General features: G+C 36.4%; 56 protein-coding genes, 1 pseudogene and 1 riboswitch (2 of these 58 only partly in view). Of the genes and pseudogenes, 35 read left to right on the forward strand and 22 right to left on the reverse strand.

The window, feature by feature from the left end:
• The 3 genes from ilvA to rlmN form a co-directional block, all read left to right on the forward strand.
• Positions 1-1,036: the 3' portion of a threonine ammonia-lyase gene (gene ilvA / locus CEF18_RS04205; protein WP_110935346.1), read on the forward strand. It extends 173 nt beyond the left edge of the window; only the last 1,036 of its 1,209 coding nucleotides appear in the window; its start codon lies off the left edge, out of view; its stop codon occupies positions 1,034-1,036.
• 218 nt (positions 1,037-1,254) lie between these two features.
• On the forward strand, positions 1,255-2,100 hold the full coding sequence (locus CEF18_RS04210; RefSeq protein ID WP_183041027.1) for a S1C family serine protease: 846 nt from the start codon (positions 1,255-1,257) through the stop codon (positions 2,098-2,100).
• A gap of 135 nt (positions 2,101-2,235) precedes the next feature.
• The gene (gene rlmN, locus CEF18_RS04215) at positions 2,236-3,312 is read left to right on the forward strand and encodes a dual-specificity RNA methyltransferase RlmN (RefSeq protein WP_110935348.1); all 1,077 of its coding nucleotides are present in this window, start codon (positions 2,236-2,238) and stop codon (positions 3,310-3,312) included.
• Positions 3,313-3,517: 205 nt separating this feature from the next.
• Here rlmN and CEF18_RS04220 read toward each other — a convergent pair whose 3' ends face one another.
• On the reverse strand, positions 3,518-4,945 hold the full coding sequence (locus tag CEF18_RS04220) for an MDR family MFS transporter (RefSeq protein WP_110935349.1): 1,428 nt from the start codon (positions 4,943-4,945) through the stop codon (positions 3,518-3,520).
• A 339-nt stretch (positions 4,946-5,284) separates the two neighbouring features.
• On the opposite strand from CEF18_RS04220, the gene CEF18_RS04225 reads away from it, so the two are divergent.
• Both CEF18_RS04225 and CEF18_RS25720 read left to right on the forward strand, forming a co-directional pair.
• Entirely contained in the window at positions 5,285-6,226 is a 942-nt protein-coding gene (locus tag CEF18_RS04225; RefSeq protein WP_110935350.1) for a DMT family transporter, read from the forward strand.
• Positions 6,227-6,499: 273 nt separating this feature from the next.
• Positions 6,500-6,673, forward strand: a complete 174-nt coding sequence (locus tag CEF18_RS25720) for a hypothetical protein (RefSeq protein ID WP_183041026.1) — start codon at positions 6,500-6,502, stop codon at positions 6,671-6,673.
• A gap of 27 nt (positions 6,674-6,700) precedes the next feature.
• Here the strand turns inward: CEF18_RS25720 and CEF18_RS04230 are convergent, their stop codons facing one another.
• The gene (locus CEF18_RS04230; protein WP_407690383.1) at positions 6,701-7,237 is read right to left on the reverse strand and encodes a DUF2179 domain-containing protein; all 537 of its coding nucleotides are present in this window, start codon (positions 7,235-7,237) and stop codon (positions 6,701-6,703) included.
• Positions 7,238-7,446: 209 nt separating this feature from the next.
• On the opposite strand from CEF18_RS04230, the gene CEF18_RS04235 reads away from it, so the two are divergent.
• Positions 7,447-7,710 (forward strand): YozQ family protein, encoded by a 264-nt coding sequence (locus tag CEF18_RS04235; RefSeq protein WP_110935351.1) that lies wholly within the window; start codon positions 7,447-7,449, stop codon positions 7,708-7,710.
• Between the two features lie 116 nt (positions 7,711-7,826).
• Here CEF18_RS04235 and CEF18_RS04240 read toward each other — a convergent pair whose 3' ends face one another.
• Positions 7,827-8,888: a DmpA family aminopeptidase gene (locus CEF18_RS04240; RefSeq protein ID WP_110935352.1), complete on the reverse strand. Its 1,062-nt coding sequence runs from the start codon at positions 8,886-8,888 to the stop codon at positions 7,827-7,829.
• Positions 8,889-9,082: 194 nt separating this feature from the next.
• Here CEF18_RS04240 and pfkA point away from each other — a divergent pair, with 194 nt between their 5' ends.
• Together pfkA and CEF18_RS04250 are read left to right on the forward strand one after the other, a co-directional pair.
• Complete coding sequence (gene pfkA, locus CEF18_RS04245; RefSeq protein WP_110935353.1) at positions 9,083-10,042, forward strand: 6-phosphofructokinase; 960 nt, start codon at positions 9,083-9,085, stop codon at positions 10,040-10,042.
• A gap of 87 nt (positions 10,043-10,129) precedes the next feature.
• A complete protein-coding gene (locus tag CEF18_RS04250) occupies positions 10,130-10,633 on the forward strand; it encodes a TraR/DksA C4-type zinc finger protein (RefSeq protein ID WP_110935354.1) in 504 nt (167 codons plus the stop codon).
• Positions 10,634-10,690: 57 nt separating this feature from the next.
• Here the strand turns inward: CEF18_RS04250 and pepT are convergent, their stop codons facing one another.
• Together pepT and CEF18_RS04260 are read right to left on the reverse strand one after the other, a co-directional pair.
• The gene (gene pepT, locus CEF18_RS04255; protein WP_110935355.1) at positions 10,691-11,923 is read right to left on the reverse strand and encodes a peptidase T; all 1,233 of its coding nucleotides are present in this window, start codon (positions 11,921-11,923) and stop codon (positions 10,691-10,693) included.
• Positions 11,924-12,286: 363 nt separating this feature from the next.
• Positions 12,287-13,702 carry a Na+/H+ antiporter NhaC family protein gene (locus tag CEF18_RS04260; RefSeq protein WP_110935356.1) on the reverse strand — a complete coding sequence of 472 codons (1,416 nt, stop codon included), beginning with the start codon at positions 13,700-13,702 and terminating at the stop codon, positions 12,287-12,289.
• Positions 13,703-14,036: 334 nt separating this feature from the next.
• Here CEF18_RS04260 and CEF18_RS04265 point away from each other — a divergent pair, with 334 nt between their 5' ends.
• A complete protein-coding gene (locus tag CEF18_RS04265; protein ID WP_110935357.1) occupies positions 14,037-14,171 on the forward strand; it encodes a YpzI family protein in 135 nt (44 codons plus the stop codon).
• Between the two features lie 147 nt (positions 14,172-14,318).
• On the opposite strand, the gene CEF18_RS25725 is transcribed toward CEF18_RS04265, so the two are convergent.
• The 4 genes from CEF18_RS25725 to CEF18_RS04280 form a co-directional block, all read right to left on the reverse strand.
• Positions 14,319-14,495 (reverse strand): hypothetical protein, encoded by a 177-nt coding sequence (locus CEF18_RS25725; protein ID WP_183041025.1) that lies wholly within the window; start codon positions 14,493-14,495, stop codon positions 14,319-14,321.
• 121 nt (positions 14,496-14,616) lie between these two features.
• A complete protein-coding gene (locus tag CEF18_RS04270; RefSeq protein ID WP_110935358.1) occupies positions 14,617-15,417 on the reverse strand; it encodes an SDR family NAD(P)-dependent oxidoreductase in 801 nt (266 codons plus the stop codon).
• 287 nt (positions 15,418-15,704) lie between these two features.
• Positions 15,705-16,406 carry a CDP-diacylglycerol--serine O-phosphatidyltransferase gene (gene pssA, locus CEF18_RS04275; RefSeq protein ID WP_223292223.1) on the reverse strand — a complete coding sequence of 234 codons (702 nt, stop codon included), beginning with the start codon at positions 16,404-16,406 and terminating at the stop codon, positions 15,705-15,707.
• 252 nt (positions 16,407-16,658) lie between these two features.
• Entirely contained in the window at positions 16,659-19,685 is a 3,027-nt protein-coding gene (locus CEF18_RS04280; RefSeq protein WP_183041024.1) for an efflux RND transporter permease subunit, read from the reverse strand.
• A 219-nt stretch (positions 19,686-19,904) separates the two neighbouring features.
• Between CEF18_RS04280 and CEF18_RS04285 the strand changes: the two genes are divergently transcribed.
• From CEF18_RS04285 to CEF18_RS04295, 3 genes are all read left to right on the forward strand, one after another.
• Entirely contained in the window at positions 19,905-20,399 is a 495-nt protein-coding gene (locus tag CEF18_RS04285; protein WP_110937578.1) for a DNA topology modulation protein, read from the forward strand.
• Between the two features lie 285 nt (positions 20,400-20,684).
• The gene (locus tag CEF18_RS04290) at positions 20,685-21,767 is read left to right on the forward strand and encodes an AI-2E family transporter (protein ID WP_110935360.1); all 1,083 of its coding nucleotides are present in this window, start codon (positions 20,685-20,687) and stop codon (positions 21,765-21,767) included.
• Positions 21,768-21,797: 30 nt separating this feature from the next.
• Positions 21,798-22,637, forward strand: coding sequence for a YihY/virulence factor BrkB family protein (locus CEF18_RS04295; protein WP_223292224.1), 840 nt, complete (start codon positions 21,798-21,800; stop codon positions 22,635-22,637).
• Between the two features lie 40 nt (positions 22,638-22,677).
• On the opposite strand, the gene pflA is transcribed toward CEF18_RS04295, so the two are convergent.
• The 4 genes from pflA to CEF18_RS04315 form a co-directional block, all read right to left on the reverse strand.
• A complete protein-coding gene (gene pflA, locus CEF18_RS04300) occupies positions 22,678-23,403 on the reverse strand; it encodes a pyruvate formate-lyase-activating protein (RefSeq protein ID WP_110935361.1) in 726 nt (241 codons plus the stop codon).
• Positions 23,404-23,658: 255 nt separating this feature from the next.
• The gene (pflB, locus tag CEF18_RS04305; RefSeq protein WP_110935362.1) at positions 23,659-25,911 is read right to left on the reverse strand and encodes a formate C-acetyltransferase; all 2,253 of its coding nucleotides are present in this window, start codon (positions 25,909-25,911) and stop codon (positions 23,659-23,661) included.
• Between the two features lie 238 nt (positions 25,912-26,149).
• Entirely contained in the window at positions 26,150-27,040 is an 891-nt protein-coding gene (dapA, locus tag CEF18_RS04310) for a 4-hydroxy-tetrahydrodipicolinate synthase (RefSeq protein ID WP_110935363.1), read from the reverse strand.
• Positions 27,041-27,197: 157 nt separating this feature from the next.
• Positions 27,198-27,380: riboswitch (Lysine riboswitch) on the reverse strand.
• A 201-nt stretch (positions 27,381-27,581) separates the two neighbouring features.
• A complete protein-coding gene (locus CEF18_RS04315) occupies positions 27,582-28,493 on the reverse strand; it encodes an EamA family transporter (protein ID WP_110935364.1) in 912 nt (303 codons plus the stop codon).
• 429 nt (positions 28,494-28,922) lie between these two features.
• On the opposite strand from CEF18_RS04315, the gene CEF18_RS04320 reads away from it, so the two are divergent.
• Together CEF18_RS04320 and CEF18_RS04325 are read left to right on the forward strand one after the other, a co-directional pair.
• Positions 28,923-29,438: a GrpB family protein gene (locus tag CEF18_RS04320; protein ID WP_110935365.1), complete on the forward strand. Its 516-nt coding sequence runs from the start codon at positions 28,923-28,925 to the stop codon at positions 29,436-29,438.
• 63 nt (positions 29,439-29,501) lie between these two features.
• Positions 29,502-30,029, forward strand: coding sequence for a GNAT family N-acetyltransferase (locus CEF18_RS04325; RefSeq protein ID WP_110935366.1), 528 nt, complete (start codon positions 29,502-29,504; stop codon positions 30,027-30,029).
• A 27-nt stretch (positions 30,030-30,056) separates the two neighbouring features.
• Here CEF18_RS04325 and CEF18_RS04330 read toward each other — a convergent pair whose 3' ends face one another.
• Positions 30,057-31,304, reverse strand: coding sequence for an MFS transporter (locus CEF18_RS04330; protein ID WP_110937580.1), 1,248 nt, complete (start codon positions 31,302-31,304; stop codon positions 30,057-30,059).
• Between the two features lie 596 nt (positions 31,305-31,900).
• Here CEF18_RS04330 and CEF18_RS04335 point away from each other — a divergent pair.
• The gene (locus tag CEF18_RS04335) at positions 31,901-32,557 is read left to right on the forward strand and encodes an HAD family hydrolase (RefSeq protein WP_110935367.1); all 657 of its coding nucleotides are present in this window, start codon (positions 31,901-31,903) and stop codon (positions 32,555-32,557) included.
• A gap of 243 nt (positions 32,558-32,800) precedes the next feature.
• A complete protein-coding gene (locus CEF18_RS04340) occupies positions 32,801-33,142 on the forward strand; it encodes a hypothetical protein (protein ID WP_110935368.1) in 342 nt (113 codons plus the stop codon).
• Positions 33,143-33,680: 538 nt separating this feature from the next.
• Here the strand turns inward: CEF18_RS04340 and CEF18_RS04345 are convergent.
• The 4 genes from CEF18_RS04345 to CEF18_RS04360 are packed head-to-tail and all read right to left on the reverse strand — an operon-like array spanning position 33,681 to position 37,888.
• Positions 33,681-34,466, reverse strand: a complete 786-nt coding sequence (locus CEF18_RS04345; RefSeq protein ID WP_110935369.1) for a PHP domain-containing protein — start codon at positions 34,464-34,466, stop codon at positions 33,681-33,683.
• Positions 34,467-34,492: 26 nt separating this feature from the next.
• Entirely contained in the window at positions 34,493-35,308 is an 816-nt protein-coding gene (locus CEF18_RS04350) for an energy-coupling factor transporter transmembrane component T family protein (protein ID WP_110935370.1), read from the reverse strand.
• On the reverse strand, positions 35,283-37,010 hold the full coding sequence (locus CEF18_RS04355; RefSeq protein WP_110935371.1) for an ABC transporter ATP-binding protein: 1,728 nt from the start codon (positions 37,008-37,010) through the stop codon (positions 35,283-35,285). The genes CEF18_RS04350 and CEF18_RS04355 overlap by 26 nt, the downstream gene beginning before the upstream one ends.
• A complete protein-coding gene (locus CEF18_RS04360) occupies positions 37,007-37,888 on the reverse strand; it encodes a cell division protein FtsQ (protein WP_110935372.1) in 882 nt (293 codons plus the stop codon). Before CEF18_RS04360 ends, CEF18_RS04355 begins: the two co-directional genes overlap by 4 nt.
• A gap of 212 nt (positions 37,889-38,100) precedes the next feature.
• Between CEF18_RS04360 and CEF18_RS04365 the strand changes: the two genes are divergently transcribed.
• Together CEF18_RS04365 and CEF18_RS04370 are read left to right on the forward strand one after the other, a co-directional pair.
• Positions 38,101-38,931, forward strand: coding sequence for a MurR/RpiR family transcriptional regulator (locus tag CEF18_RS04365; protein WP_110935373.1), 831 nt, complete (start codon positions 38,101-38,103; stop codon positions 38,929-38,931).
• 145 nt (positions 38,932-39,076) lie between these two features.
• On the forward strand, positions 39,077-39,460 hold the full coding sequence (locus CEF18_RS04370) for a phage holin family protein (RefSeq protein WP_223292225.1): 384 nt from the start codon (positions 39,077-39,079) through the stop codon (positions 39,458-39,460).
• Positions 39,461-39,605: 145 nt separating this feature from the next.
• Here CEF18_RS04370 and CEF18_RS04375 read toward each other — a convergent pair whose 3' ends face one another.
• A complete protein-coding gene (locus CEF18_RS04375) occupies positions 39,606-40,460 on the reverse strand; it encodes an STAS domain-containing protein (RefSeq protein WP_223292226.1) in 855 nt (284 codons plus the stop codon).
• Positions 40,461-40,808: 348 nt separating this feature from the next.
• Between CEF18_RS04375 and CEF18_RS04380 the strand changes: the two genes are divergently transcribed.
• Positions 40,809-41,330, forward strand: coding sequence for a YfiT family bacillithiol transferase (locus tag CEF18_RS04380; protein ID WP_110935374.1), 522 nt, complete (start codon positions 40,809-40,811; stop codon positions 41,328-41,330).
• Between the two features lie 232 nt (positions 41,331-41,562).
• On the forward strand, positions 41,563-43,095 hold the full coding sequence (locus tag CEF18_RS04385; protein WP_110935375.1) for a PAS domain-containing sensor histidine kinase: 1,533 nt from the start codon (positions 41,563-41,565) through the stop codon (positions 43,093-43,095).
• 210 nt (positions 43,096-43,305) lie between these two features.
• Here the strand turns inward: CEF18_RS04385 and CEF18_RS04390 are convergent, their stop codons facing one another.
• Positions 43,306-43,848 (reverse strand): flavodoxin domain-containing protein, encoded by a 543-nt coding sequence (locus CEF18_RS04390; RefSeq protein WP_110935376.1) that lies wholly within the window; start codon positions 43,846-43,848, stop codon positions 43,306-43,308.
• Positions 43,849-44,380: 532 nt separating this feature from the next.
• Here CEF18_RS04390 and CEF18_RS04395 point away from each other — a divergent pair.
• The 3 genes and pseudogenes from CEF18_RS04395 (at position 44,381) to CEF18_RS04405 (ending at position 47,022) form a co-directional block, all read left to right on the forward strand.
• On the forward strand, positions 44,381-45,055 hold the full coding sequence (locus tag CEF18_RS04395) for a hypothetical protein (protein ID WP_110935377.1): 675 nt from the start codon (positions 44,381-44,383) through the stop codon (positions 45,053-45,055).
• A 235-nt stretch (positions 45,056-45,290) separates the two neighbouring features.
• Positions 45,291-46,292, forward strand: a pseudogene (bioB, locus tag CEF18_RS04400) (biotin synthase BioB).
• 76 nt (positions 46,293-46,368) lie between these two features.
• Positions 46,369-47,022, forward strand: coding sequence for a glycoside hydrolase domain-containing protein (locus tag CEF18_RS04405; protein ID WP_110935378.1), 654 nt, complete (start codon positions 46,369-46,371; stop codon positions 47,020-47,022).
• Between the two features lie 60 nt (positions 47,023-47,082).
• Here the strand turns inward: CEF18_RS04405 and CEF18_RS04410 are convergent, their stop codons facing one another.
• A complete protein-coding gene (locus tag CEF18_RS04410) occupies positions 47,083-47,319 on the reverse strand; it encodes a DUF3953 domain-containing protein (RefSeq protein WP_110935379.1) in 237 nt (78 codons plus the stop codon).
• A 235-nt stretch (positions 47,320-47,554) separates the two neighbouring features.
• Between CEF18_RS04410 and queD the strand changes: the two genes are divergently transcribed.
• The 3 genes from queD (at position 47,555) to CEF18_RS04425 (ending at position 49,272) form a co-directional block, all read left to right on the forward strand.
• Positions 47,555-48,037 carry a 6-carboxytetrahydropterin synthase QueD gene (queD, locus tag CEF18_RS04415; RefSeq protein WP_110935380.1) on the forward strand — a complete coding sequence of 161 codons (483 nt, stop codon included), beginning with the start codon at positions 47,555-47,557 and terminating at the stop codon, positions 48,035-48,037.
• Complete coding sequence (gene queE / locus CEF18_RS04420) at positions 48,030-48,758, forward strand: 7-carboxy-7-deazaguanine synthase QueE (protein ID WP_110935381.1); 729 nt, start codon at positions 48,030-48,032, stop codon at positions 48,756-48,758. Before queD ends, queE begins: the two co-directional genes overlap by 8 nt.
• A gap of 307 nt (positions 48,759-49,065) precedes the next feature.
• Positions 49,066-49,272, forward strand: a complete 207-nt coding sequence (locus CEF18_RS04425; RefSeq protein WP_110935382.1) for a hypothetical protein — start codon at positions 49,066-49,068, stop codon at positions 49,270-49,272.
• Between the two features lie 73 nt (positions 49,273-49,345).
• Here CEF18_RS04425 and CEF18_RS04430 read toward each other — a convergent pair whose 3' ends face one another.
• Entirely contained in the window at positions 49,346-49,657 is a 312-nt protein-coding gene (locus CEF18_RS04430; RefSeq protein WP_110935383.1) for a DUF3892 domain-containing protein, read from the reverse strand.
• Between the two features lie 324 nt (positions 49,658-49,981).
• On the opposite strand from CEF18_RS04430, the gene CEF18_RS04435 reads away from it, so the two are divergent.
• The 9 genes from CEF18_RS04435 to CEF18_RS27100 all read left to right on the forward strand — a co-directional run.
• Complete coding sequence (locus CEF18_RS04435) at positions 49,982-50,686, forward strand: class I SAM-dependent methyltransferase (RefSeq protein WP_110935384.1); 705 nt, start codon at positions 49,982-49,984, stop codon at positions 50,684-50,686.
• A 269-nt stretch (positions 50,687-50,955) separates the two neighbouring features.
• The gene (locus tag CEF18_RS04440) at positions 50,956-52,695 is read left to right on the forward strand and encodes a sensor histidine kinase (RefSeq protein WP_110935385.1); all 1,740 of its coding nucleotides are present in this window, start codon (positions 50,956-50,958) and stop codon (positions 52,693-52,695) included.
• 6 nt (positions 52,696-52,701) lie between these two features.
• Positions 52,702-53,436 carry a LytR/AlgR family response regulator transcription factor gene (locus tag CEF18_RS04445; RefSeq protein WP_110935386.1) on the forward strand — a complete coding sequence of 245 codons (735 nt, stop codon included), beginning with the start codon at positions 52,702-52,704 and terminating at the stop codon, positions 53,434-53,436.
• A 196-nt stretch (positions 53,437-53,632) separates the two neighbouring features.
• Positions 53,633-55,075 (forward strand): carbon starvation CstA family protein, encoded by a 1,443-nt coding sequence (locus tag CEF18_RS04450; protein ID WP_110935387.1) that lies wholly within the window; start codon positions 53,633-53,635, stop codon positions 55,073-55,075.
• A 157-nt stretch (positions 55,076-55,232) separates the two neighbouring features.
• A complete protein-coding gene (locus CEF18_RS04455) occupies positions 55,233-56,303 on the forward strand; it encodes a DUF3231 family protein (protein ID WP_110935388.1) in 1,071 nt (356 codons plus the stop codon).
• A gap of 46 nt (positions 56,304-56,349) precedes the next feature.
• The gene (locus CEF18_RS04460) at positions 56,350-56,778 is read left to right on the forward strand and encodes a hypothetical protein (RefSeq protein ID WP_223292227.1); all 429 of its coding nucleotides are present in this window, start codon (positions 56,350-56,352) and stop codon (positions 56,776-56,778) included.
• A gap of 14 nt (positions 56,779-56,792) precedes the next feature.
• On the forward strand, positions 56,793-56,948 hold the full coding sequence (locus CEF18_RS25730; protein ID WP_183041023.1) for a hypothetical protein: 156 nt from the start codon (positions 56,793-56,795) through the stop codon (positions 56,946-56,948).
• Between the two features lie 21 nt (positions 56,949-56,969).
• A complete protein-coding gene (locus CEF18_RS04465; protein WP_110935390.1) occupies positions 56,970-57,641 on the forward strand; it encodes a DUF3231 family protein in 672 nt (223 codons plus the stop codon).
• On the forward strand, positions 57,589-57,671 hold the 5' portion of the coding sequence (locus CEF18_RS27100) for a DUF3231 family protein (protein WP_183041022.1). 91 nt of this gene lie beyond the right edge of the window; 83 of the gene's 174 nt are visible here — the first part of the coding sequence; it begins with the start codon at positions 57,589-57,591; its stop codon lies beyond the right edge, outside the window. Before CEF18_RS04465 ends, CEF18_RS27100 begins: the two co-directional genes overlap by 53 nt.

Here is a 57,671-nt window from a genome sequence, read left to right on the forward strand (position 1 = left end):
GTTGCTGTCTATGACCGAGAATGAGCGTGAAAAAGGGGTCATTGCTGCTTCCGCAGGAAATCATGCTCAGGGCGTTGCTTATGCTAGTCGATTAATGAAAATTCCTTGCACAATAGTCATGCCTGAAGGGGCACCTTTAAGTAAAGTTCAAGCAACAAGAGGTTATGGCGCGAAGGTTGAATTAATTGGCGAGAGTTTCAATGATGCTCTTGATTATGCACAAGTACTTCAACAAAAAACAGGTGTCTCTTTTATACATGCTTTTGACGACGATGCCATTATTGCCGGGCAAGGAACGGTAGGATTAGAAATATTGGAGCAATTGCCGGATGTAGAAGCCGTCATTTGTCCGATTGGCGGAGGAGGATTAATTGCAGGAATAGCAACTGCCATAAAAGAAAAGAAACCCGAAGTTAAGATATATGGTATTCAAGCATGTGCCTGTCCGAGTGCGCAAAAGTCTGTAGATGAGCAAAAACCAACCATGATCGAGGCATCGCCAACAATGGCTGATGGTATCGCTGTAAAGAAACCTGGCGAAAGAAATTTTGCAACAATCCAAAAATATGTGGACGACATATATTGTGTTGAAGAAACGGAGATTGCAAGAACAATGCTTACATTATTAGAAAGAAGTAAGCTTCTCGTAGAGGGCTCTGGTGCGTGTGCACTAGCTGCTTTAAGTTATCATAAGATTCCTATCAAGGAAAAAAAGGTCGTTGTATTGGTTAGTGGTGGAAATGTTGATATATCATTTATGTCTAAAATCATCGAGTACGGATTATTAGAAGGCGGTCGATATTTTTCTTTCCATACTCTAATTAAGGATCAGCCTGGAAACCTTCAAAGAGTATTAAAACTCCTAGCTGATTTGGAGGCGAATGTTTTGAACATTAATCAACAACGAGTAGGTGTGAAAGTTTTTCCTGGTCAAACTCTTCTGCAACTTTCGCTTGAGACAAAAGACCATACTCATATCGAGACGGTGATCGCAACACTAGAGGAACATGGTTACAAAATAACTGTGGTAGGCTAAGTATAAATGGTTACTTCTAAAGGCCAAGTGATTAAATTACTTGGTCTTTAAACTTGGTTTATTCGCTAAATACCGAAGTGGAATTACATATAAAAGGTTTGAATGGACACGTAATTTTATCTGGTGGAGAGTTATCGGTTTAAATGATGGGCATCAAGATTTATAATAGGAAAGAGTGAACTATTGTTAAAGGCGAGATGGCCGGGAGGTACAAGAGTATGGATTCAAAAAACCAAAACGATCAGAGTACTCCAGAGGAAGAACGAAAAAAAGAAGACGAAAGAGTTTTCTTTGATGGAGAACATTATTATACAAAAGAAGAATTTTTTAATCCAGATGATGAAGAGGAAGATCCTAAGCCTAAGAAAAACAAAAAAGGTTTTAAAATAGTAATTGCTTCAGTACTGACACTTGCTTTATTTAGTAATGTGTTTGCAATATGGCCAAAGCTGATAAATCTTCCAGCACTTGAATTTTTAGCAACTTCTCAGGAATTATCTCAAAATGAAGACGTACAAACATATACGGATTCGGTAGTAGTAGTAAGAGGTGGAAATAGCAAAGGAACTGGGTTTTTATTCACGGATGAAGGGCATATTATGACTAATCAACATGTCATTGAAGATGAACCTTTTGTAACAGTCTCGTTTCAGAATGGAGACGGATATCATGCCGAGGTTATAGAAAGTGATGAAGAACTCGATATTGCCATTTTGAAAGTCGAAGAAGTGGAACTAGATCGGCATGTATTAGAATTCGAAGATGCGTGGGATATAGACGAACCTGTTTACGTAATCGGTAATCCATTATTTTTTAATTATATTGCAAATGAAGGTCAATTGCTTGGCGAGACAACCACACAAAATAGAGAAGATCCCGTGCTGATGCTAGATGCACCGGTATATAGAGGTAGTAGCGGTAGTCCTGTCATAAATGAACAAGGAAATGTCGTTGGTGTTATTTTTGCAACGACTCAAGTTGATCATGAGGGTAACGAACAGAAGGTGGGTCTTGCAGTCCCAGTTGAGGATTTTATCGAAGATTTGTCAGTCGGAGAAAATTAAATTTTATGGATTAACGTTTAAGACTTGAATAAATCGTTGAATCTTGAGATAATGGCTGATGGCTTGATATAGATAATAATATAATGATGAAAAGATAACGAACATTAATATAAAGTTTTGAAAGTAGGGTTAATTATGAAGAAAGCATCCATTTATGGCTTAACATTTGAACAGCTTACGGATTGGCTGACAGAACGTGGTCAGAAAAAATTCCGTGCGCAACAAGTGTGGGACTGGTTATATAGAAAACGAGTGAAAGCTTTTTCTGACATGGTAAATATAAAAAAAGATTGTGTATTATTATTGGAAGAGAATTTTGTAATCCAAACATTGGAGTTGCACTCCAAGCAGGAATCCAAGGATGGTACGATGAAATTCCTATTCAAACTAGATGACGGAAATCTAATCGAAACAGTATTAATGAGATTTGATTATGGTTCTTCTGTTTGTGTTACTACACAAGTTGGTTGTAATATTGGCTGTAGTTTTTGTGCCAGCGGTCTTTTATCAAAAAGCAGAGACTTGACAAGTGGTGAGATTGTAGAGCAAGTGATGAATGTCCAGCACAATATGGATAGTGTCGGTAAAGAAGAAAGAGTCAGTCATATTGTTGTCATGGGTATTGGTGAACCATTTGATAACTTTGTGAACTTAATGGACTTTATTAGTGTTGTAAACAGTGATCGCGGACTTGGAATTGGTGCTAGACATATCACGGTGTCTACAAGTGGTATAGTCAAGAAAATTTATGAATTTGCAGATGCAGGCATCCAGGTTAATCTTGCTGTCTCATTACATGCTCCTAACAATGAACTCCGTACGAAAATTATGAAAGTGAACCGCGGACAACCAATTGAGAAAGTAATGGAAGCCGTGGATTACTACTTGGAAAAAACAAACAGAAGAATTACATTTGAATATATTTTGTTAGATGGAGTTAATGACAGTGCAGAAACAGCGCATGAACTAGTTGAATTAATCAAGGACAAGAAGCGACTTAGTTATGTGAATTTGATACCTTACAATCCTGTTGACGAGTATATTCAATATAAACAAAGTAAAAAAGGTTCTATTTTAACGTTTTATGACATTCTTATGAAGAATGGTATTCAATGTGGGGTTCGCCATGAACAAGGCTCTGATATTGATGCGGCCTGTGGCCAGTTAAGAAGTAAGCAGATGAAAAAAGACAGAGAAAAAGCAAAAGTATAAATTAAGAAAAACGCGTAGCGTCTTTTGTTTATTACATCGTTATCTTTCGCCACCCCGAGTAGCACCTACGAAGTGCGTGTAGGTGCTACTCGAAAGGAGGGTGTTTTTCCCTTGACACGCGTTGCGTAAAGATAGCTGTCAACTATAAATTCTTAACTTTAAAAAAGGAACTTGGAGATTTTTCTCCAAGTTCCTTTTTTATGTTTTATTTTTGATCTGAAATAGGACTAACACTTTTTCCCTCTAAAGGTGGATATGTCTTTCTAATAAAGACTGCTAAAATTAACCCTACAAAGGTAACAGAGGTGAGTACTACAAAAGCCATGTTTACCCCGAAGATTTCCGGGTATGAGATACCGGGTTGTTCAGCGGCATACTCTCCTGCAGTTGTCATTACTGTTACAAGAATAGCAGTTCCTACCGATGCTGCAATTTGTCGCATCGTATTTGTCATCGCTGTTCCGTGTGCAAGCAAACTTTGAGGTAATTCATTTAATCCAGCCGTAGTTACCGGCATCATAACCATAGATAACCCAAACATACGAATCGCATACATTACTGTTAAATACTGCAAGGAAGTTGATTCATCGAGAAAACACAGACCTAACGAAGCCCCTGTAACAATAACCATACCAACTACTGCAAGTACTCTTCCTCCAACTTTATCGAAAATTCTACCTGTAATTGGCGACATGATACCTGTTAAGACAGCACCTGGAAGAAGAACAAGACCAGCTTCAAAGGCAGTGAAATCTAAAATGTCCTGCATATATAGAGGAATAAGCGTTTCTGAACCAATAAGACCCATAAATGCAATTGAGGCCACAACTGTACCAATAGTGAATGTTCTGTATTTAAAGATGCGAAATTCCAGCATGGGATGCGCCATACGTAGCTGACGAAGAATAAAGAATACTAGTGAAAGAACCCCTATAATTAACACAATTAAGGTGATTGGACTAGTAAAGCCTACATTTCCTGCGCTTGTAAAAGCGTATAACAATCCACCAAAACCAAAGGAAGATAAGATGATGGATATTGGATCCACTTTAGGATTTTTCAGTTCGGTTACATTTTTCAAAATAAAGTGAGATACAATGATAATCCCAATGGCTAATGGCAAAATGATTAAAAACAATAGTCTCCATGAATAGTTAGAAGTAATCCATCCAGATAATGCTGGTCCAATTGCTGGGGCAAACGAAATGACTAAACCGATATAACCCATAGCTGCACCACGTTTGTTTACTGGGAATATCATTAGGAAAACTGTTTGCATTAACGGAAGCATAACCCCCGTACCAGTTGATTGAATAATTCTACCGAATAGTAATACTTCAAAGTTAGGAGCTAGACCTGCAACAATGGTTCCTAAGGTAAAAATACTCATTGCAGTGATGAATAATTGTCTTGTCGTAAATTTTTCAATTAGAAAGGCACTGATCGGGATCATAATTCCGTTAACAAGCATAAACACAGTCGTTAACCACTGAGCCGTATTGGCTGTAATATTCATTTCTACCATAATTGGCGGAATGGCAGTGATCATTAGTGTTTGATTTAGAATAGTAATAAAAGAGCCGATGAGGAGCAGTGCTGCTATTAGTGTCTTATTATTTACTTCGGTATTCAAGATGAGTCCTCCTGTTTTACATGGATAATATTTAGTGTGACTAAGTATTTTATAGATCTAAGAAACTATTATACGCTTAGTATTGCTAGTAAACAAATAAAATTAATAAATAAAGCGTACTTTAACATAACTTATTAGATTGTCCTAGTTAAGAAAGCAACTGCATGGAAATATTATTATATTAAAATAGTCATATTTAATGACTAAAAACATGTTTTTTTCCATTGTTTTTACTTCTTATATACGATACTTTTACCTTATAGACATTAAAGAGCTTCTAAATTAGCAGTTTGTTATTCCTGAACCTGGTAGAGAGAGAGAAAAAGGGAGGGTGTAGCGATGCCTAAAATTAAAATGAATCAGGCTCTTGCCTATGCTTGTGTCGTTATTGGAGCCTCGTGTTGGGGCATCGTTGGTTTATTTGTGCAGCAGCTGTACGCGAGTGGTTTTACACCTTGGCAAGTAGTGACAATAAGGTTAACAATTTCAAGTTTGATTTTATTTCCAGTATTATTTATTTTGTTTAGACAATATTTAAAGATCGATTGGAAGGATATTCCTTACTTTTTTATTTTAGGTGTTTTTAGTATTGCACTGTTCAATTGGTGTTATTTTGCAGTGATGGAGCGTTCATCAGTAGCAATTGCTGTTGTGTTTGTTTATACGTCACCAGTTTTTGCAGCATTGATAGCACGGATATTGTACAGAGAGAAACTGACATTGCAAAAAAATCTAGCCATTATATTCACCGTTGCTGGTTGTGCCTTAGCCATTGAATTTATTCCTATTGGAGGAATTACAGTTACATTAAGCACGGTTTTACTAGGTTTATTAGCAGGCTTATTTTGTTCTTCTTATAGTATAATCGGAAAACATGTCAGTAGGGCTTATCATCCTGTTACGATTACGTTTTACGCGATGATCTGTGGAAGTGTGTTTATGATACCGACGAGTCAAATATGGAAAAAGACGGAAATGTTACTAACGACTGAGATATGGATGCCGATTATGGGGATTTCGATTATTTCTACAATCCTTGCTTATGTGTTATTTACTCTGGGTCTGTCTTATGTAGAATCTAGTAAAGCAGCAATACTTTCTTCCGCTGAGTTAATTATTTCGGTTTTAGTGAGCATTTACATCTTAAATGAAAGTTTAACTTTTTGGCAAGGATTTGGATTTATATTTGTGGTTGCCTCAGTCGTACTAACTATCTTTTCATTCAAAAAAAGAGCGAGTCAAATTCATTCTATGAAAACGAGTAATAAATCGCTTGAATAAAAAAGAGTACTGGATAAATTATTTATTCAGTATTTTTTATATATATTAAAAAATTAGGTGTTTAGAGATTGCTTTTTTCTATCGAAAAAAAGGTGCTCGAAACCGCACCCTCCTTTCGAGTAGCACCTACACGTAATACGTAGGTGCTACTAGGGGGGCGAAAGATCACGCTGTATTTAATAAAAGACTAAATAATTTATCACTTTTTAGCATATTTCTTTGATTTAAGTGAAAAATATATGAAGAAATAATAGCTGGAAAGGAGAGGTATATATGGTTAATCGAAATGATGTTTGCAAGGCGTGTGAAGGAACAGGAATGTTGTCAGATGACGAAGAATGGCAGTATGTCTGCACGATCTGTGATGGACAAGGAGAAGCTATTGCTGAAAATATTATTCACCCGAAACGAATGAACGTAGATGAAAATAATCGTCTTTTAGATTAAATTATATTGGATTCTTTTTTATATCTACTACTTTCGGATTCCCTTCACCCAGAACCCGCCGAAAAATGCTTTTGTCTCATGTGAGATAATAAATGCGTGAGGATCTAACGCTTTTACAGTTAAATAGAGATTGCGTTCCGATTTTCTTGATGTAAGGATATCCATCATCAGACGCTCACCTTCACGCCCATATGCAACCCAATTTGTTACGCCATAACCTTTGTCCCGGAGTGAGTTTGGAATGTCTGGCTCGTATTCTTTGGTAATAACCGTTACTTTGATATATCCTAAAGCTAATTTTTCTTCAATTTTCATCCCAACGATAACACCAATTCCATAACCAATAGCATAAGCAATTAGATTTTCAGTGCGATCTAAGTTATCCAAGACAATACCTAAGCCAATAATGTACACAAGTATCTCCACAATGCTTAAACCAGCTGCCAGATAACGCCAGCCTTTTAATGTAAGAATCATTCGAATTGTAAAAAGTGTGACGTAAACAATGTTTATAACTAAGATAATAATTACCATACCAACCGCGTTCTCCATGATTAAACTCATTATAATCCCCCTAAAATATTCTAACTTTTTCATTTAATATGGTATAAGACGGGATCGGTTACTTATTTAACTCATAACTCTTACTATCAAAAAAATTACTTGTTTTATAATTACTTCTAACACAAAACGTTTATCCCTTTAAATTAATTTTGATAATTTAATTCTTTCTTACAAACCCTAAGGAAAGATATATAAGAGGAGGTTTAAGTATGGATAAGAAAAGGCAAGAAAATTCAGATAAAGTAGCAGAAAAAAGTTATGAACCAGACGATTACAATCGAACAGATGAATTATCTAAAGGGATGGCTATCACACACGAGCAAGTTTCTGACACATTTACCGAGGGAACCGTTGATGGGAAAATTGACGATGTAGGAGAAGATGGGTCATTAAAGTCTCATAATGGAGAAGCGATTCCAAGAGAAGGTTATGAATACAAAAAATATGACCAAAAAACTACAGAAAAATCTTAATTAACTACGCAATCAAAGCATAAAACACGATTCAATAAAAAAGTTTAAGAAGCCTTGATCTTCAGAACGTCGAAGAACCCATGCTGATTTTGGAAGCATGGGTTCTTCCTTTTTATTTAAATTATGCTAATATTATATTTCTCTAATAAATCTTTAAGCGCCGGACGTGTGTTTCCATTTGTACCAGTTATTTCAGAGGCAGTTATTAAAGAATTTAAAATTGCTTCTTCTGTGGCTTCTGAAACAGCGTGAAAAGCGATATCGATATCCTCCTCATGTATCACAGAGGAAGAGAGCAGGGTGTTAAGTTTATAATGAGGAACCTTTGTTGCGGTAGAAAAACCAATCACGATATCACCACTGCCAGTAGATAAGGATGATCCTGTAAGGGAAAGTCCGGTGACTGTTCTTTTTAAGATACGATTAAGTTGTCTATCAGAAACTGGAAGGTCCGTAGCGACAATAATCATAATAGAACCTTTATCTTTAACTTCATAAGAAGGATGCAGATGGAAAATTTCTTTGCCAGTCTCTTTACCATTAATGGTCAGATCCTTTAAGACTCCAAAATTAGTGCAGACTAAAACTCCCATCGTATACATTCCATGAGAGAATTGCATAATTCTAGATGAAGAACCGATTCCACCTTGTAATGAAAAACAAACCATTCCAGTTCCTGCACCAACGGAACCTTCTTGAAATTCAGAGGCGGCATTTGAGATCGCCTGAAAAATGTGTTCTTTTTGTATAAAACCTGCTCGAATGTCATTTAGAATCATATCATTGCATTCCCCGACAACTGGGTTAACAGTTCCAGTTGTTTTACCTATGTCGGGATTGCTCTTTAACATGTATTCAATTAGAGCATCCGCAGCAGTACCGACACTCAAGGTATTTGTAAGTATAATAGGAGTTTCGAGTGTACCGAGTTCATTCAGCTGAAGTGTACCAGTAGTTTTGCCAAAACCATTCATGACATGACAACTTGCGATCATTTTCTCTTTAAATAAATTTCCTTTGTGGGGAATGATAGCGGTAACTCCAGTTTGCATGTTTCTATCGCTAAGAGTTGTATGGCCAACCTTCACACCAGGTACATCTGTTATTGCATTTAGTACGCCTGGGCTAAAATCTCCAATATTTACTCCGTAGTTTCTTAACCGTTTCGTGTTTTGCATGTATTTATACTCCTTCCATCATGTTTATTATTCACCAAAAAGAAGGAATAATCCTTTTCTTTTCTATTTAGATGAAAGCTAAAATCAAGATAATTAAAAATTAATAGACTTGCATGGACTTTTCTGTGAAGACGGTGTATTCTCTAAGTTATGGACATAAGAAGTCAGACAACTTTATGAAAGGGGATACATACATGAAAAAGATTGCTGTATTAACAAGTGGGGGAGATGCACCTGGTATGAACGCTGCAATTAGGGCAGTGGTAAGGGCAGCCGTGTATTATAACATTGAAATTGTTGGAATTACTAGAGGATTTGCTGGATTGATCAAAGGTGAATTAATAGAAATGGAAGCGTCTACTGTTGGAGATATTGTTCATAAAGGTGGTACGATGCTGAAAACAGCTAGATCAGAGGAGTTTAAAACGGAAGAAGGAAGAAAAAAAGCTTATGAAATATTAAGGGAAAATGGGGTGGAGGGCTTAGTCGTTATCGGAGGAGACGGTTCTTTCGCTGGTGCTCAAAAACTCAGTGAAATGGGGATAAACACCATAGGAATTCCCGGAACAATCGATAATGACTTGGCATACACCGAGTATACGATCGGATTTGATACGGCAGTAAACACAGTTTTAGATGCTGTTACAAAAATTCGTGATACATCATCTTCCCATGAAAAAGCAACAATCATTGAAGTTATGGGAAGAAATTGCGGTGATATTGCATTACACGCAGGTCTAGCTGGAGGTGCGGAAAGCATCATTCTTCCAGAGGCTCAATTAGGGATTGAAGATATCGCCAAAAAGCTTAAACAAGGAAAAGAAAGAGGAAAACTTCATCACATTATCATGCTCGCCGAGGGATCTGGCATTGCTTCGCAATTGCAAGAAGAAATTTTAGAGAAAGCCGGTGTCAATGCTCGTGTAACCGTTTTAGGATTTATTCAACGCGGAGGAGACCCGACATCTTTCGATAGAATTATAGCTAGTAAAATGGGCGTGAATGCTGTGGAATTGCTGTTAAAAAATGAATCAAATAAAGTAGTAGGTATAAAAGATAATAAGATCTTTAATATGGATATTACGGAAGCTTTAAACATGAAAAAGCCCTTTGATAACCACATGTATAAGTTAACCGAAATATTATCTGTTTAGTATTAGAGATTTGAACACCTCCTTGCGTTTAATCCCTTCTACTAACGTGAATATTAAAGGTATCATGTTTTTGGAGGGAATTAATAAATGAAGCAACAAGAAATACAATTATTAAAAAAAGAACTTTTAAAAATGAAAGAAGAGTTCGAGACCCGATTATCAACTCAAGAGGATAGTAAGGAAAGTGCTGGGGATACGGGAGAACTTTCAAATACTTCTAACCATCCCGGAGATCAAGGAACGGAGTTATTTGATAGACAAAAAGAAATGACTTTAGATAATCATTTAAATGAAACGTTAGAAGAAGTGAGTGAAGCGTTAGAAGCAATTCAAGATGGCACCTACGGTAAATGTGCAGAATGTGGGAAGGAAATTCAGTTTGAAAGACTGGAAGCAATTCCAACGACAAAGTGGTGCATAGACCACGCGAAAAAACAAACAGAAGAAAACAAACGTCCAGTAGAAGAGGATATAACAAGTCCACTGAAAAAAGGGGATACATCTTATAAGCAAGAGCTGCGACAAGATACTTGGGAAGCTGCGAGTGAGCATGGTACCTCATCAGATACACCAGATGGCACTCAAAAATAAAATTAGATTAGTAAGTAGAGGGTGTGACCAAGTTTTTGGTCACACCCTCTAGACTCTCTAAGCATTTTCTTCGAATTTTTTTGCGATACCCACAATGACATTAGTAGCTTTTTCCATATTTTCGACGGAAATAAATTCATACTTACTATGAAAGTTTTCTCCACCGGTAAAAAGGTTCGGAGTAGGTAAACCTTTATAGGAGAGTTGTGATCCATCCGTTCCTCCTCTGATCGGCTCAACAATAGGAGTTATTTCCAATGAAGTCATTACTGAAAAGGCAACATCTACAATTTCTTTTACTGGTTCTATTTTTTCTCGCATATTATAATACTGGTCTTTGATAACTAGTTCAACAGTGTTTTTTCCGAATTTTCTTTGCATGCCTTCCGCGACCCAGCGAATATGCTTTTTTTTGTTTTCGAATTTCTGTTGATCAAAATCACGAATAATATAGTGTAATGTAGTTTTTTCTACATCACCATCCATAGAGAGCAAATGATAGAAACCTTCGTATCCAGCAGTGTGCTCTGGAGCTTGACTCAAAGGAATTTCATCATGAAAGTTCATTGCAAGCTTCATGGAATTTGTCATTTTGTTTTTTGCTGTGCCGGGATGAACGTTATTGCCATGAAAGATAACTTCGGCAGAAGCAGCATTAAAACTTTCGTATTGAAGTTCACCTATGGGACCACCGTCTACAGTATAAGCAAAAGATGCCCCGAATTTTTCTACGTCAAACTTATGTGGTCCACGTCCTATTTCTTCGTCAGGCGTAAATGCTATACGAATTTTTCCATGCTTAATCTCAGGATTAGCAATTAGAAATTCAAGTGCAGTCATAATTTCTGCAATTCCTGCTTTGTTATCCGCGCCTAAAAGCGTATTCCCATCTGTAGTAATCAGTGTATGTCCGATGTAATTTTGAAGATTTGGAAACTTATTAGGTTCAAGGATGATAGATTTCTCTTTATTTAACACGATTTCACTGCCATCATAATTCTTTACTAGCTGAGGGCGAACATTCGTACCAGTAAAATCAGTGGCGGTGTCTAGATGAGCAAGAAAGCCAATTACCGGAACATCTTTCTCTGTATTTGAAGCGAGCGAGGCCATCACGTAACCGTAATCATCTATGTGTACATCTTCCATACCAATTGTATGTAATTCTGCAACTAACATTCTTGCAAGTTCCCACTGTCCATCAGTAGAGGGACAAACTTCATTCGACATGTCTGATTGCGTGTCTATTTTTGCATACGCAGTTAACCTTTCAATCAATGTTTGTTTCATCTATTCTCAGCTCCATTTATTATATTTAAGATATGTATAACTAAATCATACTCTCTATTGTGTAATAGAACAAATACTAATTTTAAAAATGAAGGAACCCAGTAACATTCTACTCGAGGTATAGAGATAATTGGCTATAGAAGGGAAAGATGAAATAGCCGTGGTTCTTCTTTCAATCGTGCATTTACGCTCCTGACCACTTAACGGTAACGGTCGTTTCAACGAGAGGAATCGTTATTACTTCCATGTGATGCTCTATTACTTTTTACGAATAACTCCTTTTATGTCTCATAAATATCTTAGTCCATCCGTGAAAGAATGAACGGATAAACTACCGCAAATATCATTTTGGTTGCACTACATTTATAATAAAAATGGAATAAATGTATATAGAACAGCAGTTATTCCTGCTGCGATTAGAGCTGGTTTTAACTTAAAGTGGGCATAGTCGATAACCGAAAGGCCTAATATTTTTGAAATAGTAACGGTATCATCACTTAAAGGGGATGCAAAAGCCCCGAAAGAACCACTAGCAAAAACAGCTCCAATGACAAGTGGCAGACTTACATCTGCTGCAAAGGAAAGAGAAACGCCGAGGGGCATTAATATTCCCCATGCGCCCCATGCTGAACCGATAAAGTAAGAGATCATGGCTCCAAAAAGAAATAGCAACGGAGCGATAAACATATGAGGAATCCATTCTGTGTTGGCTGTTATAAAACTGGAGAATCCTAAATCATCAGTAGCGGAAGATAATCCCCATACAACAGTCAAAAGTACAATAACAGACATTAATTCATTTCCACCTAATAAAAAACTGTCCACTAATACTGTTAATTTAAAACGTTGAAAGAGATATAAAATGATACTCAAAAAAACAGTAATCAAAAGGGCAACAACCATTGCTTGCAGAACATCAGCTTCTATAAAAGCTTGAAAAAAGTTTACGCCCTCTCCCATGCCATCCCACCAGGTGAGAAACAGTGTGAATCCAATAACTGAAATAAGCGGAAAAATTAAATTCCATGGTCTGTTTGGTAACTCTTTAGAAACGGATGGATGACAGTCATGCCAATCTGCTTCCGATTCAGACTCAGACTCAGAACCTTCAATATCTGTAGGAGCATCTGACTTTGAGTGGTGAAAAAAACTTAAATATATACCTAGTAAAATGATCACAAAGGCAAAGAAATTAAAAGGAATGCTGCGAATAAATAACGAGTAAGGATCGATATCACTGCCTACATTCTCCACAGAAACTTGGATCACAGATACCATATAACCAACAAAGGCTGTTGCTACTGGTATCAAAACAATCACAGGTGTTGCAGTTGTTTCAATAACAAAACCGAGCTCTTTCGTAGACATTTTTATCTCCTTTAAAAGAGCTTTCATAATAGGAGCAATTGTCACAAAGCGAAATGTAGGTGCACTGAATGTCCCTATTGTAGAAACATAGGTGAGAATGAGGGCCTGTTTTTTAGTCTTGATCTTTTCGGCGGCAAGTTCTACAAATCCTCTGATCCCTCCTGTTATTTTAATGATTCCAACAAGACCGGAAAATGCATAAAGAAAGACAATAATTTTAATATTGTTTTCATCAATTAACGCTAGAACCAAATATGTAAGCATCGTTTGAATACCACCAAGAAAACTAGGATTAGCTAAATAGGATCCAACAAGAAGGCCAATAATAAGTGCTGGCAGAACTTGTTTTGTAAACATTGCTATAGGTATTACTAATAAAAAAGGTATTATAGATAGCCAACTGGCTTCCATGCTGCATTCCACCCATCGATGTACTCTTTCAAACATTTACTTAGCATGTGACTTAACATTAAAATTATGTATCATCGATATTTATGAAGGAGCCAATTAACTAAAGGCTATGCTATAAAGTGGATGAATCTTAAACTAGAAGGGGTTCTGAGTGATGATTGAAAAGATAAAAGAGAGAGAAAGTTACAAAGGTGATGTGATGGCGGGAATCTTTAAGGAGAAGTTGTACAGTGGATGACGGCAGACGGGATATAAGGATTAGAAGCCACTCATTTATTTTCCAAGTATGAGCTAAAGTACACAGACGCATACTACCTATAAAAGGAGGCTGAAAATGGGAAGAGACAGGCAAGAAAAAAAGCTGAAAGAGTCACACAGGGTTGAGTCTGATCGGGATCAAAAGTTAGAGTACAAAGGTGCTACAAAGCTAGAGGGGCCAGAAGCAGCTAGAAAAAGAAACAAAGAATAATTTACAGCGTCAATTAAAAAAACTTTCTGTAAGTAAATCTTACAGAAAGTTTATAGACATATGAACAACTACTTCCTGACTGATTGTCTGAATCAAGTCAGGTATAAAAATTTACGTTGTAACAGTACTATTTACAAAACTTTATAATTAACTTCCCATTTTACGGCGCATACTGGCAGTTTGTTTAGGCTGTTGGCTCGTCATTTTTTTCGTATTACCAAGGGAGTTATTTGTTTGTTGATTTGAACTGTTTTTTTGCTTTTTCTTTTCTAACTGCTGTCTCATTGCTTCTTGCAAATTAATTTTCTTTTTTGGGGTTTCCATGTTTTTGTCTCTCCTTATAATATAAGAACTCTTTTCATTATAATACAATTTATTCGAAATAGGTGATAAATTTTGATTCAAATGATGTCCTTATTAGTATCTCCATATATGGGGAGTTTTATTAGCGCATCACACTGCCACCCGATATCTTCATGGATTCGCCTACAATATTTTCAGCCGCGTCAGTTAATAGAAAGATAATACTATTTGCTACTTCCTCTGGATCTGTAATTCTTTTTGAAGGTAATCCGTTATTTACTATCTCCAATTGTTTTTCATAGCTTCGATTTTCTTGTTTAGCTTTCTTCTCAATTGCTCCACGACCCATTTCCGTATCTACAAAGCCGGGACATATCGCGTTGACTCGAATAGAATGTTCAATTGCTTCTAATGCAAAGGATTGAGTGAACCCAATTAAGGCAAATTTAGAAGCACTATATGCCGTGTTCCCATAAGTACCTCTTAGTCCGGAAAGGGAAGAGATGTTCACGATGGAACCTTTTTGCTTTTTTATCATCTCGCGGTAAACGAGTTGAGTAAGCAGAACGGTAGACGTGTAGTTGACATCCATCACTTCACGAAGATCATCTTCTCTGATTTGCTCCATCGTGTCTCCTCCAACAATGCCAGCTGAATTAACGAGACCTGTAATGGGACCATTATGCTTCACAGTTTTCTCCACAAGGTTGATTCGATCCTGTTCTTTTGCTATATTTGCCGCAATAATATTTACTCTTGCTTGATCATTAATAGACTGACATTCTTGCTTTAAATTCTGTAATTTAGCTTCATTTCTTCCAGTAATCGTTACATGTCCACCACATTTTACAACTTCAATTGCGGTGACATAACCAATACCGCCAGTAGCTCCAGTTATCAAAATATGTTCATCTTTCAGTGCATCTTTATCATAAATACTCATTACATTCACCAGCCTTTCTGTGTCTAATTATTCCCTTAATGAAAGAACAGAAACCTAGACTTCATTAATAAAAACAGTAGATACGAAAAGCGATGACTTCAGCGGTGAAAATCTTTTTTTAAGCCTCCTAAAAACGGTCTTTGTTAGAAGAGGCAAAAAGATTGCCTCTGTAAAGCATCGACCTGTAGAGGATTCGAGTACTCGTAAATTTCTGATTAAAACAATATTAGACGAAAAAATATCTTAAAAAAAGAGCACCTTAAAAGGAGTGCTCTTGTTTGATTTAATTAGTCATTCTCTTTCGTATTTAGCCGCTTTTTCTTAAGGAGAAAATGTACAATCATAAATGCAAAATAAATTAAAATTGCTACAATCATTAAACTTGAAAATTCCAGCTTAGCATTAAACCTTACTACAACAATCAAAGAAAGCAATAATAATGTGATAATCGTTCCGTATTTTGGAATAGGAATTTCTTTTAAACTTGGAATTTTTATTTTACTTACCATTAACACACATAAAAGGGTGTATATAGTAGCTAAAGCTGCATCAGGTATCGCGAAGTTAAAGATCGTTAATAATGCAATCACACCACCGGCAGCAGTAATCGGCACCCCGGTAAAATAATGTGCGGTTGAAGTTTCTTCGTCAATATTAAATCGAGCTAGTCTAATCGCTCCGAAAACCGGAAACATACCTGCTATTAATAAGCCGATCATTCCAATATCAACAAATGTCGTACTAAATATTAAAATAGCAGGTGCAATACCAAACGTTACAATATCAGCTAAAGAATCCAATTCTTTACCAAATGCACTTTCCACGTTAAGTTTTCTAGCTATCCATCCATCCATACTATCTAGCATCATTCCAATAAGTATAAAAAGTGAAGCATTTTGATAATCTCCTAACATAGCTGAGCCAACGGATAAAAATCCGAATAAAAGATTACTCAATGTTATGAAGTTTGGAATATTTCGTTTGATCACTTAATCATATCCTTTCTGCGTATTGGGTTGTATTTATGATTATATTCTATTGGATGTATTATATTAGCAGAAAGAAATAGCCACCCTGTCTGTGAGTCAGGTGACTATTTCAATAAAAAGCTGTTAAAACTATGTTGCCAACTGCCATTACCGCAAAATAAAATTCCTACATGAACAAGTTATTTTATTCCTTATTTACTTACTCATAGTATACAGTATTAGAAAGTTGAAATGCAATTGACAGCATTATCTTTAACTTGATTTCTCTATTTTTTCAACACGCGCTTCTTGTATTATTGTTTGTTTTTCCCTTTCAACCAAAAAGTAGATACTAGGAATCAGGAGGAGAGTTATCGTTGTTGCGAATAAGAGACCAGATATAACAACTGTAGCTAAAGGTGCTTGGTAACCTGCAGATGCACCGCCTAATATAGCTAAAGGAAGCATACCGCCTACTGTTGTCATCGTTGTCATGAATATCGGACGTAATCTATTTTTCCCGGCTTGAACCATCGCTTCTCTGATCGGTAAACCTTCACGTCTTAACTGGTTTGTTCTATCAACGAGTAAGATGGCGTTGTTTAAAATTATTCCTATGAGCATTAACAATCCCATTGCAGAGATAACACTTAATTCACGTTGAGTTACTAATAAGCCTAGAATAACACCCGTTGCTGTGAAAGGAATGATTGACATAATAATAAGTGGATGTTTTAAGCTGTTAAACTGTATGGCCATGACAACATAAACTAGAAACAATGAGATGATAAAAATAAAAATTAAATCATTCATCGCTTCTTGCTGAGTTTCTAAATCCCCACTCAGTTGTACCTCATAACCAGGTAAGTCTTTCCGATTCGATATTAATTCTTGAAGCTCGCTGTTTACCGAGCCTAAATCACGATTCTCGATCGAAGCAGTAACTTGAATAACTCGTTTGCCATCGATTCTTTCAATTTTATTAGGTGTATCTAATGAGGTAAAGGAAACATATTCGGATAGGGTTTTTTCACCTTCCCTAGATGTAACTGTTACGTCTAAAAGATTATCGATCGTCTTTGGACTCTCGTCTGCTTTGATAAATACAGGAATATAGTCACTAGTTTCATTATTACTAGGAATTTCAGCAATTGGATCTACTGTTTCAGATAAAGTCAGTTTTTCTAAAACTGTCATTTTAGATATGCCATCATTTTTCAATTGATCTTCATCTAAGACAATTCTTTTTGTTTCCTGGCTATTTTTAAAAGAGGTAACGACATTTGTAACTCCTTCAACGGTTTTTAAATCATTTTGGACATCTTCAGCCAAAAGTTGCAACTCCTCAAAATCTTCCCCGACTACCTCCATCTGAATGGATTGTTGACCACCGGTATCCATCATACTTAAAACGTTGGATATAGGAGTCTCATCTTCTAATTCTCGAATACTGGATATAACTTTGGAAACAACTTTATCTTGAGAAACAGTGATTTCATTATCTTTTGTTAAATTAACTAAGACATAGAAATTGTCTATATTATCCATGACAATATAACTATCAACATCCTGTAAATCTTCTAGTTGAAAGTGAATGGCATCTGCAATATCTTCTCTTTCTTCCGCACTAAGACCGGTTTCGAGATCTACAGTAAGCTCCGTATATCGATTAAAAATATCGGGCATGAGTGTAACTGGAACTTTAGCTGTTAAAAATAATGAGCTGGCTAAAATGACTAGGAATAAACTAATTACATAAATACTGCGTCTCTTTTTTTCTGAGACCCACTGAAGTATTTTTCCGTAAGTTTGCGTGATAGGTCCGTCTGACACTCTGGTTGAATTTTTTCGAAGTTTCAAGAAATTTTCGGAAAATGTTGGAATAACAGTAAAAGATATAAGTAAAGAACTAACGAGTGTGATCACAACTACTAGGGAAAGGACAATGATAAACGCACCCATTTCACCTCCAAATAGACCAATCGGTAAAAATACAACAATGGTTGTCAACATCGAAGCTATTACTGGAGAAGCAACTTCCTTTACACCTGTCATGACTGCCTCTTTACCAACAAAACCATTTTCTTTTTTACGGTAGATGGATTCCATAATAACAATCGATGCATCGACCATCATTCCAATTCCGAGCCCTAAAGCAATCATTGAAAGCATGTTTAAACTGTATCCTATGATCCACATCGTTGAGAATGTTAAAAGTAATGATAAAGGAATAGACAAGCCTACAATGATCGTCGCTCGTGGATTTCTCAAAAACAGGAACAAGACGATTATAGCAATGATCCCTCCAAAAAGAACACTTTGGGTAACACCATCTATTGCATCCTGAACATAATCCGCTTGATTGACAATTTCATTCAAAGAAAAACCAGAGACTAAATTCTCTTCATTTATTAAAGCTACTTCGCTCCGGACCGCATTTGCCATATCTATTTGTGTAAACCCGTCCGTACGACCAATCTCCGTAAATATGAAACCAGCATCACCATTTTTCCAAGTTTCCGCTTGAATTTCCGATGTTATTTCAGTCACTTCAGCAATGTCTTCGATTTGAACAGATCCCATTCTTGTTTCCATGAGATCATCAATGGATTGAAAGGACTGTTCCCACCGAAGACTTGGTTGACCTTCTTCATCTGACAATTCCCCCAATGATAAATCTAAGTTAACTTCTTGAATCGATTTAATCGCTTGATCGACTGTTAGTTCATGTTCCGCTAATTTATCTTCATCAAAGACAAGTTCCCATTCTTTTTCTTGTAAACCGGTAAATGCCACCTCTCTAACTTCCGGTAAAGCTTCGAGTCTTGGTTTGAGAACATTGTTAGCAAAGGTTGTCATTTCGTTTATAGACCCTTCAGAAATATCCATAAAAAATTCATAAGGCTGATCAGTCGAAAACTGTTGAACAGTCAATTCTGTGACTGGCAAGTCACTCGTGATTGATTGTAAAGTACTTTCCACATCCAAGGAGGCTTCCTTACCCATTCCTTCATCAGTGAAGTACTGAATCACCGCTAAACCTTCTGAGGAGGTTGATGTATAGGAATCAATGCCTTCTACACCTTCGATACTTTGCTCGGCAATCAATGTCAGCCTTTCCTCTACTTCGCTTGAAGTTAGAGAACCTGATTCCATATAGATAATTCCTCCATCCATCGTCACTGGTGGAAGCAATTCTTGATCTAACTTACCGATAGAATAGAATCCAATTCCTAATATGAATACGACCAAGAGACCAACAATCAGTTTTCGTTCTAACAATACACGTAATAAATTCATTAACATCGCCCACCTTAATTAGTTGATAACTTAAGCTTATGTGTTGGCGGACAATAGAACGACGTACTAGAGACTTGTATTTAATAAGACTTGAGGCGTATAATTTTCAGAAGTTGGATGTGAAAATTTTTATGTGAACAAAAAGGATAAATCAATCGTAATCACGAATTAACAATAAGGGTTAGGAATCTAGCTAGAATAAGTGAGGGATATATAATGATGAATAAAATAATTTTAATTGGCTCTAGTGGTTCAGGTAAGTCTACAATGGCCCGTCAATTGGGGGACAAGTTAAATGTAGATGTTTATCATTTAGATTCATTGTTTTGGAAGCCCGGATGGGTTGAAGTTCCTAAGAATGAACAACGTGAAACCCAAAAGCAGCTTGTGAGAAAAGATCGATGGATTATCGATGGGGATTATGGATCTACGGTTGATTTAAGAATGAATGCTGCTGATACTGTGATTTTTCTAGATACGAATCGATATCTATGTCTTTATAGGGTTGTAAACAGATGGAGAAAGCACCGAAATAAGACGAGACCGGATTCTGGTGCGGGTCCTGATAGGATTACATCTTCCTTTTTAAAGTGGGTGTGGTCATATCCTAATACAGTACGACCAAAAGTCATGGAGAAAATAGAGAGGTTAAAAGATGAAAAACAAATTATTATCTTGAAAACTCCAAAAGAGGTCCAGACCTTCGTCGATTGAACCATCGCATGATAAATTTTGAAAATAAATAGTAATCGACTAGCGTATTTGGGCAAATTTTTCAATTTTTTGTGGTTTGTCATTAAAAATGCTGTTTTTTACATGATAGGAATATATAAAGTTATGTTTTTTAGATATTGTTGTTGCCTCTCGAACAAAGGAGTCTCGAATCCGCTCGAGGTGGCTGCGTTCAACAGAAGATAGGGAAAAGCGGGTTTGAAAACCCCTTTAAAGAGGGAAGTTTAACCTTTATAAACTGCTATCGAAGAAGGAAGAGTGATAATTATGCCAACAACGAAATGGTTTAAATTTTTATACGGATTAGTTCTACTATTAATTGCTATTAATTTAGCTGTACAAGTACCTTTTATTTTCCAACCTATTGGAATAGCTTTCAGTACGATAGCGCCAGTTTTAATTATTGGAGGCGTTCTTTATTACATATTGCGTCCACTTGTGGGGCTCTTGAATAAAAAACTTCCAAATGCACTTTCAATAGTACTTATCTTTCTAGCATTCGCTGGGATAGTTACAGGTTTAATTATGTTTGTAGGACCAATATTAGTACGTCAAGTTACGCAATTAGTCGAAAACTTTCCTAACTTTGTTGAAACAGCACAAAGTTGGCTCAATGGTATCATGCAAAGCAATTGGGTAGCATATATTCAAAACGAACAAGCTTTCCAAGAGTTTGATACTTCCACAATCACAGATAATCTCTCCGGAATTTTTTCCAATATGAGTGAGAATATCATGAGCTTTTTTGCGGCGTTATTTACGACAGTAACAGTGATTGTTATTATGCCGTTTGTGCTGTTTTTCTTATTAAAGGATGGGCATAGACTGCCAGATAATGTTTTACGATTTTTACCAAAAGAACAAGTGGGGGAAGGTCAACGTATTTTAACTGACATGGATGAGACACTAAGTGCTTACATACAAGGTCAGGCAATTGTAAGTGTTTTTGTAGGCGCATTATCTCTCATTGCATATTTAATTATTGGAGTTGATTATGCACTAATTCTAGCGATTGTTGCAATGTTTACAAATTTAATCCCATTTATTGGACCATTCATTGGGACAATGCCGGCTGTGTTTGTTGCGTTATTCCAAAATCCAGTAATGGCACTTTGGGTTATTCTTGCTATTGTAGTTATTCAGCAAATAGAAGGAAATTTGATCTCTCCAAACGTAATGGGCAGAAAGCTACACATTCACCCATTAACGATTATTTTAGTGCTCCTCATTGCGGGGAACTTAGCGGGGTTAGTCGGTTTGATACTAGCGATCCCTTCTTATGCAATCGGAAAAGTAGTAATTCAAAATATCTATCGTCTGCTTAGGCTTCGATATCCGCAAATACGGTAGTATAATGCTAGAAATTGGAGGAGATTAACAGTGAAAGAAATGATTTCATTTTTAAAAGAACTGGCAGATGAATTTATAAAAGATAATGCGCCTATACTTGCAGCGGCACAAGCGTATTACTATTTGCTGTCCATAGTTCCTCTGTTAATCTTGGTTTTAGCAATTTTGCCATACTTGGATATAAATCCGGACAATGCAATACAACTCTTTCAAAGTGCACTACCAAGCGAAATGGCAGAGATATTACAGGATACGATTTTCACGATCATTTCCACTCCCAGTGGTGGATTGTTAACTGTTGGTATAATAGGAACAATCTGGTCAGCTTCAAACGGAATGAATGCATTTATTCTGGCAACGAATACCGCTTATAATGTTACTGAGAAAAGATCATTCTTAAATAGAAGACTTCATTCTGTACTACTTACATTCGGTATGATTATCGCTCTGGTAGCCACGTTAATTTTACCGGTTTTTGGAGAAGTTATCATGAGTTTTGTTAGATCATTTATGGTGATTCCAGGCGATTTTGAAATAATCTTTTTCATGGTAAGGACCCTTCTTGGATTTGTAATTATGGCGTTGGTTCTTGCTGCTCTCTATTATTTTGCACCTACCATTAAGCTTCCTTTCAAAATGGTACTGCCGGGAGCGATTTTTGCGATCATTTCCTGGCAGGTTATCTCTTGGGGATTCTCGTACTACGTTAGTAATTTCGGTAATTTTTCAGCTACCTATGGAAGTCTGGGTGGTATCATCATACTCATGCTCTGGTTTTTCTTAACAGGTCTTATTCTTGTAGTAGGGGCAGAGATTAATGCTATCTATTACAATCGTAAAACCATTGTCACAGTATCCAGAGTAAAATAAAAAAGGAGCAGGCACCATTATTTAATGGGCTCTGCTCTTTTTAATTGATATTTAATAATTCTTTTGCTCGTGTTACTTCCTGTTCAGAAGGGGTTTTGACACCGTCGAGAGGATAGGTTAAACCTAACTCTTTCCATTTATATACTCCCATTTTATGATAGGGTAGAATTTCTACTTTTTCTACGTTCGTAAGCGTAGAAATAAAAGACGAAAGATCTGTTAAATCTTTTTCTGTATATTTTCCAGGAACGAGAACATGCCGAATCCACACTAGGATTTCAAGAGAAGAAAGTTGTTTCGCAAATTCTAAAATATGTTTGTTTGAGACACCCGTTAATTTCCGGTGTTTTTCATCGTCCATTTGTTTTATATCTACTAGTACTAAATCGGTATAGGTCAGTAGTTCTAGAAAAGTATTTTGAAAAACTGCTGACTTGGAATAACATCCACCTGAACTATCAATGGTTGTGTGAATACCTAGTTTTTTACACTCTTTAAAAAGAGCAAGCAAAAAGTCGAGCTGCAGAAGGGGCTCTCCGCCACTTACGGTCACACCTCCGCCAGAATGCTTCATGTAAGGAAGGTATTTTTTGATATCTTCCATTAATGATTTCACGCTCATGATTTCTCCTGTAGTACGATTCCAAGTATCGGGGTTATGACAAAATTGGCAACGGAGTAAACAGCCTTGAGTAAAAATAACATAACGGATACTCGGTCCGTCCACCATGCCTGACGTTTCAATGGAATGGATTCTTCCTTCCATAATGAATTCCTCCTTGAGATTAGTATGTATAGGGGGAGCGTAAGTGCTCCCCAGCTGCTTTTAAGGCATTTCCATTTTACTTACTAGATAAGCGTACTAGAATCTATAAGTTGACAGCTATCTTTACGCCACACGCTTCAAGGGAAGCCCGACCTTCTTTTCGAGTAGCACCTACACGCAGTTCGTAGGTGCTACTCGCGGTGGCGAAAGATAAAACGCTGTATTTAATAAAAGACGGCTATGCCGTTTTTCTTATCACATAGACTCGTGGAATGTCCGATTTATCACGTCGATTTGTTGTTCACGAGTAAGTTTTATAAAGTTAACCGCGTATCCCGACACTCTGATTGTGAGTTGGGGATATTCTTCCGGTTTTTCCATCGCGTCAAGTAGAGTGGAGCGGTCAAACACATTAATGTTTAAATGGTGGCCTTGTTTATCAGAATATCCGTCAAGGATCGCTGATAGATTTGCTTTTTGTACATCTTTTTCTTTACCCAGTGCTTTAGGTACGATAGAGAAGGTGTTTGAAATACCATCTAAAGAATGCTCATATGGCATTTTTGCAACAGAGTTCAGAGAAGCCAATGCACCTTTTTTATCGCGACCGTGAAGCGGATTAGCACCAGGCGAGAATGGTTCACCACTTTTTCGGCCATCAGGTGTGTTCCCGGTTTTCTTTCCGTAAACAACATTGGAAGTAATCGTAAGGATAGACATGGTTGTCTTAGAGTTTCTGTAAGTTTGGTGCTGCATTAACATTTTTGAAAATTTAATAACGATGTCTTTTGCAATGTCGTCGACACGATCGTCATCATTCCCGTATTGTGGATAGTCACCTTCGATCTCATAGTCGACAGCTAATCCGTTTTCATCACGAATTACTTTTACTTTAGCGTGTTTAATCGCACTTAATGAATCTGCTACAACGGACAATCCGGCAATTCCAGTGGCCATGGTACGCATGATTTCTTTATCGTGTAATGCCATTTCAATTCTTTCATAGCTGTACTTATCATGCATAAAGTGGATAATGTTTAAAGTATTTATATAGAGATCCGATAACCATTCTAATACACTGTCGTAGTTGTTCATAACTTCGTTGTAATCTAAATACTCGGAAGTGATAGGCTTTATGCCAGGAGCAACTGTGACGTTCGCTTTTTCGTCAACTCCACCATTGATCGCATACAGTAAAGCTTTAGCTAAATTTGCTCGTGCCCCAAAGAATTGCATTTGTTTTCCTATTTCCATTGCGGAAACGCAGCAGGCAATACCATAATCATCACCAAATTCAGGTCGCATAATTTCATCATTTTCATATTGTAAGGAACTCGTCTCGATAGACATTTTTGAACAGAAATGCTTGAATGATGTTGGCAATGCAGGTGACCAAAGGATGGTTAAGTTTGGCTCGGGTGCTGGTCCAAGATTTTTTAACGTGTGTAAAAATCGGAATGAGTTTTTTGTAACCAATGGACGACCGTCTTTACCAATTCCACCAATAGATTCGGTTACCCAAGTAGGGTCACCACTGAATAATTCATTATATTCAGGTGTTCGCGCAAATTTTACTAATCTTAGTTTCATAACAAAGTGGTCAACTAATTCTTGGGCATCTTTTTCTGTTAAAGTTCCATTTTCGAGATCACGTTCAATATAAATATCTAAAAAGGTGGAAACCCGTCCTAAACTCATTGCTGCCCCATTTTGTTCTTTTACTGCTGCTAGGTAGCCAAGGTAGAGCCATTGAAAAGCTTCGCTAGCGTTTTGCGCAGGTTCTGAAATGTCAAAGCTGTAAATATTGCCAAGCTCTTTCAACTCTTGTAAGGCTCTGATTTGTTCCGCAATTTCTTCACGTAATCGAATAACATCCTCCGTCATTGTACCTGTGAGACTAGCAAGCTTTTCTTTTTTTACAGCTACTAGATAGTTGACACCATACAAGGCAACTCGTCTATAGTCTCCAATAATTCTGCCGCGGCCGTATGCGTCTGGCAAACCAGTAATAATACCGACCTTTCTAGCGAGCATCATTTCAGGAGTGTAAGCGTCAAATACTCCTTCGTTGTGAGTTTTTCGATAATCAGAAAAGATTTTTTCTACTTTTTCGTTTAATTTATAGCCGTAAGATTCAAGCGCAGCTTTAGCCATTCTAATACCGCCATATGGTTGCATGGAGCGCTTAAAGGGGATATCAGTTTGAACACCAACAATTTTTTCCGTTGCAGGATTTAAATAACCTGCCTTATGGGAGGTTATCGTTGATACTATTTCTGTATCAAGATCATACACACCACCGCGTTCACGTTCTTCTTTTGTTAGTTTCATCACTAGTTCCCATAAATCTTTTGTAGCTTTGGTTGCGTTAGTTAAAAAAGACTCGTCACCTTCATATACTTTGTAATTGGTTTGGATGAAATCTCTTACATTTACTTCATTTTCCCAATAACCCTGTTTGAATTCTTCCCATCCACGCTTTTCATTTTTTTCAAAAGTAGTCACCATCAAAGATTCCTCCATTTCTAAATTGAGATAAAAGTTTTATGTGAAAACATTCACATGATGTTGTGATTTAATTTTAAAACAGAATAAGGAGGAGGAGTAACTTGAAATGTGACACTTTCATGACGAATATAACAGAATGTTTTTTTTATATAACAGAAGGTAAAAGTGGGGATTCAGTAGTACAAGTTTTATAGTACAGGCAACTAAACTAAAAAAGGTGTCCCTTAGGACACCTTTTTTAAACTGCTGATGAAGAGTATATTTTATGTTGGATTGCTTGATAGATTGTTTGTGCTTCTAACTCTGTTACCGGAATCATTGGTAATCTAACAGGTCCTACGTGTATACCCTTCATTTCCAATGCTGCTTTCACTGGGGAAGGACTTGGCGCAATAAACATCGCTTTCATCATTGGCACTAAATCTCGATGAAGTGCGGAAGCATATTGGCTGTTACCGTTTTGGTGAGCGGTAATCATAGTTTGCATCTCACTACCAATAATATGTGAGGCAACAGATACGACTCCGTGTCCACCGATGGCTAATACCGCTAAGGTTAGACTATCATCACCACTGTAGAGAGAAAAGTTCTCTGGAGTATTTTGAATGATCGTAGTCATTGCATCAAGATCACCACTTGCTTCTTTAACGGAAACAATATTTTCAACCTGGGATAGTCGAATGATAGTTTCCGGTAACATGTTCACGGCAGATCTACCAGGAATATTGTAAAGCATAACTGGTAAGTTTGTAGACTCGGCTACCTTTTTAAAATGAAGGTAAAGGCCTTCCTGATTTGGCTTGTTGTAGTATGGATTAACGAGCATCACTCCATCTACACCAGTTTGCGTTGCTAATTTTGTTAATTCTACAGATGCTTTCGTACTGTTGGAGCCAGTTCCAGCAATAACCGGGATTCTTCCATCGACAACTTCCACGACATAACGGAATAATGAAAGTTTCTCCTCATTCGTTAATGTTGGGGATTCTCCAGTTGTGCCTGCAACAACAAGACCATCTGATCCATTTGCAATTAAATAATTTACTAATTCTCTTGTAGCATGAAAATCAATGTTTTCCTCTTGGTCAAATGGCGTGACCATCGCGGTTAAAACGTGTCCGAAATTCATTTGAAACACCTCTATTCAACAAATTTTGTTCGTCCAATCTACATGACGAGTCCAAGGTCCTGAATAGAGCTAAATCGCATGAGTAACTGTTATTTAAACACTAAAAAGCAACAACGAGGGTATCGTTGCTGCTAGAATGTATAACACAGTTATTCCAGCGTGAGATAGCCCTCCATATAGTCATCTGACTACATGACAGTTCTGCATTTATTCAATGACAGACCCAACAACAATCCTATGAGCAGACTATTGCTTCGGCAAGTATCCCTTTCGATATTTATCATAGGAGCTCAATCTCCTCAAAATACGTACTAATGACCTTTGCACCTCTATACTCACTTCAAAAGATAATTGAAGTAAATAAATATGAACTTTGAGTTTACTTTATCAAAGAAAAGTAACTTTTGCAATAGTTTTTGAATTTTATCTGTTGGACTTGGTTCTACTATTCCCGTAATACAATAGTTGAAACTTGTCTATAAAATAGGAATAGTCTAAATAACGCTCGCAGCAAGTCTTGTAAGAATAATAAAATATTAAACTAAGATACTTTTTTCGCTTGCCAATTTTTATTTTTTGAAAAAGAAGAAAGCTTTATATTACCTAGAGCAACACCAAGGAGAACAACAATAACACCTAACCATTGGATGGGTGCAACGTATTCTACTAAAACAACTGCAGAAAGTATGACAGCGACTGGAAGTTCAGAAGCAGAAAGAATTGTTCCAAGACCAGTGCCAACTTTCGGCATTCCAATCGCAAATAATAACGGTGGCAAACAAACCCCAAATACGCCTAGGAAAACGCCATATGGTGAAAAGCTAATCATTTGCGAAACACTCTCAAATGCGGTAGTCGGAGGGAAAAGAATACTAACAAAGATAAGTCCTCCTGTCGCGATTAGCGCGCTTTTCTGTAAAGGAGGAAGTTCTTTTCCAACGTTGCCGCTAATAAATAAGAATGAAGTAAACGTGAAAGCAGATAGAATACCAAAAATGACACCATTTATCGTAAAGCTTCCAAATCCATTCGTAATAATTGCAGTAGCTAAAAGTGAGCCTATGAGTAATATGACAATCGAGAGCCATTGAGCTTTACTCGGAGTTTTGCGATACAGAATGTAATCAAACAGAGAACCAATCCATACAAATTGAAATAAAAAGATGATCGCTAATGAAGCATCTATAGTTTGCAGCGAAAAGTAATAAAAAACACCGGTTAAACTCATAGGAATTCCGCAAAGTAAAAGCAAGCCAAGATACTTTATTGACATCTTGGATTTTCTAGTGAAAAGCACAAGTATCCAAAGAAGTGCAGCACCTATCATAAATTGACTAATAGTAATTTGAGCTAAATTAAAACCAGCACCATATGCAAGTTTCACACTCGTAGATAGTGCTCCTAAAGAACAACCACCAATAAAAACAAATAAAGCATACATCCACATTTTCATAATATTTCACCTCTAAATTTATTTTGAATACAAAAAAGCCATACATCGGGTCAGATGTATGGCGAAAATAAAGGATTATCCTTTAGAAAAGTCCATGTTCTTCACAAATTGCGAAGTTTTGATATTCAATTAATCCTTATTCATCTTAGTCATTTATTAAGGTTTTGTCAAGGGATTTTCAGCAAAATGGATATGAAGAGGAAGGTGGAATGTTAGAACCCACTTTACTGCGGCGGTAGTGCCTACAGTATGCGTATATTCATGTGATATTGCGATGGAAGCGTCCAGCTGCGGCAAGGGGGTGGAACCGCCTGTTCTAATTCACCACGGACGGATGTTTCACTTTTTTGATAGTGATTGTAAGAAAATGTATAAAGTAATACAATTAAAAGCAGATATCATATAATCATTAAGTGAGGGTGAAAAAATATGAGAAAAGTCGAGGTTGTCTCTTACAGAGAAGAATGGACACTATTATTTCAAGAGGAATCTATAAAAATATCTCGTATTTTCGGGAGTGAGTGTATACATCTATATCATATTGGCAGTACAGCAATACCGAACATGCATGCTAAGCCAGTAATTGACATCCTTGTTGAGGTGCAGAAGATAGAGAATGTCGATTCTTTTAACTTGGAAATGGAGCGGATTGGCTATGTGGCTATGGGAGAAAACGGTATTGAAGGTAGACGTTTTTATAAGAAAGGGGGAAATAACCGGAGTCATCACGTTCATGTTTTTGGAACGCAAAATAGAGAAATACAACGGCACATAGTATTTAAGGACTACTTGATAGCTCACCCACATGAAGCAGACAGGTACAGTCAACTGAAACAACTATTGGCGAAAAAGTATCCAGATGATATCGAGAAATACATAGATGGTAAAAACAATTTTATTAAGGATATCGATGCTAAAGCAAATAGATGGTTAAAAGGTAGATAAAATGAAACTGGTATAATTATGAGCAGAATTTGCATTCATTAATGATGGTAAGGAGATCTTAATATGATAGAACTAAAATTTTTTGACACTGCCGATTTTGAAAGGCTTATAAGTTGGATTGATTCCCCGGAGTTATTACTAAAATGGGGTGGACCAGGGTTTCATTATCCATTGGATGAGGGGCAATTAAATATATACAAGAAAAATTCGAATCACGATCATGCAGAAACTCTCGTATATAACGTTATTCACCAAAAAACTGGTGAAGTTCTTGGACACATTTCCTTAGGGAAAATAAATCGAAAAAATAGATCTGCGAGGATTGGGAAAGTATTGATCGGCTCTGAGAATATTAGAGGGCAAGGAATAGGACAACGAATGATGAAAGAAATTCTCAAAGTAGCATTCGATGAACTTCAATTACATCGTGTAAGTCTGGGAGTGTTTGACTTCAATATTGCTGCAATAATGTGTTATGAAAAAGTAGGCTTTAAAAAAGAAGGTTTACTTAGAGACACTGCAAAAAATGGAGACGAATACTGGAGTCTTTATGAAATGAGTATCTTAGAGGAAGAATGGAGGAGAAATTAAATCATGAATAAATCAAAAAAGATTTATTCATGATTGGAATTTTTCCATTGAACTAGAATCGTGATATTTTCGTTTGGAAGGCTTTATGATAACGAATAATAAAACAGTCGTCAGCACCAATGTGATAAAAGCACCACTTACAACGACATATTCAACGGAAATTAAATGAGCTGTGACAGCAAAAATAGAAGTGGTAACTATGACAAGAAAGGCTTCAACAAAACCATACATACTTCCAATACGTCCCATAACATCAACTGGAATATTATTTTGATAAAAAGTGAAAAATCCAGTGTTGGCAAAAGCATTCGCAAAGGCTAGAATAAACACCCCTAGTGATGCCATCAAGAAACTATTGGAGAAAGCAAAAATAATGTAGCCTATAGCAACCGTAAAGGAACCTAGACCGATGAGTAGAGAAATACTTAGGTTTTTGGTGAACACTACATTAATAATTGCACCCACTAGTATCCCTGCACCCGCAATACTTACGAGAAATCCATATTCCCCATCTGTCAATGAAAGGACTTCTTTTGCGAATGCCACCTCAAGGGAATCTATTGCTGTTTGCAAAACGACAAACCCACTAAACAGGAAATAGATAGTAATAACATAAATGTATTTCCGGCTAAATTCCATCACTACTTTCCAGTCTTTCTTTAACAGAGTTAAAGACATTGGCTCAATGGGTAATTTATTAATACTGTTCTTTTCCAAGTTAGGCATAAATAGTGTGACTGTAGCTGAAAAGAAAAATGCAAAGGCATTAATATAAATTGCAAGGATAGGGGAGCCACTCATAAATAATAGTCCGGTAATAGCGGGACCGATAAAAAAAGCACCCGAATCAAGTAAGCTTCTTAAAGAATTAAACTTTTGTCTTTGCTCGGTCGGTATGAGCCTTGTCATATAGCTCACCGAACAAGGTCGATAAATAGAGGAAGCCATATTTATAAAAAACACCAAGATGTAAATGACCCATAAGGAAGTATAGAAAACTGCTAAACATGTAATTAGAATGCCTTGCAGAAGATCCAACAAAATCATGAAGTGCTTTTTGTTAAGCCGGTCAATTATGCTGCCACTCCATAAATTAGTTACCAGTGTAGCTAAAGGTTTGATGATGTAAAGTAATGCCACGGCAAGAGCAGATCCTGTCATATTGAAAACAATAACATTCAAAGCAATAAAGTAGATCCACATGCCAATATTGGAAATTCCAATACCAAATAATAAGATGGAAGGATACTTCCATGGTTTCAATACTATTCTAATATTCACTAAAAAACCCCATCCCCAAGAATTTAATCTTGAGGACGAGTTTCGAAATCGCGGTGCCACCCCAGTTTATTAATATGTCACCATATTAATCTTATCAAGTACGTCAAAGGCAGAAACACCCGTGGTTTACTAGAGGTTCAAACAAATGATTATACTTTAGCTCTATAACGGGAGCTCCCGTCACATCATCCCCAGCGAAGGTTCCAATGCGACACTTAGAGGCTTGGTTCAATAAATTCATTCTTACTCCTTTTCAATTAACGGAGCTCCCTGTAAAGAACATCATTACCTACTCTTCTCTTCATTGCGTTTCAAATATTTAAAATATCTTATCATTTATAACAAATATTGTAAACAGTGTTATTTTAGAAGGGTGTTTTAGTGAAAAAGTTGGTGTATCGGGAAAGGAGCTTAAGAAAGTAAAAGGCGGAGACTTTAGCGTGTGAAGCAACGAATGAAGCCCTGCTCGTGGAAAGTGTTCTTCCGCAGTGAATTCAAGTGGCATCAAAGGCTCTGATGATATATTTAAAGATTGTTCATAACTTAGCATGCTAAAATAAGGATAGAATGAAAGAGAGGGATCTGGACTTATGAAGAACAAAAAAATTATTTTATTTGACTTAGATGGTACGCTTTCAGACCCTAAGCAAGGGATAACTTTGTCTGTTCAATATGCATTAGAAAAAATGAGTATCTTTGAACCTAACATTGACAAACTTGAATGCTTTATTGGACCACCTCTTCAGGTATCCTTTGCAGAGTATTATGGCCTTGATAAGGAAGATACACAAACAGCTGTACAATTTTTTAGAGAACGATTTGTCGAAAAAGGTATGTTTGAGAATGAATTATTCTCTGGTATAGCCTCTTTACTCAAGCAATTAAAAGACGCAAATTATAACCTCGTTGTGGCGACGTCTAAACCAACTATTTTCGCGGAAAAGATCCTTCATTATTTTGCCATCGACCATTTTTTTGAGTTAGTCGTAGGTAGTAATCTTGACGGATCACGATCTTCTAAAACAGAAATTATTCAATATATATTAGACAAATACATAGAGCATGAAAAAGGTAAGTTTATAATGGTTGGGGACCGCAAACACGATATTATTGGTGCAAATAATACAGGTATTGACTCCATTGCGGTGACATATGGATATGGTAATTTCGAAGAGTTGGAGACATCCAATCCAACAGTTATTTTAAATAGCGTAGAGGAATTACAGATAGTGCTTACCTTTAGTTAAACTAGTATTTTCTTTTTAAGGAGTTCGTAGAAAAAATAGAAGCTCCTTAAGAGCAAAACGTGTACTCGCATTAATGACAATAGTCCCTAATTCTATTTAATCGCAGAAAAGAAGAGAGGTTTTTTCCATTATATGTTAAATTTGTCTTATAGGTAATACAGAGTTTGCGAACGATTAGACATGGAAATAGTGAAAAGGTTTTAAGTTACAAATCATATTACTTTTGGGAAGGGGAATGGTGAAATGGCAACAGCAAATGACCCTATTTGGATTTTTGTTCTTTTATATGCAATATTTATAATTACGTTTATAAGTGCTATTAAAAGTCTAAATCAAAGAAAAAGAATTATTCTCTCAATCGGGATGATTGTAATCATACCAGTACAATATCTTTTACAGTTGGTTTCTTCAATTGGGCGCAGCCCAGGTGTGACTGAAATGCAGCATTTGATAAATGGTATAGCTCAATTCGATACTTGGGCAATTTTTGTCTTATTAGCATATTTATATATTGTGATTTGGTGGATAATGATCTTAAAATCGTATAAAAAATTTGGAATGCAAAATACTAATTCGACAGTATAATATTTTCTGTTCAGTAATAATTATTAATGCTTTTGCTAAGGCTATCGCTAATAAAAGAATGGAATTTTAAGTATATCTAAGAAAAACGTCTAGCGTCTTTTGTAATGATTTTGTTGATTGGTTATCATCGAAGGTTGTTTGGAAAAATTACCGCTCGCTTTCCGTGGATGATCCGCGAGCCTCCTCGAGCAAACGACGCTCTGCGGGGTCTCGCTTGGATCATTCTTCCATAGGAGTCTCGCGGATTTTTCCAAACTAGAATTTTTATAAAGGTAGTTTACATAAATGTTTCTAGACTTGAAAAAATAAGCACAACGTTTTAAAAAGGCTGTCTAAGTAGAACAAAATAACTCGAAGAAGCGAAGGCGGCGACTCCTGCGGGATAAGCAATAGCTGAAGACTCCGAGGGACGGTTTTGTCCAAGGAGGCTGAAGCATTGCCCGCGGAAAGCTTCCGCCTAGAGTGGATTCGAGATTCCCTGTTCGGTGAAAATAACTCCAATCAGAATCTATAACACTTCAGACTATTTAATTGTTTCTTAAGAACGACTTTGTATAGATAATGGTTCCATGTCCGTTAACTTTTCTTTTAATAATTTTTTAACTAGGGTTGCTGCTTTTACTTTGATATCAAGAAATACAGAAGTCTGCACGTTAAAGTTTCCAGTTGAGATGGAAGCTTTTAATTCATTAACTGTATTACACTCCTCATTAAAATCATTATAAACACTTCCGTATTGTAAGTATTGGTGAGTGTCGCTGCCTCCAACAATAGGGAGACCAACTACCTCCGCAAAATTAATTAGTTTACTTGTATAGGGTTCTTTTCCATAGGCATATAGATCCTTCCCGTTTAGATCAAAAGCATCCAGGCGTTGAAGCTGTTTGATTTCAAGATGATGGAGAGGGGTGCTCTCCCGGAATGGATGAGCTCCTATTTTTAATAATTGATAATCTTCAACAAGATTCAAAAGATCATCAAAAGGAAGAAAGGTAGTCTCGGTTGTATGATTTTCTAAAGATTTACGAATCTCTAGCACATCTTGACGGTTCCCAATCAGGATAATATGCCCATTTTCCTGAATATCTACTTCAATTCCTGGAAAAAGCTTTAATCCGTCAATCATATAATACCCTTGCTCGTACGTGTAATTCTTTTCAAGGAAATCAAAAAGATCATTCATTCGAAAGGTGTTAAAATGTTCCGTCATTGCCAGGGCTGTTAACCCGCTTGCTTTTGCCTCTTTCATCATCTCTCGGAAATAATCGGGCATAAACAGCGACTTTTTAGATATTTTTACGTGACTATGAAAATCTATTCTCATGATAAAACCTCCTGTTTTTCTAACTATTAAATATTTCCCGCAACAAACAACGTGAAGACATACAAAGCTGAAAATGCTAAGAACATGTAATCGCGAGATCGAAACGATAAATGGGCAAGCTTGATCTTTTTGACCTTCGGATGATTAAATGCATAGAAACTACCTTTCAGCTCTAACGCTTCAACTGTTGTTCTTGCCCGTTTTGCAGTACTCAACAGCAAAGGATAAAAAGATAGTACAGCGATCTTTGCAAAATAACCAATCGTACGCCAATAAAGAAAACCATGTTTCATAGGGGCCTTTCCCCGTAAACGGAAGGATAGAAATACGTGATGATATTCTTCGAGTAAACTCGGGAGCATCCGATAACCGTACGCAATACTAAAAGAGACTTGGCCGGGGACACCAATTTTTAGAAGGCCATTGCTCAATTTTTCCGGATCCATCGAACAAAAAACGGTGATACTTGCTAACGAGATGATAGATACCTTCATGGTTAAAATAATAAGCGGCAATATCACACTTAAATCACCACCAAAGAACCAAGATGCGATCAACAAATAACCACCTTGTCCTAGTAATCCTAAGCACAGAATCAGGATAATTAAAGGAGATATTTTGGCTGTGATTGTAGTTATAACCATGAATACCAGTAGCCCTATTAGTACAGGCTTATTATGAATAAACCAAGGAGCCATTCCGAAAAATAGATACCAGATAAATAGAGTACGTGGATCGAGCTTCGCTAAAAAGGTGTGACCATTCCCATAAGCAGTATTTAACAATTCAATTTTAACTTGTTCAACAGAGAGTTTTTCAGATAATTTCCGTGTATATTCCACTAGGATTCTCCTCTTTTTTTAATGCATGAACAAATTCTTCGACAGTGTAGGCGAGGGGAGACATATGTAACTTCCTGCTTAACTCTAAAATCTGAGGGGGTTTTAAACCAGCTAACTCCAGCAGGGATACGTTACTGAAAACTGATTCACGGTCTCCGTCGTGAATAACCTCCCCTTCATGTAAAACGATAATTCTGTTTGCCCATTCTGCGACAAGCTGCATGTCATGAGTCGCAATTATCACGGAAATAATTTGTTCTTTTAAAGAATCGATTAACTTCGTGATATGCTTACGAGTTGCAATATCTAGATTGGCTGTAGGTTCGTCCAGTAAAATGATAGAGGGTTCCATAGCAACGCCTATCGCTAAAGATGCTCGTCTTTGTTGACCGCCGCTCATTAAACGGCTGTCGTTATCCTGTAGATCTGTCAAGTCGAATTGGCGTAGTACATCCTCTACTATTTTTTCGTACCCAGGAACCTTTCGGGCTTTCAAATAAAACTCGACATCTTTTCTGACGCAGTCCTCAATAAACATCTCTTCAGGATTTTGATAGATGTACGTAACAGTATCTGCCAATTTTTCGGGCGAGTAATTCCTAGTATTTTTACCTTCTACATATACATTACCTTTCTCTGGTTTAACGAGACCTGTGATTAATCGCATTAACGACGACTTTCCCGCACCGTTATTCCCTACAAGGGCTACTAAATCACCGTGATGAATATCTAAATTGATGTCTTTTAAAACCTTTTTTCGTGAGCGATTTACCATTTTATAAGAGAAACTGACTTGCTTCAGTTCAACAAGTTTATCCCTTTCCGCAAGGTGAGAGTAGTTGCTCCGTGGAAATTCATCTTTATGGTTGTTTAATTGGATTGGAAACTGGTTTAAAGCTTCCTCTAATCTCACTGGTAACTCATTATTTTTAAACTGTCCGCACTGATAGGCTGCTTGGGTCACTTGTGGTGGATATATTTTGCTCGCTAACAGATGGTCTACTTCTTTTAAGGCGTCGTTCGTTTGCTTTTTCCAAATAATCTGGCCAGCATCCATTAACACAACTTGATCGCAAAACTCGGCAATAAATTCAGTATGATGTTCAATGACTATAATTGTTTTCCCATGATCTTTATTTAACATTTCTAAAATTTTATATACTTCTTCTGCATGGAAAGGATCGAGCTGAGCGACGGGTTCATCAATAATTAAGATATCAGGGTTAAGAGAAACAGCACCAGCTAAAGCGAGCTGGTGTTTCTGTCCTCCACTTAACTGCCAAACAAACTCATCATCATGACCATGCAGGCCAACTAAATCAAGTGCCCGTTTTCCTCTTTGTATGTAATCAGGAAAACCAAAATTAAGTGGTGCAAAACTCGCGTCTTCTAATACTCTTGGGCTAACTAGTTGGTTCTCAAAGTCTTGATAAACATAGCCAACATGATGTGATAGTTCGGCAACTTTATGATCCGTGGTTACTAGCCCATTAACAATGACTTGTCCTGTGAAGTCACCGACATAGTAATGAGGGATCAATCCATTTAATAATTTACAGAGTGTCGACTTTCCACTGCCGTTCCCACCTATAATTGCAAGAAACTCTCCTTTATTTATCTCTAACGAAACATCTTTTAGAACATTACTTTTTCCACCTGGATATTGAAAGTTCACTTGTTTTAACTGAATTTGTTTTGTCATGAAGAAAGTCTTTCGTTATCATTGTCATTTGAAGAATTATTTTTATTCTTGATCATGACTACTACTGTGATTAGAGCAACAAGAAAAGCCACAGCAATGCTTACCCAGATAAACCAACTACCGAAGATTTCCAGGAAATCTGCTTCCCATTCATAGTTGAATCCGGCTTCGGATAGAAACTCGAAGAAAAAAGCAGCACAAGCTAGTAAAATACCAACGACAATCAGTCTGGGGGCAATGACCTCTTTCATAGAGAATTTAATTGTATTGTTTCTTGGCTTCATTCCTAATAATGGTTCAATTTTTCCGTATAAACGAGGGACTAAATACAAAGTAGGCAGTAAGGCAAATAAGATACCAGAGAATAACACATCATTTAGAAAAGCGAATCCTTCTATCACAACCACACTTTCCGCTAATCCCGGTACAGCTTCTAGTTCTTCTACACCAATCCATACTTTTCCAATATCAACGACACTGCTAATTGCCTGATGAATGACAACACCAATAATAGCTGCTATACCAACTTGTCTTTTGTTGGTGGGATCATTAACGAGAGAACCTGCTATAAACATAGCCAATGAGAAGGCGATAAACTTCTCTAACTCGCCAAATCCACCAAATTGACCAAGCATGATTTCTCCAAAAATAACCTCTCCGAGTGCTGCTCCTATAGCTGCATATAAAGGGTGAAACAAAATACACAGTGTTAATGGTATAAAGGCAAAATACTCAATGGATAGTTCAATAGGACCTAATTGAATGGAAGGAACCAATTCTGTAATCATGTTGGATAGTCCGTACAAAGACATGGATAGAATAAACACCATCATTTTTTGCGACTGGGTCAAAACATACCGTTCTTTCATTTTACTCATTACCTAACCTCCTTTTATTTGTTACCTTCATCCTAAAACATAGCTGTTAAGCGAGTGTTAAAACAACGTTAATAGCTTGTAAACTTTTTAACGTTTTATAACATAGTGTAAAAAATCATACAAAATGCTATTCAATGATTTTTGAATCTGCTACGCTGTGACTAATTAGATGGATAGGAAACATTAATAATCTTTAGGGAGGAATTCAGAAGATGAATTTTAATTGGAATACGGAATCGCTGTCGCCCAGTCAGATGAAAGTTGCTGACTACGTTCAAAAAAATATACAACAAGTATTAATATCAACGGAGCAAGAGATTGCAACAACAGTGAAGGTTAGTATTGCTTCCGTGTCGAGATTTTGGCGATCCGTGGGGTATAAAAATTTAAAAGACTTTAAAGTGCAAATTGGTTCTCAACTTAAGATTTCTCCAGCTGGGAAAATGAAAAACGTATTGAGTAAATTAGAAGGACAAGAACTTCAATACCATACACTTAAATTTTCTGTTGATCACTTGTATAAAACGATGGAACAATTTCCGGAAGTTGCATTTAACGAGGCGGTTGATTGTTTATTGTCTGCTAAAAAAATACACTTGTATTGTCCTGGTCCCTCACGCGGGTTAGCAGAATTACTGAATTATCGTTTGTCCAGGTTTGGATTAGACTTACATACGATAGAAAAAAGCGGAAGTGAGTTACTAGAGGATATTTTGCATTTTCAAAAAGAGGATGTTGTCGTAATTTTTGGGTTTATTCGTTTGCTACCAGAAGCAAACGTCATTTTGAAACAAGCCAAACAGGTAGGTTACCAAACAATTATTATTACAGATCAGGTCGTATCTGAATTTTCTAAAGAAGCGGATGTCATACTCTTTGCAGATCGTGGGGAAGTACGGGAGTTTCATTCTATGATTGCACCTACTTTTATTATTGAAAATTTAATTATTTCGGTAGGAATGAGGAATAAAGAAGAAAATCTGAAACAGCTGGACCGTCTAAGTCAGCTTCGTAAACGTTATTCCGCAGAGTTGCCAAGGTAATCGACAGTCATCTTCCTTTTTTCATTCCATTTTTACTTGATACAAGACATGAATACAAGCATTTTGTCATTAATACCATACAGTGAATAAAGTAGTTTATGTATAGAACCGTCTTGTCTATTTAAAGGCGAGAGGAGTGAGAGAGTTGATAGGAACTGGTTTAAAATCAGGATTGGCTATTGGTGGAGGGATAGTTTCATTCATGTTTGGAGGATGGACAATGATGCTGGGGGTACTTATAGCACTTGTCGTATTGGACTATATTACTGGGTTAACAGCATCATATATAAAGGGTGATTTAAGTAGTAAGCATGGATTAAAAGGAATAGCTAAAAAAGTAATCATCTTTGCGATGGTTTCTGTAGGGAATTTTATTGACATAGCTTTAGGAAGTGGTCCATTTGTGAGAGAAGCAGTGATTATTTTTTATGTAACAAATGAAATAATAAGTGTTGTCGAAAATGTAGGAAGGGCAGGAGTACCTATACCGGAGAAACTAAGAAAAGGGATTAAAATATTGAAAAAATAACGATATAGAAAGTAAGTTTTGTTGAAGAGATTATGTTAAAATTCTCTAAAACAAGACAGCATTAACGAACCTCACTAATTTTACTTACAGAGAAGAAAAAGCCCTGCAAGGGAAGTACTTTTTCTTCTATCTTCTGTTTTTATCTTTATTTGGCCGTTAATTTAAACCCAATATTATCTAAAGCAGATTCTATATTTTTAACAGTTTTGGTGTTTAAATTCTTTAATTGAGTATTGTTCACTTCTTGTTTGGCAAATGAAGGCGAAACGCCAGTGATTACAGTGGAAATTCCCATTATTTCCAAAGCTTGTACCATGTCGAACAATACAGAAGGGAATGCATTCTCTAGAATAACTAATCCAGATAAATCGATAATGAAATGTTCGATCTGGTTTTCGGCTCCATAATTTAATACCTCCTGCATGATTAGTTTAGAACGAACCTCATCAATAACCCCTTGCACGGAAAGAATGGAAACACCTTTAGTTATTGGAATGATTGGAACACTTAAAAATCCTAAGTTATATTTTGCTCGGTCTAATTCAATAATATGGGATAAAACTCCGGCGATAGATTTTAAGTATTTTTTATCATCTTCGGTAAACTGTTTCTCTTCACGATCCATCACACATAACGTCCCAAATACATTTCCGTTAGTATCTTTTAATGTAACACCTAAAAAACCTTTGACACCTAGTAGAGAAGTGACCTCTAATTCCTTCGTCAAAGCGTCTTTCGATAAATTTTCGGTACACATGGCATCTTCTTCATTCATAATGATCAATCTGCAATAGTTATCACCGTATTCAACGCTATAGCCCTCTGGAATTATTTTTTCTTCTTTGTTAAAAGAACTAAGAACAGTCATGGCTGATTCTCCACGTTTCGTCACATAAGTTGTATTTACGTTTAGTTTTTCGCTAATTAATTCAAACATTTTTTTAGAGACATTTTTTAAGGATTGAAAATCATTTGTTGTGAGATTATATTTATTAGGCACGAGCTACCTCCAATATATATGAATATAGATTATTTAAAATTTAAAAATATAAAATAATTTTACCATATTTAAAGGATTTTGTTCAGTCGACACCCATTAAAAGTCGCAGATTTTTTGTAAATCGATAGGATTTTAAATAAAGCTTGATGAAGTTAAAGGCAGGGATTCTGGCGGGAAAGTAACGACTGAGGCTGCCACAGGAACGAGCGTAACTATGATTCAAGTTGTCTGATGGGATGTTTGGAAGAATTTTATTATAATTTCAATATAATGACAGGAAAAACCTTCGTTAATAGAGAAGTTTATTAAAACGTAAGAAACTAGTGCCGAGATTAAGGAGAGATATTTATGGACTTAAGATACCCAATTGGAGAATTCGAATTCAGGGATGACGTGACAATGGAAGTTGTTCAGACATGGATAAGTGAGATTGATATGGTACCAGTTAAATTAAGAGAAGCGGTAGATGGACTTAATGATCAGCAATTGGATACACCGTATCGTCAAGGGGGTTGGACCATTCGTCAAGTAGTTCACCATATGGCAGATAGTCATATCAATGCTTATATGCGAGTTAAATTAGCACTTACTGAAAATAAACCTACAATTATGCCTTACGAGGAAGCTAAGTGGGCAGAACTACCAGATTCAGAGATGCCTATAGATGTCTCATTAACCCTTCTTTTCGCTTTGCACCAAAGGTGGGTGACATTATTACAATCACTAGAACCTAGCGATTTAGAAAAAACTTTCTATCATCCCGAATCTGGTGAAATGAAATTAGGAATAAATATTGGAAACTACTCATGGCACGGTAGGCATCATATTTCACATATAACAACCCTTCGAGAACGCAATGGATGGTACTAGAGAAATAGATTTATACACTTCGCCATTTAAAGATGCGTTAATTACCAAGTCTCTGTGAATAAAATTCGGTAGTAAAAACCATAAAATTGTAATTAGCTGTGCGCATCTTTCTAATATTGCTTTTTCCTCTCGATCATCCCTTTTAATGATAAAGTTAAATAGCGCTACTATAAATAATTATGATAGAGGATTTGGAATTTTTACTGATCTAGGATCTTAGGAGGATGAAAATTTGTCTAATCTTAAACAAGAGTATTTTCTTGAAATAAAAGAACTACAGGACGAAATAGATAGAGTGAAACGTGAAAATGAAGCGTTAACTCGAAAACTCCAAACTTACCATGAAGTCAGTTTGCACCTTAGTGAGAGTGAAAAAAGATTTGAACAGTTATTTAACATAAGCTCGGATGCGATATATTATTTTAAAATATCCGAAAATAATATTTCAGCTGGAAAATTTATTAAGATAAATGAAGTTGCTCATCGCAGGTTAGGGTACACTCGTGAAGAAATGTTGGGAATGTCTCCTGCAGACATTGATATTCATGCGGAGGAAGAAATATATAAAATTCTTGAAGATGTTTATACCAATAGGACTTTTACTTTTGAAACCACACATGTTTGTAAGGATGGTAGCCTGATACCTGTAGAAATTATGACGGATACCTTTGATGAAAAAGGTGAGATATATTTTCTAACCGTATGTAGAAATATTAGTGATAGGAAAAAAGCGGAAAAAATAATACATAATACAAAAGAACAATATAAAAGGTTAGTTGAGTCTTCACCAAATGGTATTGCTATAATACAAGATGATAAATGGGTATATGCAAACGAAGCCGCGCTTAAGTTATTTGGGGCTAAATCCAAAGAGAATCTTCTTGGTGTAAACATTTACGATTTGCTTGATCCTATCATTCATAATGAATACAAGAAGATTACCACAAAAGATGAAGCTCCTACTAGAACAAATATATATTGGAAAACTATAGAAGGAAAAGAATTGCACACAGAAATCATTTCAATGCCTTTTACCTTTCGAGAACGATCAGCTACTCAACTTATTATTCAAGATGTCACCGAACAAAAACATGCAGAGCATATAATGATACAGGCAGAAAAAATGAATGTGATAGGTGAAATAGCAGCGGGGATCGCGCATGAAATTAGAAATCCTTTAACATCTCTGAAAGGCTTTGTGCAACTCTTTCGCGCTGGAACGGTTCCAAATCAAACATTCATAAATATTATGGAAACGGAATTAGAAAGAATTGATATCATTTCGAGTGAGTTTCTTACACTTGCTAAACCTGGAAATATTAATTTTACGTCGCTGGATTTACAAACTCTTTTAAAGGATGTTTTAGCCTTATTAGACACGGAACTATATAAACAATCTATTTTGATTGATATGAGAGTAACAACAGAGAATACTTCAGTTCGAGGCGAAATAACACAGTTGAAACAGGTTTTCATTAATCTTATAAAAAATGCCATTGAAGTAATGATAAATGGGGGAACCATTACGATTATTTTAGCGAATAGAAGTGGACGCGTTCACATTTCAATTCAAGATGAAGGAGCAGGAATGACTGATCAACAGGTAAGTCGTTTAGGAGAACCATTTTATACCACAAAAGAAACAGGCACAGGACTTGGTCTAATGGTCTCTTATACGATTATTTCTAATCATGATGGAGAGATCAGTGTTCAGAGCAAATTGAATGAAGGTACAACGTTTACCGTAAAACTACCATCAATATAAGAAATGAGTAAATTTTTCCAGGCGGTCAAATTAGAACATTGCAGAACTCGTACCGCTAGAATCGGACACTGTCTTTGGCAACGCCCCGTTCTCTTCAATGAAACGGTATTGTGTGCTCCTCAAAGAAACACTCTTTTTTAGTAATTTCTTGCGCATAAAAAATTAAATTAATAGAAAAAGAAGCTGAACGGAACTCAGCTTCTTTCGAATCTATTTTGATAATTTTAAAGCAGCTTCTGCAACTCGTTTTCCATAGTCTTTTCCTAGTTGCATTTCAGGATCACTTGCTTTGTTCATTGGTGAATCTTGTGAAGACTCGACAGGAATAACTGCTGTTGCACCATAGGGCGTGCCGTATTTTATTCTATTCTCGTCTAATGGACCGGTGTTTGATACAAAAATCATTCCGTGATGTTGCATTGGCGTTTGAAGGGCACGACAAATGTTTTCCACACCACCATGCTGAGTGGAAGTTGTTCCAAATACACCGCCAACCTTTCCCTGGAGTCCACCAGTAAACCATAACTGGCCTAGTTTTGAAAGAAAAGTTGCCATTTTCAAGTTGGGCTCGCCAAAGTAACCTGAAGATCCCCACATAATAGCTCCTGCATCTTTTAAATCATCAGGGTCCGTTTCCTCGACTGCTTGTAGAAAAACTTCCGTGTTTTCAACTTGTTTTGCGCCATCTGCAAGTGCAGTTGCAAAATCCTTAGTATGACCGTTCATACTTGCATGTAAGACATATACCTTCAAAATAAAGGCCTCCTTTGTGAAATTAATACAATTGAATTATTAGCTAAAACAGGTTAATTTATACTAATATCGTTACTGAAAAAGAAGGTATCAAGAAATTTTAAACGAATAAAACTCAGAATAGAGACTATATCTTCATGAAGCTATCTTTCTCAGCAGAGTCTCAGATACAAACTAGGTGATAAAAAAATAAATGAAACTTTTCAAGGAGAGAGGATGAGAGAGTATGATTTCCATGAGTAAAAATAAATGGATATTTCTTATCGCATTAACTTTAGTTTTCATTTTAGTGTTTTTTTCTGTGTATCATGCTTGGATCAGATTGCTGGAGAACTTGGTAAATTTTTAATTGGTCGAGGTTCGGGCTTTAAGGTCATTAGACTCCATAGCTTATTAGTTTACACTCGGTTAACTATTGGTGATTTATAGTTACAGGTGGAAACAAGATGATACTGTAATAAGTCATAGGTGAAGATACAATATCACTCAAGGATACATAACTTCTGAACATACATTTAAAGGGGGATACGAAATGAAAGATTTAAAGGTTTTTACAGCAGTTATTTTTATAGTTTGTCTTTTTATTGGGATAGGTTTATCTATGCTTTTAGATAACTCAGAAAAAATACTTCAAACTTTAGATGGAGAAGAGTTCGGTTTTTTAGTGGATCATCAAGAAATAGAATCTAGCATTTTTGATGCAGCATTTGATGCATCTTTTCACGCTCGAGTGAATGTGGCATTTCCCGACGAGATAAGAACTGTCACCTCTTTGATTAACATATACGAGGAAGGTGAGCATGTAGCTCAATATCCGTCGGGGGCACTTATATTCGATGATGATTTTCTATTCGAAGGGGACTATGTCGATTTTGCAACTGGTGGAATGAACAACCTGGAAGAAAATGATGACGGATATTATTGGACTCAAGTCATTAAAGTCACCGACGGGAGTCTAAGAAGTGGGGTAGACTTGCGCAATGAAGGAGATTTAGAAATGTGGACGCGGCAAGATAGTGTAGCTGTGAAAGATGCAGAACCTGTTATCTATGGAATCGGGGTGATAGAGGGTACAGGAGAGATGCAATCTGGTTATGAAAACCGTGAAGAATTTGAAGAATGGGCCGAGTCTCAGGGGAAAGTGATTACAATGGAATTGCTGATTTCATCAGAGAAAGAAGAATTAGAAACATGGGATCTGAGATAGAATAGGATGTAAAATAATATAGGCTTTTCCTGAGGAAGTCTATTTTCCGATTGTTTGCTTGAAAAGCCAGGGAGCATTTATTGAGCATTGACAAATTAGCGCAAAAAACATATATTCATATTGTTAACCTGTATTTTATATCGGTTAACAATAGAGTTGCTTTATTGTTAATATCGATATCAGTCTATTAAACTTTAAAGGATTGATAATATGCACACATATCGGGGGTAACTAAATGGAAAAATGGAAGGAACTAGCACAGCATGTATTAAATGATGGAGAGATAATGAATTCAGAAGCACTTTCAATTTTAGAGTGTCCAGATGAAGATATCCTCTTACTCATGCATGATAGCTTTCAAATTAGAAAAAAATATTATGGCAAGAAAGTAAAGCTTAATATGATTATGAATGCAAAATCGGGCTTATGCCCAGAAAATTGTGGGTATTGTTCTCAATCCTCTATTGCAGAATCACCAATTGAAAGCTATAGAATGAGAGACAAAAAATTGCTTGTTGAAGGGGCAAAGCAGGCACATAAGCTGAATATAGGCACATACTGTATTGTTGCTAGTGGCAGAGGTCCCTCAAATAAGGAAGTCGATCAAGTAGTGGAAGCGGTAAAAGAAATAAAAAATACATATGGGTTGAAAATATGTGCCTGTTTAGGTCTATTAAAGCCCGAGCAAGCAAAGCGCCTCAAAGAAGCCGGCGTAGATCGATACAATCATAATATAAATACGTCAGCGAGCCATCACTCTAATATTACGACTTCTCATACTTATGATAACCGAGTCAATACAATTACTATTGCTAAAGAATCAGGTATGTCTCCATGCTCAGGTGTGATAATAGGAATGAAGGAAGAAAAACAAGATGTAGTAGATATGGCAACTAGTTTAAAGACACTTGATGCAGATTCAATCCCAATTAACTTTTTACATGCGATTGATTGAACCCTGCTAGAAGGTGTAAACGAGCTTAATCCAATGTATTGTTTAAAAGTACTGGCTTTATTTCGTTTCATTAATCCGACTAAGGAAATTAGAATTGCCGGGGGGCGAGAGGTCAATCTTCGTTCCTTACAACCTTTAGGATTATACGCAGCGAATTCTATTTTTGTCGGAGACTATTTAACAACAGATGGTCAAGAAGAAACGGAAGACCATAAAATGTTAGAAGATTTAGGATTTGAAGTAGAGTCGGTAAAAGAAATGAAAGAAAGCATGTTTTCTTAATTCATAACCAGTAAAAGATCTCTTACGTTCACCTTCAAGATGTTCCTTTCATATAATTTTGGGAGGAGGTGGGTATATGAGGAGAAGTTTATTTTGGGGTGTGGATTCTGCAGCAATTGCTGATCAAACATTGCTTAATTGTGTGGTCACTAACTTTGGTCAACCTGATTTTTGGGGAAGGTACCTTACGACAGTTCCAAATGTGAATGAAGGATTAAGCAAAGAAGAAATCACGTTTATGCGAAATAAGGGGATTAAGTTACTTCCAATATACAATAATTTTCAAGAAGCTATAGGGTACTCAACAGGAAGAGTAGCGGCACGAAATGCTATCTTTAATGCTCAACGATTAGGAATAAATAATGATACGTTTATTTTCGCGAATGTAGAGAATTTTTTCAACATCGATGCTGACTGGTTAATGGGATGGGCAGATGCATTTGATGAAAGTAGTTTCCGGCCAGGGTATTATAACGACCCGGTAGAAGGAGATTTTAACGAAGCATTCTGTCAAGCACAGGAACAAAATGAAAATGTCAGGAATCAAACGGTTTTATGGAGTGCAGAACCTGAACCAGGTGTTACTAGGAAAAGGGATATCCCGGCGTATAACCCTGAAAGTCCAACATGTGGCGGCAATGTATGGGCTTGGCAATATGGGCGAGATGCTGAGATATGCCCAATAGACACTGTTCTTATGGAAGCTCAGCTTTTCAATAGTTTGTCTTGATCATTTGTGTAAAAAAATATTCATGTGGAGGAGCGTCTTAATATTTATAAGCATGCTCCTTTAATTAGTTATGAATGATTCTATGGAAACAAAAAATACAAATAGAGAAATGCCAATATTTATATATCCCCAGTAATAACGCTTCTTTCTAAGTTCACCTAATCCCGATAACAATAAAGTAATCCCTAAGAAAAACAATAAAAGAGGCATTAAATGAAAATTTTGTGATATAAGGCTATAACTTCCTAAACAAAGTACAATGATTGCAGAAACAGCAGCATATAGTTTTAAAAACATGATCTCACCTTCCATAAGTTATTCATAGTCTTTACTATCAGATTAACATAACGTAGTAGTTAATTCAGTGACTTCCATATTTTAGCTGGAAATAAATTATATTTAAACATGTCGATTCCTTTGATATTATAGCTTAAATACTGTAGTTTGTTAGAATAGAGCTATTTGCAGTACTTAATGAATTAACTTGTATTTATTTTAAATATTATAAGGAAAGAATAGGAGTTTTAAAAGGATGTATGGATTTAAAATTGTAGATAAACTAGAAAAAATAGATGAAGATATCCGAAGAGATCAACTAAAATACCATTCAAAAAGGGTGTTGGTTAGTAAAGAATTCACTTTCGATGCTGCGCACCACTTGCACTGTTATGAGGGGAAATGTAAGAATTTACACGGTCACACATATACAGCGATTTTTGGAATTAGCGGATTTGTTGATGAGACAGGTTTAATGATGGATTTTGGCGATATTAAAGATATATGGAAAAAGGAAATTGAAATTCATTTAGATCATCGCTATTTGAATGAAACACTTCCTGCAATGAATACAACAGCAGAAAATATGGTGGTTTGGATATATGAAAAAATGGCTGAATCACTGTTAAAGCCGGAGAATAAGAAAAAATATGAAGGCGGTAGACTAGAATTTGTTCGGTTGTTCGAAACTCCTACGAGTTATGCAGAAGCAAGACGGGAGTGGATGGAAAATGAGTAAGATTCCTGTGTTAGAAATTTTCGGACCTACTATTCAAGGCGAAGGAATGGTCATTGGAAAGAAAACGATGTTTATTCGAACTGCTGGCTGTGACTATTCCTGTGTATGGTGTGACTCAGCGTTTACTTGGGATGGTTCTGCAAAAAATGACATTGTTCAAATGTCAGCCGAGGAAATTTGGCTGAAGTTAAAGGAAACAGGTAATGACCGCTTTTCTCACGTAACGATTTCAGGAGGTAATCCAGCTTTATTGAGGCATCTTGATAAAGTTATCCATCTGCTAAAAGAAAACAATATATCCATTGCTTTAGAAACACAAGGAAGCAGGTGGCAGGATTGGTTTTTGCACATTGATGACCTGACAATTTCCCCAAAGCCGCCAAGTTCAGAAATGAAGACAGATTATACTGTATTAGATCACATTATAAAACAACTCAAGGATTCTAACAGATTCCCAAATACAAGTTTGAAAGTAGTTATATTTAATGACGAAGATCTTCTCTACGCTAAAGGTATCACGAAAAGGTATCCCTTATTACCACTTTATTTACAAGTAGGCAACGAAGATGTTTCAACTGAAAATACAACAAAATTAACGGAAGTACTACTCCATCATTACGAAGATCTAATTGATAAAGTTGTATCTGATAAGGAACTAAATGAAGCAAGAGTTTTACCGCAATTACATACACTGGTTTGGGGCAATAAAAGAGGAGTTTAATGTTTTTGTTGGATTTCAAATAGTAGTTGACGTGAACTAGAGGTAAGGCGAGCGATAAAGTTTTCTTATAAGTCTTTTTCTTCATATACATAGAAGAAAAATATGGTCATATATATTAATAATACGGTCATTCATAAATATCTTGTTCGGAATCCGAATGTAAGAAAATCTGTTTATAAAAGAAAGGAAGGGGGTAATTGTTAAATAAGCATCTAGATGTAGCAATGTATTGATCTCATCCAACATGGAATGTAGAAAAGTAACTGCAGTCAGACTTGATTTAAAATAATAATTAGGAGATGGTAGTATGTCACCCGTTTTAGCAGTTATTTTGGGGATTGCCGTTCTAGTGATATTATTATTCGTAATTACCAAGTCGATCAAGGGAAACCGTTCAAAGAGTGCAGATGATTCTGTCCTATCACAAAACAATTGCAGTGAATGTGACTTTACGATACCAGATAATTATTCCAAGGCTTTATGTCCGAATTGTAAAACATTTATAGCTAAGTAATTTTCATTTAATCATTCATTATATGTAAAAAGCATTCACAAATTAAGCCAGTGAATGCTTTTTTGTATGGAGATTAAAAACTGGGTAAATTATCGAGATTATTATCTTTAGAACCATCCGGCTCACTTCGAATAATATCTCTACCGTAGCGATGGAATACATCTATATGAGCAAGATTGCCTGATTTAGCTTCCTCTAAAGCACTCACGTAGTCTAACTCCTTGCCAGACTCTGTTTTGAATGCAATGATATCATCATCCTCATTTTTTCTTACGGCGACGATCTGTTCCTGAGTGGAATTAACATTCTCAGGATAGTCGTTTGTATTGTTAGCTCCCTGCGTTTTGTATTGATTGTAAATGTCTTCGAAATTTTTTGAATCCATGGTATCAAACCTCCTTATGAGATAGTATCTTTTTTTACTATAAAAAATATGTACATTCACTTTTCGGAAAGAGTATATAGAAGGATTATAAAAAGCTGTTTATTTACTATGATTGTTAAATCATGGGGAAAGCCTAAAGACGTTTCCCTTGGAAAGCACAGATGAAGCATATTAGAGCAACAAACCTATTCTCATATAAACAACAAACTGTAGGAAATGTTTTATTTTAAAAACGTTATATTTCCATTATAATTACGTTAGGTGCTAGGTTAACTATTAGTTTTAGCTGAGTTAAGTTTAGATGAGATGAGGAGAGATGAAACAATGAATAAGAAAGAATTGTATGCTCAATCAGGAGTGGCGATGACATGTCGTTCATTTAAAGAGTATGAAGAAATGTTTGAGTTGGACGTTGCATCGCTGGCGAAGAAGTCTATTCTAGATATTGCTGCAGGTGCTTCGTCATTTACTTCGGAATTAAATCAAAGAGGCTGTAATGCGATTGCAGCAGATCCATTGTACAGATTATCCACAGAAGAAATTTATATTCTAGGGGAAGAAGAAATGAGAATAGCTTCCCAAAAGCTATCTAAAAATGAGAATCTTTTTGTATGGGATTATTATCAAGACTTAGAGAATCATGAACAAATACGTAAGAAATCGTTATTTCAATTTATAGCTAGTTACAAAAATGATAATAGTAAAACAATGTATGTTCCAGCTAATTTGCCTCGGTTACCTTTTGAAAAGGATGTATTTTCATCTGTGTTTTGTAATCATTTTTTATTTTTATATGAAGCACAATTTGATTACACATTTCATTTGAAAGCGATGAAAGAATTAATAAGGGTGACCCAAAGAGACGGATCCATTTATATTTATCCCTTAGTTGGATTTAATGATGAAGTTTATTCTCACTTAAAGGAGTTAATACAAGAAGTAGAAAAAAATGGTGCGAGTGTTGAAATGATAGAAACCGCCTTCCGATTTTTACCTTCAGCAACTCACTTTTTGAAAATAACTAAATAATGCAGCAGTGACGTTCCTTGTTTGAATGGAGGGACGTCATTTTTTATAAGGTAAGTATTTAATAAAAGACGGCTATGCAGTTTTTTAAAAAGTAATGCTATACTCTAAGAAACAATTGCTAAGATAATAGACTATTTTCGAAAACTTTCTTGTTTTTAAAAAAGTTTAAGTAGCGAAAAGGTGCGGATTCACCGGAAATACAGCCTCCGCATTCAGGAACCAATCTGTTTTCATAAATACGATAAAAAGATTCCTTAGGAGTGATTGACATGTGGGAATTGTTGTTAGCCATGCTGGAAAGGTTGGGCATCATTGTCGCAGTCGCTTTCATAATGACTCGCTTTAAATTCATTCGGCATCTAATTGATAAACGAAAGATTACACCACAACATAAGGTTAGTGTCATCGTTATGTTTGGCATATTTGGAATAATTGGTACATATTCGGGTTTAACGGTCAACGCTGAGCATGCAACGTATACGAGGTGGGCCCTTGAACTGAACGAAGGAGAAGCAATTGCTAATTCAAGAGTAATTGGGGTGGTGGTTGCCGGTCTACTCGGCGGGTGGAAAATTGGTTTAGGAGCTGGATTAATTGCCGGTACTCACCGTTTCTTTCTAGGTGGTTTCACAGGCCTAGCTTGTGGACTAGCTACTGTGATTGCAGGAGCTATTGCCGCATATTTTTACAAAAGAAATAAAAATAAGCGGATTATCTCTTTACAGACCGCATTCTGGGTAGGAATGATTGCGGAAGCAGTTCAAATGATTATTATCGTACTAGTCGCCAGGCCATTTGATCAAGCGATGCTTCTCGTTGAAAGTATAGGTGTACCGATGATCATTGCTAACGGAATCGGAACAGCTATTTTCATCTTAATTATCCGAAACGTTTTTTATGAGGAAGAAAAAATGGGATCAATACAAGCGCAGAAAGCATTACGATTAGCCGATTACACGTTAAAATATTTACGAAAAGGACTTAATAAACAATCAGCCCAAGCTACGTGTGACATTCTTTTAAAGGAAACAAGAGTAGATGCTGTTTCTTTAACCAATAAGGATACGGTGCTAGCTTTCGAAGGGCTAGGTCATGAATACCATTTAGTAAATGATAAAGTTAGAACTGGCGCTACGAAACGAGTGTTAAGAGACGGCGAGGTAGTTATTGCTAACGAAGAAGAAATTTCTTGTGGCCACGAGAAGTGTCCATTGAGATCAGCTATTATCGCACCTCTGAAAATAAAGGATAAAACGATTGGGACATTGAAATTTTACTTTAAATCAGAAGAAGATATGACACAAACGACGATTGAATTAAGCAAGGGACTATCTACAATTCTAAGCCATCAGCTTGAGTTATCTGAAGTAGACCGACATTTGGAGTTGGCAAAACAGGCAGAAATTAAAGCTCTTCAGGCTCAAGTAAGTCCACACTTTTTATTCAATGCTTTAAATACAATTGTCGCGTTAATTCGAACTGATCCAATGAAAGCTAGAAAGTTATTAATTTCTCTCTCTCATTTTTTTAGACAGAACTTAGCTGGGACAACAGCAACAGAAGCTACATTAGAAGAAGAGCTTAATCATGTGAAAGCATATCTTCAAATAGAGGAAGCTCGTTTTTCAGATAAGTTAACGATAGAATTCGATGTCGATGAAGAGGTATTACATGTTAAAATCCCACCGATGACATTACAGCCTATTGTTGAGAATGCAATTAAACACGGGGTGAAGCAATCAACAGAAGCTAGTTTGATAATCATACGAATTAAAGAACTGAGAGAAGTCGTTCATTTAGCTATTCGTGATAATGGGAGCGGAATTTCAGAAGATCGTTTGAACGAGTTAGGTAACGAGAAAGTATCGTCTGAAACAGGAGCAGGTATAGGGCTCTCAAATGTGAACCGCAGATTGCAAATGATGTATGGTGAAAAGAGAAAAATCAACATAGAAAGTAAACAAGGGAAAGGAACAGTAGTATCCTTCTCTATTCCTTTAAAGAGGTGATTAAGGATGAAACGTATTCGTGTTGTTGTCGTGGATGATGAGCCATATAGTCGCGATGAGATATTATTTTTACTTGGAAAGTATCAAGAAGTGGAAATCATCGGGGAAGCAGATTCTGGAGAAAAGGCTTTGGGAGTAATCATGAGAAAGTCTCCGGATGTGGTGTTTATTGATATTGAGATGCCACAAATGTCCGGAATGGAGCTGGCGCATTCACTTAAAAGTATGAAAAAAGTACCTCTCATTGTTTTTGCTACTGCATATCCCGATTATGCAGCAAAAGCTTTTCGTGTTCAGGCGCTGGATTATATTTTAAAACCATTTGACGAAGAACAGTTGGAGGAAACAATGCTTCTAATAAAGGATCGGCTCATTGTTAAGGAAACGCCTAATGAAAAAATTGTTGTTAGTAGTGCAAGGTTAGCGGTAGAGGACGAAGGGAAAATTGTATACTTGTCCCCTAACGAGATAACGTATTTATTTCGTGAAGAAAGAGAGACAATGATACGAACAACAGACTCACAATACAGCATGAAAATGCCGCTTAAAGATATAGAGATGAAATTGAAAAATCATCCATTTTTTCGAACTCATAAAAGTTATTTGGTTAATATAGATAGAATTGAAGAACTCATTCCTTGGTTCAATGGAGCATATCAAGTAAAAGTAGAAGGTAGTACTGAAGAAATACCAGTAAGCAGAAATTATGTCAAAGCTTTACGTGAGAGATTGGAGCTCTAGGTAATGAATCATTAAAACCCTTAGAACAGGAAGATGGCTTCAATTAGTCATCTTTGCTACACGTAAAACCGAATAACATACACGTTAAGTACCTCTATTAACATCTCGTCACAAAACAGACACATTTGTTTATTGATGGTGATAAAATGAAAGCGTGTTCAACCGTGACTATATAAAAGAAAGAGGTGCTTTTAACATGATTACATTTTTAGTTTGTATTGCAATTTTAATTATTGGTTATTTCACTTACGGAAAATTGATTGAGCGGATCTTTGGAGTTAATGAGGCAAGACAAACCCCTGCATATAGTCAAAAAGATGGGGTGGATTATATTCCAATGGGAACGAATCGTAACTCAATGATACAGTTACTGAATATCGCTGGCGTAGGACCTATATTCGGTCCGATCATGGGAGCTCTTTACGGACCAGTAGCTTTTATCTGGATTGTTGCTGGATCAATCTTTGCTGGCGCAGTTCATGATTATCTGACAGGGATGATTTCCATTCGTAACCATGGGGCGCATTTACCACAGCTTGCCGGTAAGTTCCTTGGCAATTCTATGAAGCATATCGTCAATGTAATTGCAGTGCTTCTTCTGTTGTTGGTAGGAACCGTCTTCGTCACTGCACCTGCTGGACTATTATTTAATCTATTGGATGGTTGGGTAGCACTAGGTGTCATAACCGGAGTAATTTTTGCTTACTATATTTTAGCAACTCTTCTTCCAGTCGATAAAATTATCGGCAGAGTATATCCAATTCTAGGAGCATTATTAGTAATCAGTGCTATTGGTATTGGTGGAATGTTACTATTTACCGGAGCGGCAATTCCTGAAATAACGCTTGAGAACATGCATCCTGGTGGCGCAGCAATCTTTCCATTATTAATGATAACTATTGCATGTGGAGCTATTTCCGGATTTCATGCAACACAATCACCGATTATCTCCAGGACCATGGAGTCAGAAAAAAATGGACGTAAAATCTTTTATGGCATGATGATTGTTGAAGGTATTATTGCAATGATCTGGGCAGCTGCTGCGATGAGTATATTCTACGGTACAGATTTAAGTGATTTAATTGCTTCTGGTGGAGCTGGTCTTGTTGTCAGTGAAGTTGCATTTACATTACTAGGTGCGGTTGGTGGAACATTAGCTGTTTTGGGTGTCATTGTACTTCCAATTACTTCTGGTGACACAGCATTCCGTTCAGCTCGAATGATAATTGCCGACTATATTAAAGTCCCTCAATTAAAAATGATGAACCGTTTATGGATCGCATTACCGCTATTCGTTGTCTCTTTCGCATTGACAAACATGGACTTCACTCTTTTATGGAGATACTTTGGAGTAACGAATGCGGCGATAAGTGCTATTGCATTATTTGTAGGGGCAATGTATTTAGCCATTCAAATGAAGTTTCACTGGGTTGCAACCATCCCTGCTATTTTCATGACAATGGTTTCCTTTACATTTATCTTTAGTGCACCGATTGGTTTCGGGCTCCCAATGACAACATCTTACATGTTAGCTGGGATAAGTACAGGGATTGTAGTAGCTTTGTTTGCTTATAAAGTGAAACTTAATCGAGAGATTGAAAACTTTAAAATTGATGAGGACGTAACAAAGATAGCTTAAATAGAAAGAAATACTATTGTATTGCTTGTAAAAAGCTGATTCTCACTGACAAGTGAGAATCAGCTTTTTAAATTGTGATATATATACTAATGCATACTAAATGCCATCTCTACAAATAATATTCCTAAGTATATTTTTCAGAGAGGGGATATGGAGCATGAATTCAGAACAGGGTGGAAACAGTACTGAGGAGAAAATGAAGGAGCATCAGCAGCATAAATCTTTGGTTGCTTCGGAATTAGGTGATTTATTTGCTAATTACATAGGCGATTCGTTATTTTGTTGCGTGTATGAACATCACCTCGAAGTAGTTGAAGACAGCGAAGTGAAAGAATTTTTAACCATTGCACTAAAAAATAGCAAAAAACATTTAGAGTCGATAAAAGAAATTTATAGTAAAGAAAATATACCACTGCCAGTCGGTTTCGGAGAGCAAGATATCCGAAGAAAGGTACCTCGTTTATTTAGTGACTTATTTATGGTGTTTTATGTTACAGAAATGGGAAGAGAAGCGTTAATAACCTATGGAAGTGCTTTGTCTACTTCGTTTAGACAGGACGTTATTAGTCATTTTGAAATGTGTATAAAAGATTCCATAGAAATTTATAAACAAGGTCAATTCTTGTTACTTTCGAAGGGAATGAATATTTCTCCAGCTGCAATTCCTTATCCAAAAAAAGTTGACTTCGTGGAAAAGGAATCTTTTATCTCTGCTATTGCTGGCAAGAATAGAGCCTTAACTGCAATGGAAATTAAACAACTACAAATTAATCTTAATACAAATACATTAGGTAAGTCATTAATGGTGGCATTTAGTCAAATTGCAGAATCAGAAGAATTAAGAAAATATTTTCATGAAGGTTCGAAATTAGCTGAGAAGCAGATTATTGAATTAAGCAAAACATTTCAGGACGATAGCTTACCTTCGCCAAAATTAATGGATGCCCATATTACTGACTCTACGATTTCCCCTTTCTCAGACAAATTATTGCTGTTTCACACTGTCCTAGCCAACGGGAGTGCCATACAAAATTATGGACTGGCAGTGTCTACAATATTAAGACATGACATTCATCTTCAGTTCGCAGGCCTTACAGTGGGAATCGCAAAATACGTAAATGATGGAACAAAACTCATGATAAAAAAAGGGTGGTTGGAAGAGCCCCCTACATCCGCTGATCGAGACAAACTTTCAAAAATGTCACATGGAAATCAACCTGTCGAGTAATTGGTTGGGTAACGTGAAAAGAAAGCCGAAAAAACATGAGGTTTTAATGTGGAGCATAGCATTACCGGGTTTTGGTCAGATTCTAAATAAACAAGTCTTAAAAGGGATTGTTTTGATAATTTTAGAGTTTTTAGTGAATGTTCAAAGTAATTTTAACTTAGGGATTATGTATTCTTTTAGGGGTGAAATAAGTGCTGCCTCCGAGGTGCTCAATTATCAATGGCTTATGTTCTATCCCTGTTTGTATATGTTTGCCATTTGGGATGCCTATCAGGATGCTGATGGAGAGGTATCTGATTTAGCTTATCTGCCATTCGTTTTTGGTGCATTTTTTATTACAATCGGATTGATGTATTCCAGCAAGATAGTTTTATTCGGAATACTGTTAGGACCTGTTTTTTTACCGATGCTCTTTTTAATTCCCGGATTACTCATAGGATATATTGTTAGAAAGATTGTAGTGATGGTTACTTAGCGAGGAGTGAAAAGATGAATGAACTAACAGCGGATGAGACCTCCAATTTATTTATGACCTATATGACGAATTCAATGGCATCGAATGTAACTGCAGATCTGTTAAAAAAAGAAGACGAACCGTGGGTAAAACAGATGCTCGATTTCGTATTAAAGCTTGCAAATTATTAAGTATACGGAGCAGAAAAGTTTTTGTTAGATGACGGTCAAACCTTGCCAGAACCTTTTACTAAAAAAGATATCGTGCTTAAAAATAAAAGATATTATTCCACTAACTTTGTTGTGTTACTTAAGTTTAGTTTAGCGCAAGACGCACTAAATGTGCTAGGTTTAGCGCTCTCTACAAGTATAAGGCCCGAAGTTCGGGAATTTTACAAGACATGTTTAACTAAAACTGCAGATCTAGTAGATATGTGTCTAAAATTAAAAGTGAAACTTGGATTACATCAGCCTTTGATCTATCTTCCGGAAAATCAAAAAGTAGATAAAATCAACAAGCAGGAGTTTCTAGGTAATTTCTTTGGGAGAAATCGTAATTTAACTACTTCAGAAGTACTGCAACTTACTAACAATTATCGGGCAATAGAAGTGACCCGCGAGGTATGTCGATCATTTTCCCGGTCAATGAATACGGAACTTAAAGCACATTATGAACGAGGCATAGAAATGTGTAAAGACCATTTAGAGAGTATTAAATCAAAGCTAGACAAAGATGAATTGCCTCAGCTACCAACTTGGGAATCAGAAATCGATACGGAAGGAGGGGCACCATTTTCAGAGCAAGTTGATGCTATTCAAAACAGCAAATTTAATGAGTGCTGCTGCGGGCCGTTACGGAGTCTCTGCTTCTTCCATATTCCGTAAAGATTTAGGAGCTCTGTTTCTTAAGCTAAT

The sequence above is a fragment of the Salipaludibacillus neizhouensis genome (assembly GCF_002886185.1).
GTDB classification, from domain to species: domain Bacteria; phylum Bacillota; class Bacilli; order Bacillales; family Salisediminibacteriaceae; genus Salipaludibacillus; species Salipaludibacillus neizhouensis.

Bases quoted from the DNA above. Each gene is read 5' to 3' on its own strand.
- CEF18_RS04425 (WP_110935382.1), top strand. From the start codon at position 49,066: ATGTCACCCGTTTTAGCAGTTATTTTGGGGATTGCCGTTCTAGTGATA.
- rlmN (WP_110935348.1), top strand. From the start codon at position 2,236: ATGAAGAAAGCATCCATTTATGGCTTAACATTTGAACAGCTTACGGAT.
- CEF18_RS04285 (WP_110937578.1), top strand. From the start codon at position 19,905: ATGAATAAAATAATTTTAATTGGCTCTAGTGGTTCAGGTAAGTCTACA.
- dapA (WP_110935363.1), bottom strand. From the start codon at position 27,040: ATGAATTTCGGACACGTTTTAACCGCGATGGTCACGCCATTTGACCAA.
- pepT (WP_110935355.1), bottom strand. From the start codon at position 11,923: ATGAAACAAACATTGATTGAAAGGTTAACTGCGTATGCAAAAATAGAC.
- queE (WP_110935381.1), top strand. From the start codon at position 48,030: ATGAGTAAGATTCCTGTGTTAGAAATTTTCGGACCTACTATTCAAGGC.
- CEF18_RS04270 (WP_110935358.1), bottom strand. From the start codon at position 15,417: ATGAGTATTTATGATAAAGATGCACTGAAAGATGAACATATTTTGATA.
- CEF18_RS04225 (WP_110935350.1), top strand. From the start codon at position 5,285: ATGCCTAAAATTAAAATGAATCAGGCTCTTGCCTATGCTTGTGTCGTT.
- CEF18_RS04230 (WP_407690383.1), bottom strand. From the start codon at position 7,237: ATGAGTTTAATCATGGAGAACGCGGTTGGTATGGTAATTATTATCTTA.
- CEF18_RS04325 (WP_110935366.1), top strand. From the start codon at position 29,502: ATGATAGAACTAAAATTTTTTGACACTGCCGATTTTGAAAGGCTTATA.
- CEF18_RS25730 (WP_183041023.1), top strand. From the start codon at position 56,793: ATGAATGAACTAACAGCGGATGAGACCTCCAATTTATTTATGACCTAT.
- queD (WP_110935380.1), top strand. From the start codon at position 47,555: ATGTATGGATTTAAAATTGTAGATAAACTAGAAAAAATAGATGAAGAT.
- CEF18_RS04405 (WP_110935378.1), top strand. From the start codon at position 46,369: ATGAGGAGAAGTTTATTTTGGGGTGTGGATTCTGCAGCAATTGCTGAT.
- CEF18_RS04460 (WP_223292227.1), top strand. From the start codon at position 56,350: ATGTGGAGCATAGCATTACCGGGTTTTGGTCAGATTCTAAATAAACAA.
- CEF18_RS04450 (WP_110935387.1), top strand. From the start codon at position 53,633: ATGATTACATTTTTAGTTTGTATTGCAATTTTAATTATTGGTTATTTC.
- CEF18_RS04410 (WP_110935379.1), bottom strand. From the start codon at position 47,319: ATGTTTTTAAAACTATATGCTGCTGTTTCTGCAATCATTGTACTTTGT.
- CEF18_RS04340 (WP_110935368.1), top strand. From the start codon at position 32,801: ATGGCAACAGCAAATGACCCTATTTGGATTTTTGTTCTTTTATATGCA.
- CEF18_RS04360 (WP_110935372.1), bottom strand. From the start codon at position 37,888: ATGAGTAAAATGAAAGAACGGTATGTTTTGACCCAGTCGCAAAAAATG.
- CEF18_RS04265 (WP_110935357.1), top strand. From the start codon at position 14,037: ATGGGAAGAGACAGGCAAGAAAAAAAGCTGAAAGAGTCACACAGGGTT.
- CEF18_RS25725 (WP_183041025.1), bottom strand. From the start codon at position 14,495: ATGGAAACCCCAAAAAAGAAAATTAATTTGCAAGAAGCAATGAGACAG.
- pflA (WP_110935361.1), bottom strand. From the start codon at position 23,403: ATGGAAGGAAGAATCCATTCCATTGAAACGTCAGGCATGGTGGACGGA.
- CEF18_RS04335 (WP_110935367.1), top strand. From the start codon at position 31,901: ATGAAGAACAAAAAAATTATTTTATTTGACTTAGATGGTACGCTTTCA.
- CEF18_RS25720 (WP_183041026.1), top strand. From the start codon at position 6,500: ATGGTTAATCGAAATGATGTTTGCAAGGCGTGTGAAGGAACAGGAATG.
- CEF18_RS04290 (WP_110935360.1), top strand. From the start codon at position 20,685: ATGCCAACAACGAAATGGTTTAAATTTTTATACGGATTAGTTCTACTA.
- CEF18_RS04355 (WP_110935371.1), bottom strand. From the start codon at position 37,010: ATGACAAAACAAATTCAGTTAAAACAAGTGAACTTTCAATATCCAGGT.
- CEF18_RS04435 (WP_110935384.1), top strand. From the start codon at position 49,982: ATGAATAAGAAAGAATTGTATGCTCAATCAGGAGTGGCGATGACATGT.
- CEF18_RS04240 (WP_110935352.1), bottom strand. From the start codon at position 8,888: ATGCAAAACACGAAACGGTTAAGAAACTACGGAGTAAATATTGGAGAT.
- CEF18_RS04365 (WP_110935373.1), top strand. From the start codon at position 38,101: ATGAATTTTAATTGGAATACGGAATCGCTGTCGCCCAGTCAGATGAAA.
- CEF18_RS04260 (WP_110935356.1), bottom strand. From the start codon at position 13,702: ATGGAAGCCAGTTGGCTATCTATAATACCTTTTTTATTAGTAATACCT.
- CEF18_RS04280 (WP_183041024.1), bottom strand. From the start codon at position 19,685: ATGAATTTATTACGTGTATTGTTAGAACGAAAACTGATTGTTGGTCTC.
- CEF18_RS04210 (WP_183041027.1), top strand. From the start codon at position 1,255: ATGGATTCAAAAAACCAAAACGATCAGAGTACTCCAGAGGAAGAACGA.
- CEF18_RS04345 (WP_110935369.1), bottom strand. From the start codon at position 34,466: ATGAGAATAGATTTTCATAGTCACGTAAAAATATCTAAAAAGTCGCTG.
- CEF18_RS04320 (WP_110935365.1), top strand. From the start codon at position 28,923: ATGAGAAAAGTCGAGGTTGTCTCTTACAGAGAAGAATGGACACTATTA.
- pfkA (WP_110935353.1), top strand. From the start codon at position 9,083: ATGAAAAAGATTGCTGTATTAACAAGTGGGGGAGATGCACCTGGTATG.
- pflB (WP_110935362.1), bottom strand. From the start codon at position 25,911: ATGGTGACTACTTTTGAAAAAAATGAAAAGCGTGGATGGGAAGAATTC.
- CEF18_RS04235 (WP_110935351.1), top strand. From the start codon at position 7,447: ATGGATAAGAAAAGGCAAGAAAATTCAGATAAAGTAGCAGAAAAAAGT.
- CEF18_RS04315 (WP_110935364.1), bottom strand. From the start codon at position 28,493: ATGAAAATGTGGATGTATGCTTTATTTGTTTTTATTGGTGGTTGTTCT.
- CEF18_RS04455 (WP_110935388.1), top strand. From the start codon at position 55,233: ATGAATTCAGAACAGGGTGGAAACAGTACTGAGGAGAAAATGAAGGAG.
- CEF18_RS04380 (WP_110935374.1), top strand. From the start codon at position 40,809: ATGGACTTAAGATACCCAATTGGAGAATTCGAATTCAGGGATGACGTG.
- CEF18_RS04395 (WP_110935377.1), top strand. From the start codon at position 44,381: ATGAAAGATTTAAAGGTTTTTACAGCAGTTATTTTTATAGTTTGTCTT.
- CEF18_RS04430 (WP_110935383.1), bottom strand. From the start codon at position 49,657: ATGGATTCAAAAAATTTCGAAGACATTTACAATCAATACAAAACGCAG.
- CEF18_RS04440 (WP_110935385.1), top strand. From the start codon at position 50,956: ATGTGGGAATTGTTGTTAGCCATGCTGGAAAGGTTGGGCATCATTGTC.
- CEF18_RS04445 (WP_110935386.1), top strand. From the start codon at position 52,702: ATGAAACGTATTCGTGTTGTTGTCGTGGATGATGAGCCATATAGTCGC.
- CEF18_RS04250 (WP_110935354.1), top strand. From the start codon at position 10,130: ATGAAGCAACAAGAAATACAATTATTAAAAAAAGAACTTTTAAAAATG.